The sequence below is a fragment of the Streptomyces iranensis genome, from assembly GCF_017874715.1.
GTDB classification, from domain to species: Bacteria; Actinomycetota; Actinomycetes; order Streptomycetales; family Streptomycetaceae; genus Streptomyces; species Streptomyces iranensis.
In genome coordinates this window covers 1-56,540 of record NZ_JAGGLR010000042.1, presented here as the reverse complement: position 1 = coordinate 56,540, position 56,540 = coordinate 1, and the positions used below count along the sequence as shown (strand labels likewise).

52 protein-coding genes, 1 rRNA gene and 2 riboswitches (1 of these 55 running past the window's edge) are annotated in these 56,540 nt (G+C 71.5%); of the genes, 11 read left to right on the top strand and 42 right to left on the bottom strand.

Going from position 1 to position 56,540, the window contains the following annotated elements; translation table 11 throughout:
• From J2Z30_RS47275 to J2Z30_RS47175, 21 genes are all read right to left on the bottom strand, one after another.
• On the bottom strand, positions 1–5 hold the 5' portion of the coding sequence (locus J2Z30_RS47275) for a helix-turn-helix transcriptional regulator (RefSeq protein ID WP_052701766.1). Its footprint begins 709 nt before the window's first position; 5 of the gene's 714 nt are visible here — the first part of the coding sequence; its start codon is at positions 3–5; its stop codon lies off the left edge, out of view.
• On the bottom strand, positions 2–709 hold the full coding sequence (locus tag J2Z30_RS47270; protein ID WP_052701765.1) for a helix-turn-helix transcriptional regulator: 708 nt from the start codon (positions 707–709) through the stop codon (positions 2–4). Before J2Z30_RS47270 ends, J2Z30_RS47275 begins: the two co-directional genes overlap by 4 nt.
• A 229-nt stretch (positions 710–938) precedes the next feature.
• Complete coding sequence (locus J2Z30_RS47265) at positions 939–2,522, bottom strand: AMP-binding protein (protein ID WP_044579393.1); 1,584 nt, start codon at positions 2,520–2,522, stop codon at positions 939–941.
• A 31-nt stretch (positions 2,523–2,553) separates the two neighbouring features.
• On the bottom strand, positions 2,554–3,300 hold the full coding sequence (locus J2Z30_RS47260; protein ID WP_044579392.1) for a 2-hydroxychromene-2-carboxylate isomerase: 747 nt from the start codon (positions 3,298–3,300) through the stop codon (positions 2,554–2,556).
• Between the two features lie 13 nt (positions 3,301–3,313).
• Positions 3,314–4,057 carry a 3-oxoacyl-[acyl-carrier-protein] reductase gene (gene fabG, locus J2Z30_RS47255; protein ID WP_044579391.1) on the bottom strand — a complete coding sequence of 248 codons (744 nt, stop codon included), beginning with the start codon at positions 4,055–4,057 and terminating at the stop codon, positions 3,314–3,316.
• Positions 4,054–4,572 carry a 3-hydroxyacyl-ACP dehydratase FabZ family protein gene (locus J2Z30_RS47250; protein WP_044582343.1) on the bottom strand — a complete coding sequence of 173 codons (519 nt, stop codon included), beginning with the start codon at positions 4,570–4,572 and terminating at the stop codon, positions 4,054–4,056. The genes fabG and J2Z30_RS47250 overlap by 4 nt, the downstream gene beginning before the upstream one ends.
• A gap of 5 nt (positions 4,573–4,577) precedes the next feature.
• Positions 4,578–4,964: an ApeI family dehydratase gene (locus J2Z30_RS47245; protein ID WP_044579390.1), complete on the bottom strand. Its 387-nt coding sequence runs from the start codon at positions 4,962–4,964 to the stop codon at positions 4,578–4,580.
• The gene (locus J2Z30_RS47240) at positions 4,961–5,224 is read right to left on the bottom strand and encodes an acyl carrier protein (protein ID WP_044579389.1); all 264 of its coding nucleotides are present in this window, start codon (positions 5,222–5,224) and stop codon (positions 4,961–4,963) included. Before J2Z30_RS47240 ends, J2Z30_RS47245 begins: the two co-directional genes overlap by 4 nt.
• A gap of 88 nt (positions 5,225–5,312) precedes the next feature.
• The gene (locus J2Z30_RS47235) at positions 5,313–6,440 is read right to left on the bottom strand and encodes a beta-ketoacyl synthase N-terminal-like domain-containing protein (RefSeq protein ID WP_044579388.1); all 1,128 of its coding nucleotides are present in this window, start codon (positions 6,438–6,440) and stop codon (positions 5,313–5,315) included.
• A 65-nt stretch (positions 6,441–6,505) separates the two neighbouring features.
• A complete protein-coding gene (locus J2Z30_RS47230) occupies positions 6,506–6,901 on the bottom strand; it encodes a hypothetical protein (protein WP_044579384.1) in 396 nt (131 codons plus the stop codon).
• A 3-nt stretch (positions 6,902–6,904) separates the two neighbouring features.
• Positions 6,905–7,312 carry a hypothetical protein gene (locus tag J2Z30_RS47225; RefSeq protein WP_044579383.1) on the bottom strand — a complete coding sequence of 136 codons (408 nt, stop codon included), beginning with the start codon at positions 7,310–7,312 and terminating at the stop codon, positions 6,905–6,907.
• A 1-nt stretch (position 7,313) separates the two neighbouring features.
• Complete coding sequence (locus tag J2Z30_RS47220) at positions 7,314–7,640, bottom strand: DsrE family protein (protein WP_044579382.1); 327 nt, start codon at positions 7,638–7,640, stop codon at positions 7,314–7,316.
• 62 nt (positions 7,641–7,702) lie between these two features.
• Positions 7,703–8,713, bottom strand: coding sequence for a hotdog family protein (locus J2Z30_RS47215; protein ID WP_044579380.1), 1,011 nt, complete (start codon positions 8,711–8,713; stop codon positions 7,703–7,705).
• Positions 8,710–9,591, bottom strand: a complete 882-nt coding sequence (locus J2Z30_RS47210; RefSeq protein ID WP_107073415.1) for an alpha/beta fold hydrolase — start codon at positions 9,589–9,591, stop codon at positions 8,710–8,712. Before J2Z30_RS47210 ends, J2Z30_RS47215 begins: the two co-directional genes overlap by 4 nt.
• Positions 9,588–10,589, bottom strand: a complete 1,002-nt coding sequence (locus J2Z30_RS47205) for a beta-ketoacyl synthase N-terminal-like domain-containing protein (RefSeq protein ID WP_308280277.1) — start codon at positions 10,587–10,589, stop codon at positions 9,588–9,590. Before J2Z30_RS47205 ends, J2Z30_RS47210 begins: the two co-directional genes overlap by 4 nt.
• Positions 10,586–11,737 carry a beta-ketoacyl synthase N-terminal-like domain-containing protein gene (locus J2Z30_RS47200; protein WP_044579376.1) on the bottom strand — a complete coding sequence of 384 codons (1,152 nt, stop codon included), beginning with the start codon at positions 11,735–11,737 and terminating at the stop codon, positions 10,586–10,588. The genes J2Z30_RS47205 and J2Z30_RS47200 overlap by 4 nt, the downstream gene beginning before the upstream one ends.
• A gap of 22 nt (positions 11,738–11,759) precedes the next feature.
• Positions 11,760–13,004 (bottom strand): beta-ketoacyl-[acyl-carrier-protein] synthase family protein, encoded by a 1,245-nt coding sequence (locus J2Z30_RS47195; protein ID WP_044579374.1) that lies wholly within the window; start codon positions 13,002–13,004, stop codon positions 11,760–11,762.
• 53 nt (positions 13,005–13,057) lie between these two features.
• On the bottom strand, positions 13,058–13,309 hold the full coding sequence (locus J2Z30_RS47190; RefSeq protein ID WP_044579372.1) for an acyl carrier protein: 252 nt from the start codon (positions 13,307–13,309) through the stop codon (positions 13,058–13,060).
• A gap of 141 nt (positions 13,310–13,450) precedes the next feature.
• Complete coding sequence (locus tag J2Z30_RS51550) at positions 13,451–14,635, bottom strand: cytochrome P450 family protein (protein WP_052701761.1); 1,185 nt, start codon at positions 14,633–14,635, stop codon at positions 13,451–13,453.
• A 30-nt stretch (positions 14,636–14,665) separates the two neighbouring features.
• On the bottom strand, positions 14,666–15,913 hold the full coding sequence (ccrA, locus tag J2Z30_RS47180) for a crotonyl-CoA carboxylase/reductase (RefSeq protein ID WP_044579371.1): 1,248 nt from the start codon (positions 15,911–15,913) through the stop codon (positions 14,666–14,668).
• A 95-nt stretch (positions 15,914–16,008) separates the two neighbouring features.
• Entirely contained in the window at positions 16,009–22,044 is a 6,036-nt protein-coding gene (locus tag J2Z30_RS47175) for a type I polyketide synthase (protein WP_052701759.1), read from the bottom strand.
• 754 nt (positions 22,045–22,798) lie between these two features.
• Between J2Z30_RS47175 and J2Z30_RS47170 the strand changes: the two genes are divergently transcribed.
• Positions 22,799–24,496 carry an AfsR/SARP family transcriptional regulator gene (locus tag J2Z30_RS47170; RefSeq protein WP_209469144.1) on the top strand — a complete coding sequence of 566 codons (1,698 nt, stop codon included), beginning with the start codon at positions 22,799–22,801 and terminating at the stop codon, positions 24,494–24,496.
• Positions 24,497–24,520: 24 nt separating this feature from the next.
• Positions 24,521–25,732: a PP2C family protein-serine/threonine phosphatase gene (locus tag J2Z30_RS47165; RefSeq protein WP_308280276.1), complete on the top strand. Its 1,212-nt coding sequence runs from the start codon at positions 24,521–24,523 to the stop codon at positions 25,730–25,732.
• Positions 25,733–25,855: 123 nt separating this feature from the next.
• Here the strand turns inward: J2Z30_RS47165 and J2Z30_RS47160 are convergent, their stop codons facing one another.
• Positions 25,856–27,475, bottom strand: a complete 1,620-nt coding sequence (locus J2Z30_RS47160) for an ATP-binding cassette domain-containing protein (RefSeq protein ID WP_044579369.1) — start codon at positions 27,473–27,475, stop codon at positions 25,856–25,858.
• 145 nt (positions 27,476–27,620) lie between these two features.
• On the opposite strand from J2Z30_RS47160, the gene J2Z30_RS47155 reads away from it, so the two are divergent.
• Positions 27,621–28,127, top strand: coding sequence for a Rieske (2Fe-2S) protein (locus tag J2Z30_RS47155; RefSeq protein ID WP_044579367.1), 507 nt, complete (start codon positions 27,621–27,623; stop codon positions 28,125–28,127).
• Here the strand turns inward: J2Z30_RS47155 and J2Z30_RS47150 are convergent.
• Positions 28,093–28,887 carry a cysteine hydrolase family protein gene (locus tag J2Z30_RS47150; protein WP_372453419.1) on the bottom strand — a complete coding sequence of 265 codons (795 nt, stop codon included), beginning with the start codon at positions 28,885–28,887 and terminating at the stop codon, positions 28,093–28,095. The genes J2Z30_RS47155 and J2Z30_RS47150 overlap by 35 nt on opposite strands.
• Before the next feature lie 56 nt (positions 28,888–28,943).
• Here J2Z30_RS47150 and J2Z30_RS47145 point away from each other — a divergent pair, with 56 nt between their 5' ends.
• A complete protein-coding gene (locus J2Z30_RS47145; protein ID WP_044579365.1) occupies positions 28,944–29,411 on the top strand; it encodes a pyridoxamine 5'-phosphate oxidase family protein in 468 nt (155 codons plus the stop codon).
• A 49-nt stretch (positions 29,412–29,460) separates the two neighbouring features.
• Here J2Z30_RS47145 and J2Z30_RS47140 read toward each other — a convergent pair whose 3' ends face one another.
• A complete protein-coding gene (locus J2Z30_RS47140; protein WP_044579363.1) occupies positions 29,461–30,366 on the bottom strand; it encodes a LysR family transcriptional regulator in 906 nt (301 codons plus the stop codon).
• A 73-nt stretch (positions 30,367–30,439) separates the two neighbouring features.
• On the opposite strand from J2Z30_RS47140, the gene J2Z30_RS47135 reads away from it, so the two are divergent.
• Positions 30,440–31,447 (top strand): DMT family transporter, encoded by a 1,008-nt coding sequence (locus tag J2Z30_RS47135; protein WP_044579359.1) that lies wholly within the window; start codon positions 30,440–30,442, stop codon positions 31,445–31,447.
• 57 nt (positions 31,448–31,504) lie between these two features.
• Here the strand turns inward: J2Z30_RS47135 and J2Z30_RS47130 are convergent, their stop codons facing one another.
• Positions 31,505–32,833 (bottom strand): aminotransferase class I/II-fold pyridoxal phosphate-dependent enzyme, encoded by a 1,329-nt coding sequence (locus J2Z30_RS47130; RefSeq protein ID WP_044579358.1) that lies wholly within the window; start codon positions 32,831–32,833, stop codon positions 31,505–31,507.
• 36 nt (positions 32,834–32,869) lie between these two features.
• On the opposite strand from J2Z30_RS47130, the gene J2Z30_RS47125 reads away from it, so the two are divergent.
• Positions 32,870–33,571: a pyridoxamine 5'-phosphate oxidase family protein gene (locus J2Z30_RS47125; protein ID WP_044579356.1), complete on the top strand. Its 702-nt coding sequence runs from the start codon at positions 32,870–32,872 to the stop codon at positions 33,569–33,571.
• Between the two features lie 64 nt (positions 33,572–33,635).
• On the opposite strand, the gene J2Z30_RS47120 is transcribed toward J2Z30_RS47125, so the two are convergent.
• Both J2Z30_RS47120 and J2Z30_RS47115 read right to left on the bottom strand, forming a co-directional pair.
• A complete protein-coding gene (locus J2Z30_RS47120) occupies positions 33,636–34,625 on the bottom strand; it encodes an EamA family transporter (protein ID WP_044579355.1) in 990 nt (329 codons plus the stop codon).
• Between the two features lie 49 nt (positions 34,626–34,674).
• Positions 34,675–35,184, bottom strand: a complete 510-nt coding sequence (locus J2Z30_RS47115) for a Clp protease N-terminal domain-containing protein (RefSeq protein WP_044579354.1) — start codon at positions 35,182–35,184, stop codon at positions 34,675–34,677.
• 243 nt (positions 35,185–35,427) lie between these two features.
• On the opposite strand from J2Z30_RS47115, the gene J2Z30_RS47110 reads away from it, so the two are divergent.
• Positions 35,428–35,856: a type II toxin-antitoxin system Rv0910 family toxin gene (locus tag J2Z30_RS47110; RefSeq protein ID WP_044579353.1), complete on the top strand. Its 429-nt coding sequence runs from the start codon at positions 35,428–35,430 to the stop codon at positions 35,854–35,856.
• 64 nt (positions 35,857–35,920) lie between these two features.
• On the opposite strand, the gene J2Z30_RS47105 is transcribed toward J2Z30_RS47110, so the two are convergent.
• Positions 35,921–36,592 (bottom strand): PadR family transcriptional regulator, encoded by a 672-nt coding sequence (locus J2Z30_RS47105; RefSeq protein ID WP_044579352.1) that lies wholly within the window; start codon positions 36,590–36,592, stop codon positions 35,921–35,923.
• A 223-nt stretch (positions 36,593–36,815) separates the two neighbouring features.
• Between J2Z30_RS47105 and J2Z30_RS47100 the strand changes: the two genes are divergently transcribed.
• Positions 36,816–37,640, top strand: coding sequence for a PhzF family phenazine biosynthesis protein (locus J2Z30_RS47100; protein ID WP_044582337.1), 825 nt, complete (start codon positions 36,816–36,818; stop codon positions 37,638–37,640).
• A gap of 28 nt (positions 37,641–37,668) precedes the next feature.
• Here J2Z30_RS47100 and J2Z30_RS47095 read toward each other — a convergent pair whose 3' ends face one another.
• Both J2Z30_RS47095 and J2Z30_RS47090 read right to left on the bottom strand, forming a co-directional pair.
• On the bottom strand, positions 37,669–38,409 hold the full coding sequence (locus J2Z30_RS47095; RefSeq protein WP_245389289.1) for a CPBP family intramembrane glutamic endopeptidase: 741 nt from the start codon (positions 38,407–38,409) through the stop codon (positions 37,669–37,671).
• Between the two features lie 229 nt (positions 38,410–38,638).
• Positions 38,639–40,141 carry a glutamate-cysteine ligase family protein gene (locus J2Z30_RS47090; RefSeq protein ID WP_044579350.1) on the bottom strand — a complete coding sequence of 501 codons (1,503 nt, stop codon included), beginning with the start codon at positions 40,139–40,141 and terminating at the stop codon, positions 38,639–38,641.
• A gap of 447 nt (positions 40,142–40,588) precedes the next feature.
• Here J2Z30_RS47090 and J2Z30_RS47085 point away from each other — a divergent pair, with 447 nt between their 5' ends.
• Together J2Z30_RS47085 and J2Z30_RS47080 are read left to right on the top strand one after the other, a co-directional pair.
• On the top strand, positions 40,589–41,176 hold the full coding sequence (locus tag J2Z30_RS47085) for a hypothetical protein (protein ID WP_044579349.1): 588 nt from the start codon (positions 40,589–40,591) through the stop codon (positions 41,174–41,176).
• Positions 41,177–41,439: 263 nt separating this feature from the next.
• Entirely contained in the window at positions 41,440–41,646 is a 207-nt protein-coding gene (locus tag J2Z30_RS47080; protein ID WP_037964925.1) for a DUF5999 family protein, read from the top strand.
• 90 nt (positions 41,647–41,736) lie between these two features.
• Here J2Z30_RS47080 and gcvP read toward each other — a convergent pair whose 3' ends face one another.
• Entirely contained in the window at positions 41,737–44,652 is a 2,916-nt protein-coding gene (gene gcvP / locus J2Z30_RS47075; protein ID WP_044579347.1) for an aminomethyl-transferring glycine dehydrogenase, read from the bottom strand.
• A 65-nt stretch (positions 44,653–44,717) separates the two neighbouring features.
• Positions 44,718–44,842: riboswitch (glycine riboswitch) on the bottom strand.
• A 1-nt stretch (position 44,843) separates the two neighbouring features.
• Positions 44,844–44,941, bottom strand: a riboswitch (glycine riboswitch).
• 146 nt (positions 44,942–45,087) lie between these two features.
• On the opposite strand from gcvP, the gene J2Z30_RS47070 reads away from it, so the two are divergent.
• Complete coding sequence (locus J2Z30_RS47070) at positions 45,088–45,405, top strand: PRC-barrel domain-containing protein (protein WP_044579346.1); 318 nt, start codon at positions 45,088–45,090, stop codon at positions 45,403–45,405.
• On the opposite strand, the gene J2Z30_RS47065 is transcribed toward J2Z30_RS47070, so the two are convergent.
• The 11 genes from J2Z30_RS47065 to rrf all read right to left on the bottom strand — a co-directional run.
• Positions 45,381–47,120, bottom strand: a complete 1,740-nt coding sequence (locus J2Z30_RS47065) for a DNA polymerase IV (protein WP_308280275.1) — start codon at positions 47,118–47,120, stop codon at positions 45,381–45,383. The two genes, J2Z30_RS47070 and J2Z30_RS47065, sit on opposite strands and share 25 nt — an antisense overlap.
• A gap of 112 nt (positions 47,121–47,232) precedes the next feature.
• Entirely contained in the window at positions 47,233–47,859 is a 627-nt protein-coding gene (locus J2Z30_RS47060; protein ID WP_044579342.1) for a MerR family transcriptional regulator, read from the bottom strand.
• Between the two features lie 181 nt (positions 47,860–48,040).
• On the bottom strand, positions 48,041–48,514 hold the full coding sequence (locus tag J2Z30_RS47055; RefSeq protein ID WP_014058684.1) for a bifunctional nuclease family protein: 474 nt from the start codon (positions 48,512–48,514) through the stop codon (positions 48,041–48,043).
• A 52-nt stretch (positions 48,515–48,566) separates the two neighbouring features.
• The gene (gene ftsR, locus J2Z30_RS47050; RefSeq protein ID WP_044579340.1) at positions 48,567–49,319 is read right to left on the bottom strand and encodes a transcriptional regulator FtsR; all 753 of its coding nucleotides are present in this window, start codon (positions 49,317–49,319) and stop codon (positions 48,567–48,569) included.
• Positions 49,320–49,336: 17 nt separating this feature from the next.
• The gene (locus J2Z30_RS47045) at positions 49,337–50,164 is read right to left on the bottom strand and encodes an FHA domain-containing protein (protein WP_372453418.1); all 828 of its coding nucleotides are present in this window, start codon (positions 50,162–50,164) and stop codon (positions 49,337–49,339) included.
• 130 nt (positions 50,165–50,294) lie between these two features.
• Entirely contained in the window at positions 50,295–51,176 is an 882-nt protein-coding gene (locus J2Z30_RS47040) for a DUF881 domain-containing protein (protein ID WP_044582336.1), read from the bottom strand.
• Between the two features lie 533 nt (positions 51,177–51,709).
• Positions 51,710–52,042, bottom strand: coding sequence for a small basic family protein (locus tag J2Z30_RS47035; RefSeq protein ID WP_014058688.1), 333 nt, complete (start codon positions 52,040–52,042; stop codon positions 51,710–51,712).
• The gene (locus J2Z30_RS47030) at positions 52,039–52,965 is read right to left on the bottom strand and encodes a DUF881 domain-containing protein (protein WP_044579330.1); all 927 of its coding nucleotides are present in this window, start codon (positions 52,963–52,965) and stop codon (positions 52,039–52,041) included. The genes J2Z30_RS47035 and J2Z30_RS47030 overlap by 4 nt, the downstream gene beginning before the upstream one ends.
• 116 nt (positions 52,966–53,081) lie before the next feature.
• A complete protein-coding gene (locus tag J2Z30_RS47025; protein WP_044579325.1) occupies positions 53,082–55,577 on the bottom strand; it encodes a mannose-1-phosphate guanyltransferase in 2,496 nt (831 codons plus the stop codon).
• 114 nt (positions 55,578–55,691) lie between these two features.
• Positions 55,692–56,300 (bottom strand): cardiolipin synthase ClsA, encoded by a 609-nt coding sequence (clsA, locus tag J2Z30_RS47020; protein ID WP_044579321.1) that lies wholly within the window; start codon positions 56,298–56,300, stop codon positions 55,692–55,694.
• Positions 56,301–56,448: 148 nt separating this feature from the next.
• Positions 56,449–56,540: ribosomal RNA gene (gene rrf / locus J2Z30_RS47015) — 5S ribosomal RNA — on the bottom strand; the annotation flags it as partial.

Sequence of the window (56,540 nt, the reverse complement as noted above, 5' to 3'; positions counted from 1 at the left end):
GTCATTGGGCGTCCTCCAGCGGCGACAGCAGCCCGAGTTCACTGGCCCGTACCCCGGCTTGGAAGCGGGACTCCGCGCCCAGCCCCTCCAGGATCTCCGCGACCCGGCGGCGATAGGTGCGGTAGGAGATGCCCATCTTCTGCGCCGCGACCCGGTCCGTGTGCCCGTCCCGCAGATGCCCCAGGACCTGCCGCTGGTCCTCGTGCCGGACCAGCTCCCGCCGCTTCAGGAATTCGGCGAGCGGTATCGCACTTCCCCACGCACCGAGGAAGAGAGATCCCAGTGCGCCGATCTCCGCGGATTTGTCGAAAAGCACCACACTTCCGTCCTTGAGGGCGATCGGCGACCACAGCAACGCGCCGCGGAAGTCGGCCATCGCCACGCCCTGCAGTGGACTCTCGGCAATTCGGACAGCGACGTTCTCCCGCTCGGTGGTCAACCGGTGCAGGACCTCGACGTCAAAAGCGCGAGAGGGGAAGAGAACCCGGAATTCGACGTCCGGGCGCACTGTCCTCGCCATGACGCGGAGCGCCGGACCGAATTCCGACAAACCTCGTCGATCACTGGGAATCGTGACGTTCACACTACGTGTGGCCTGGTCGGCCAAGGCCGTGGCGGCGGCCACCAGAAGTTCGGTGTCCAGCCGCTGGATCGCGGCGGCCCGCCGCGTCCCCGTTTCCAGCGGATCGGTCGTCACCGTGTCCGCCAAGGGCGGAACTCCGCCTGTATTTCTTATCAATGTGGAACCCCCGTGCCAACACTTCTTACACCCGGACTCAGACAACTCCGGGCACGTGCCGAGGAGTCTACGTCCCGATACTTTTCACGCGCTTTCACTTTGCTTACATGCACGCCACACGGGCCGATGCACCTTCGTGGCCGGGGTGTTTTACGCGTGTTCGGGCACGGTGGGGTTCCGGCGGCACTTCAGAGGGGTGTCATGGCCGCTGTCCGCCAAGCACCTGTACGCGCAAGGCGGCTTTGTCCACCTTTCCGCTGCCATTCCGGGGCAGTGCGTCGGCATGGTGAACGGCCGTGGGGAGCTTGTACCGCGCCAGCCGTTGCCCGATGAACGCCCGGATCTCCTCCAGGGTGGCCCGGCCGTCCTCGTCCTGGCACAGCACCGCCACCGGGCTCTCGCCCCACCGCGGATGCTCCACCCCGACCACGGCCGCCTCGCGCACGCCGGGGTACTCGGCCAGATGCCGCTCCAGCTCGGCGGGGTAGATGTTCTCCCCGCCGCTGATGATGACGTCCTTGAGCCGGTCCACGATGAACAGCAGACCGTTCTTGTCGAAGCGGCCGATGTCCCCGGACCGGAACCATCCGGCGTCGTCCAGCACCCGCCCGGTCGCCTCCGGGTCGTTCCAGTAGCCCGCGAAGACATTGGGCCCCCGGACACAGATCTCCGCGGCCACCTCCGGTTCGGTGACCACACCGCCGGTGGCCGGATCGACCAGCCGTATCTCGGTGTGGGGCAGCGGGAATCCGGCCGCGTCGGGATGGGCGGCCACCAGCTCGGTCGGCAGATGGCCGGCCAGCGGCGCGGTCTCGGTCATCCCCCACGCCTGGTGCAGGGGGATGCCGTGGGCGAGGTAGTCGCGGACCAGGGCGGGCGGCACCGGGGCCCCGCCGACGATCGCGGCGCGCAGCGCGGAGAGGTCGGCGCGCGGGAAACCGGCCGTCGCGGCGATGGCCGCGAACATCGTCGGCACCGCGATGAGATTGGCCACCCGGTGTTCGACCAGGTCCTCCAGGCACTGCTCGGGAGAGAAGGAGCGCCGGATCACCAGGGTGCCGCCGTAACAGAGGGAGCCCAGGGTGAAGCCGCTGAGCCCGGCGATGTGGAACATGGGCGCGAGCACCAGGGTGGGGTCGCCCAGCCGGGTGCGGATCACGGCGGCGGTGTTGACGTGGTTCCACCACAGATTGCCGTGGGTGAGCACCGCGCCCTTGGGCCGCCCTGTGGTGCCCGAGGTGTACATGATGACCGCGGGGTCGGTGGGCCGGACCGCGACCGGCGGCGCGGCGTCCGCCGTTTCCGGCGGCTCCGCCGTCTCCACCGCCTCCGGCATCGGCAGTGGTTCCCAGCGGGGGTGCGCCTCGGCAGCGGCGGGGCCGCTGTCGGCGAGCAGGAACCGCTGGACGGATACGGTGTCCGCGATGCCGTCGATCAGGGGCCGGTTGGCGTCCTCGGCGATGAGGGTGTGGGGGCGGCAGTCGCCGAGGAGGTACGCCACCTCGCTTCCGGCCAACCGGACGTTGAGCGGCACGAAGACGGCTCCGAGGTGGGCCGCGGCCAGCGCCGCCGCCAGCAGCACCGGGCCGTTGCGCCCCAGGAAGGCGATCCGGTCGCCCGCGCGCACCCCGCCGTCGGACAGGGCCGGCGCCAGCGATCGCACCCGGGCGGACAGCGTCCCGTAGCTGATCCGAGTGGACTCGTACACGATGGCGGTGGTGTCCCTGGTGGTTCGGGCCCAGTAGTGGACCGCCGCCGCCGAGCCAAGGTTCTGTTCCTTCATCGGTTCCTCTTCGCCGATCGTCGGGTCGCGGTCAGCCGCAGCCGCCCGCGTGCCCCTGGTCTCCGCCCCGGCCCGGCGCCACGGCGGACGGTGCGCTGTCCGACGATCCGGTGTCCGACGGCCCGGTGTCCGACGATCCGGTGTCCGGCCGCCCCGGCGTGGCGTCCGTCACCGACGCGATGAACGGGGCGAGCCGGTCCACACCCCAGAACTTGTGGAAGCCATGGATGAAGAACGGCACGCCGAACACGCCGTCCGCGTCGACCCGCAGCAGCGCCTCGACCCCGCGTTCCCGCAGTTCGTCGTCGTCCGCGGCGCCCGCCAGACGGCCCTTGGGCAGCCCCAGTTCGGCGGCCACCTCCGCGATGGTGGCGGGGGCGCAGATGTCCCTGCCCTCCTCCCAGCGGGCCCGGTAGAGGCGTTCGATGAACTCCGGGCCCTTCCCCTCGTCCACCGCCGCGAGATGGGCCAGATGCGGGACCTCCCACACCGGGTCCCGGTCGACCGGCCACGCGGGCTCGAGCCCGCGCTCGGAGCACAGCCGGCGCACGTCCTGGAGGATGTAGAGGTGCTTGGCGCGGGACATGCCGACGTACGGGAAGCCGCCGCCCGCCTTTTCCAGCATCAGCAGGCTGCGGGCGTCCGGCTCCCAGAAGGGCCGCCAGGTGATGGCGTCGGCCACCTCCGGGTGTTCATCGCGCAGTTGGCGGTAGGCGAGCCAGGAGTACGGGCTGCGCAGGGAGAAGTAGAAGCGGGGCGTACGGTCCCTCCGGGGCATGGCCGGCCTTTCCTCAGATGACGATGCCGCCGTCGATCTGCAGCACGCTTCCGGTCACGTACTCGGCCGAGGCCAGGTACGCGACCATGTCCGCGACCTCTTCGGGGCGTCCGAAGCGCTGCAGCGGGATCTTCTTCGCGGCGTCCGCGCGGGCGCTGTCGGCCAGCGCGGCGGTCATGTCGGTCTCGATGAATCCGGGTGCCACCACGTTGGCGCGGATGCCGTACCTGCCGACCTCCTTGGCCAGCGCCTTGGTGAACCCGATGATCCCGGCCTTGGAGGCCGAGTAGTTGGTCTGGGTGGGGTGTCCGTGGACCCCGGCGACCGAGGAGATGTTGACGATGCAGCCCCGTCGGCGCTTCATCATCTCGAAGACGGCCGCGCGGCACACGTGGTAGGTGCCGTCGAGGTTGGTGTCCAGGACCTGGTGCCACTCCTCGTCCTTCATGAGCAGCAGCGGATTGTCGCGGACGATGCCCGCGGAGGTGACCGTGACGTCGATGGGGCCGAACTCCTCCTGAACGGCGACCATGAACCGGCGGACCTCGTCCGCGTCCGAGACATCGGTCCGCAGGGCCATCGCCCGCCGGTCCAGCTCCTCGACCTCCTTCGCCAGCAGTGCGCCGGGCTCCGGATCGGGTGAGGCATGGCAGAACGCCACGTCGTACCCCTCGCGCGCCAGGCGCAGCACCGTGGCCCGTCCGATGCCTCGCGTACCACCGGTGACCACGGCCACCCGGTTGTCGGTGCCGGTCATGTCGTCCGCCCCCCTCGAGCCCGGTCCGCCGTGGCCGGGGTGGCCGTGGCCAGCCCGGCTCCCGGCCGGAACGCGATGACCAGCTGTTCGATCTCCATGACGGTCTCGTCCCCGACCGTGCTCCGCCCCTCGAAGATCACGGTGTCCGCGAAGCTCCGGGTCTGCCGCACCTGGTGTTCCACCACATCGCCCGGACGCACCCGCCCGGTGAACCGGACCCCTGAGATGCCGCCGAACAGCATCACGCGATCGCCCCGCGCGTCGGGGACCGGGGCGTCCCAGGTGGCGAGGAGACCGGCGGCCTGGCAGCAGGACTCGACGAGCAGCACCACCGGGTAGTCGTGGTCCCTTTCGGCCGCGTCGTCGGCGAGGCGCTCGTACCAGGGCTCGTTGCAGGTGACGGCCTTGCGTGCGATGAGCCGCGCGCCGGGCTCCACCCGGACGACCCGGTCGAGCAGCAGCATCGGATGGCGGTGCGGAAGCCGTCGTTTGAGTTCGGCGACACCGGCGGACATCTCGGTCACCGCGCCCCCTCGTCCTCGAAGCGGAGGGCGATCCGGGCGATGGTGCCGCGCGGGCCGGTGACCGAGGCGGAGCAGCGTCCGCCCGCGCCGTCGCGGCGCCAGGTCAGCTCGGCGGTGAGCGTATCGCCCGGGAGGACGGGGTTCATGAACCGCGCGCTCTCGATGCCGGACAGCGCCCAGGCGCGGTCCGGTTCCGGGACCGTGGCCAGCGCTCCGCGGTGCAGGAACTCGATGACACAGACGCCGGGGAAGATCGGGAATCCGGGGTAGTGGCCGGGGAACACCGGCTCCTCGGGCCCGACGGTCATCGATACGCGCGTGGTCCCGTCCGGGGCCGTGCCGTGCTCGATCCGGCCCGCCACCGGAGTGCACACCCGGCTCATCCCCGGGCTCCGAGCTTGTCCGCGAGCACGTCGTAGGTCCGTGGCAGCGTGGTCAGCCCGCGCACATCCGACTCCGCGAACCGCACGGAGTACTTCTTCTCCAGGGCGACGATCACCTCGAGCGCCAGCAGCGAATCGCCGCCCAGATCCTCCACGAAGCGGGTCTCGTCGGTCACCTCGCCCGGGTCCACGCAGAACACCTCGGCGATGGTGCGCCGCAGCTCCTCCAGGTCGAGGGGGGTCGGTTGGGTGTCGGGCATCGTGCCTCGCCTCTCCATCGGTTGCGGGTCGCCATCGAATTGCGGTTCGCCATCGGTTGAGGTTCGCCATCGGACATGGCGCACGGGGTCAGGAACCCGCGAGCCTCAGCAGGGCGGCTCCGACCATGCCGTTGGCCTCGGCGGAAGTGATCAGGACGGTCCGGGCCCCGGCATCGGACTCCCCGGATCCGGCGCGGGCGAGCACCGCGGCGATCTGGAAGGCTGCGGATGCCGCGAACGTGTCGCCGATGGAATCGGCGCAGGCCACCCGGGGCGGAAGGCGGGTGCCGAGCACCTCGGCGACGGCGGCGCGCTCCGCGTCGCCGTCGGGCCCGGCCAACTGGGTGTCGGCGAGGGCGTCGATGCCGTCCGCGGCGAGGCCCGACCGCTCCAGCAGCCGGCGCAGACAGTCCGCCAGCACCGGCCGGATCGCCGAGTGGTCCTCGGCGAAGCCGAACTCCAGCCCCATGACCTCCGCGATACCGCGCCGGCCGTGGACCCGGGCGTCCTCGGCGTCCTCGAGCAGCCACACCGCGGCGCCCTCGCCGAGTACGGCGTCGTGCCGCCCGTCGTCACCGGTGACTCCGCGCGCGTGCCAGGCGAGCCAGGCGCGGGCCGTGGAGAACTCCTCGACCGCGCCGCACAGCAGGGTCCGCGCGCGGCCCGCCCGGTGCAGCCGCAGCGCGTACCGCAGGGCCAGCAGTCCGGTGGCCCTGCCCCCGGCGATCGTGGTGTTGGGGCCCTTGAGGCGGTGCCAGATGGCCGACTGTCCGGCGGCGCAGTTCATCACGGTGTTGGGGAAGCGCGCCGGGTCGACCAGATAGGGGCGGTCCCCCACCAGGGAGTCCCGGGTGAAGTTCATCATGCTCTGGGCGCTTCCGGTGCTGGTGCCCAGCACCAGGCCGGTGTCCTCGTCGATCCCCGGCAGCCGAACGGCGTCGCCGGTGGCGAGCAGCCGGCCGAGGGCGACCACGGCCAGGCCGGTGATCCGGTCCATCGAGCGGGTGCCCTTGCGGCCCAGCAGCCCCCGGATGTCGAAGCCGGGGACCAGGCACGCCTCCCGATACGGCACCTGCCACTCCTCGCGGTCCAGCCGGACCGCGGCCCGGCGGCCGGAGCCCAGCCCCCGGGAGAACTCGGTGCTGCCCAGCCCGAGCGGGGAGATCGCGGACCAGGCGGAGATGACCGGACCGGCGGCCGTGTCGGTGGAGACCATGGACGGTTGTTTCCTTCGGGCGCGGGCGGGAGGCGGATGGGGGTGGGGGTGGGCGCGGGCGGAGGTCAGAAGAACCACACCCGTGCGTAGTCGGACCAGCGGCTCACCAGCTCGGCCCCGGCCACGCGGCGCACTCCGGGGAGCAATCGCTCCCGCGCGCGGGCGCCCAGCGCGGACAGATCGGCCTCCTCCACGAACACGGTGGCGCCGTCGTCGAGGAGTTGCCGGAGCAGCCGGCGCGGGTCGGGGAGCGTGTCGAGCGTTCGCCCGGCGATGCGCAGGGCCGCCTCATACGTGGTGTCCACCGCGTACGAGGCTGCGAGACCGCGCAGCACCACATGGAGGCCTCCGCTCTGCCGGTGCAGCTCACGGACGAAGAACAGGGTGTCGGCGAACTGGGTCTCGACCGCGCCCCGATGGGCGCGCTCGATGATCAGCAGGGTGTTGTCGGTCGTGGCCACGGTTCAGCAGACCCCCATCGCCACGACCTTGTCGGTGGCCCGTACGTGCTGCCAGAACTGGCTCGGCGGGCGCTTGAGCACCTCGGTGATCTGCTCGGACCTGCCGCGCTCCGCACAGCAGAAGCGGCAGACGTACCAGTCCAGGCGCTCGGGGTAGGCGGTGAGCAGCTCCCGTATCACCGTGCCGGTGGAGGGGTGGTCCACCGTGCGCTCGGCGACGTTGACGGGTTTGCTGTCGCCGAAGGCGGCGCAGGTGAGCGCGGTGGCGTCGCCGCAGGCCCAGACCTGTACGGCGGCGCCCTCGTCCAGCAGGGCCTGGGCCAGCCGGAGCGCGCTGGTCACCAGATCGGTGCGGTGGGGCGCGCCCAGCAGTTTCAGCATCACATCGGTGTGTCGGACGGCGAAGACCATGTCAGTGCCACACCATCCGCACCGCGGGGCTCAGCAGCTTCCGCGCCACGTCTCGCATCTCCACCAGCCGGGCGCCGGGCACCAGATCCTCGGCGTCAACGGCCCGCTGGCGCAGGGAGAACGCGTCCACCCACAGCCGGCCGCCGTTTCCCAGCAGGGCGTCGAGTTCGGGCATGGCTCCCCGCACCGCCCCGGCCACGCCGTTCTCGACCAGGAACAGCACGACGTCCTCGCCCTCCCGCACCAGTTGGGCGGCGTCGCCGGTGAACCGGTGACTGCCCGGACCGGCCGGCGGGCCGCCGCTCTCGATCAGCAGGTATTCGTTCATGGCAGGGATGTCTCCGGGTCCATCGGCGTCCGGTCCGTCAGCGTCCGTCCGTGCCCCGGCCGTCAGCCGGCGGCCGGTTCGCCACCGAGGGCACGCAGGACGCGGTCGTCGAAGGTGACCAGGGACCAGTCGTGGCGGCTCTCGATCTCCGCGTAGCCGTGGGTGATGGTGCCGGTGGCGGTCCGCACGAGCCGGCCCTCACGCACCACGTAGCAGTCCAGGCGGGAGGTGTAGGTGAAGTCCTTGAACACGTCCTCGACCGTGTAGACGGTGTAGAGGTCCTCCTCCATCAGCGCCTCGTCGAGGACGTGGATGGAGGAGTGCGGGACGACGGGTATCCACTTGCGGTCCTCGAGCAGCTGCTTGATGGAGATGCCCCGGTCGGCCAGGAAGAGGTCGACCACCTCCTCCATCTGGCGCAGATAGCCGGACATCTGGATGCGCTCGCTGAAGTGGCAGTACGGGTACGGGATGCGCCACTTCCAGCCGAAGGCGTTCTCCCCGGCGGTCAGCTGCTCCAGCACCGGGTCGGCGCCGGTCGTGCCCCGGCCGAGGGAGAGCGCGCGGTCGTCGGCGGGCACGGCCGCGGGGGGTGACTGCGCCTGCCCGGTGCCCAGCCTGGACACCACGAACCGGGCCAGTTCGGCCGGCGGCTCGCCCTCGGCGGGCAGGAAGTCGCTGCGCCGCAGGGAGACCGCGACCTTGGAGGTGGCCGCCTTGAGCCGCTGCCCGCCCCGCTCCAGGGTCAGTGTGACCCGGAAGCGGAGGACGTCGTCGGTGTCCTTGGCCGCCGGTTCGACCCGGGTCTCCACGAGGTCGTCCATGTGCAGGGCGTGCAGGATGCGGGTGTCCAGGCCGACGAGGTCCAGACCCAGGCCGTAGTCCTCGAACAGGGCACGGGCGGGCATCCCCGCGCTGCGGAAGTGCTCGAGAACGGCCTCCTCGACCAGGTAGTTGACATGCTTGAACCCGATCCAGGTGCAGATGTTCGAGCCTTCGTACCGGGGCCGCAGGGCCACCTGCGTGCTCTTGGCGAGCAGCGGTTCCAGCACGGGCTCGGTGTCGGTGGTCATCGGTTGTGCTCCATGGTGAGGTGAGGGGATCCTGACGGCGGGCCCGGCAGCCGGGTCCGCAGGAACGTGTTGGTGAGGTCGGCGAACTCTTCGGCCGCCGTGACCATCGGGAAGTGTCCATGGCACGGCAGGACGTGCACGGACGCGTCGGGAAGCGACTTGGCGAGCCCTTCCGCGTCGGAGGGGGCGGCCACCATGTCCTCGCCGCCGCTGACGAGGAGGAACGGCATCGTCATCCGTTCGGTGCGCATCTGCGGCATCCGCAGATACGTGCCGAAGAACTGGAACCACCCGTAGGGGCTGACCAGATCGCGGATCTTCATGGCGATGGTGTGCCGGCGCTCCGCGGGGAGACGCCTGCTGGGCCCCATGTGCATGCCTTCGATGAGGATCCGGTCGAAGTTGTTGACGTAGTAGGCGAGCGAGTTCCAGTCGAACTCCTCGGCCGTGGCCCGGTACAGCGGGGAGACGAGCACCACGGCGCTCGGCCCCCGGGTGTCCGCGCCGCCGCTGCTCCACCGGTCCAGCCAGGTCAGCGCGGCGCTGGTGCCGAAGGAGTGCGCGATGACGACGTCGGGCCCGCCCGGTACGGCGGCCACCGCCCGACCGGCCCAGGTCTCGACGGGGAGGCCGGTCCAGCCGTGCACCCCGGTGCCCCGCCACGGCAGGTCGGCGGTCCACAGCTCGCACCGCGGGTCGGCCAGCGGCACGAAGGGGTCCCAGACACCGGCGTTGCTGCACAGCCCGTGCAGCAGCAGCACCCGCAGCGGATCGGGGGCCAGTGCCCGCCGGGCGCACCGCACGATCACCGGCTGCTGCTCCGCGTCGCCGCCGCTCTGGCGTACCGGGGTGGTGTACCGGCCGGGGTCCACGCTCACGGGCGTTCCTCCCGGGCGGAGTGCAGCAGCAGGCCCGCGACCGCGTCATCGGTGTCGTCACCCGTGGTGATCAGCGCCGTTCCGCTGGGGTGGGTGCCGAACCGGCCGACGGCGGCGGCGCACTGGAGCACGCCCAGGGCGCCGTCGGCCCGCCCGAACACGCCGGTCGGGTCATGGCGTGGCGCGTCGGGGAAGCCGGGCGTGGCGAGGGCCGGGGGCTGCTCCTGGGAGGTGAACCAGATGGCGGGGGCGGGGCGTCCCCCGGGGAGCACCCGCTCGACCACGGCCCGGACACTTCCCCGCCGGGTGTACGGCCCCAGGGCGGCCATCGGCCGCGCGCCGCGGGCGCGGGCGGCCGGCCCGCTCTCGACGACCAGGGCGACGGCGCCGTCCAGCAGTCGCTCCGCGGGCTCGCCGAGCAGCCCTTCCACCACGGCGTTGGCGGTCTCCACGCCGATGACGACCACCCGGTCGCACCGGCCGGCGGACACCAGGGCCGCGGCCCAGTACACCGCGTCGAGCCCCGAGGTCGGTCCGTTGCAGAACATCAGGTTGGGTCCGCGCAGCCCGTGCTGCATCGCCACCGATGAGGCGATCACATTGCTCGACGCGTTGGGCAGCGCCATGGGGCTGATGCGCGAGGTCGTCTCCGCCGCGATGGCCGAGGCCACCTCGCAGACGGTGTCCAGGTTGCCGAGGTTGGAGCTGACGGCGACGCCGACCGAGTCCCCGGGAACGGTCAGTCCGCCCTCGCCGTCGGCCGGCAGCAGCCCGGATGAGCGCAGGACGTCCTGTGCGGCGCACAGGGCGAGCTGGGTGGCCCGGTCCTTGTAGCGCAGGCCCCGGCGGCCGATCAGGGTGCCGGGGTCCACCGGCTCGGCCGGTTCCCGGGTGGTGCGCAGCAGGTCCGCGGTGTGGCGGGCGCCCGGCAGCGCCAGGCCGACGCCGGTCACGACGGCGTCAGATGCGGTCACGACGGCGTCAGATGCGGATGTCACGCGGCCACTCCTTCCACGATGGCGACCGCGTTGACCCCGCCGAAGCCGAACGCGTCGACCTGCGCGATCCGCAGCCGCTCCGGCTCCTCCGGCGGGGTGGCCCCGGTCGCGAAGCGGAACCGCCCGGCGACTCCGGCCGGGGTGTCCAGGGCGATGGTCGGCGGGACCCGGCCCGCGGCCAGCGCCCGGACGGCGACGATCAGGCCGAGCAGCCCGGATCCGCCCGAGGTGTGCCCGGTCATGGACTTCACCGCCGTCATCAGCGGCAGGCCGATCCCGCTGCCGAAGACGTCGCACAGGGCCGTGGCCTCCGCCTCGTCGTTGAGGGCGGTTCCGGTGCCGTGCAGCAGGACCAGATCGACGTCGTCGGCCTTGATACCGGCCTGCTCATGCGCCAGGCGGATGGCCTGGGCGATACCGGCCGGATCGGGTGCGGTCGGGTGGGAGGCGTCGCAGTTCATGCTCGCGGCCCGGAGCCGGCCCCTGGCCAGGCGGGCCGCGGGGTGGTCCTCCCGGGTGAGCACCACGGCCGCGGCGCCGTCGCCCATGAGGGTGCCCCGGCGGTTCTGGTCGAAGGGCCGCACCCGGTCCGGGGGGTCCAGCTGCACCCGGTCCAGCAGCCCGAACATGCTCGCCGTGATGGTGTCCACACCGGCCACCACCACCGCCTCGGCGGTGCCCGCGGTGAGCAGGTCGCTCCCCATGGCCAGGGCGTGCAGGGACGCCGAGCACGCGTTGGAGATCGTGTAGGTCCAGGTGGCCCCGAAGCGCTCGCGCAGCGCGGTCCCGAAGTGGAGTCCGCCGAGGTCGAAGTCGGCGGACTCGCACCACTTGAGCTCGACGGACCGCAGCTCCCGCAGTCCGGTGCCGACGATCACCGGGGTGCCGGAGAGGTCCTCGTCAAGACCGGCGTCGCGCAGTGCCTCGGCCACCGCCCGCAGCAGCCAGGCGGTCGCGCGGGCCGGCACATCGGCGCCGTCCGCGGGGCGGTCGTCGATCTCGTAGGCGTGTGCGGCCCGGTAGGCGCGGCTGTCGAAGCCGCGCAGCAGGGCGCGTCCACTGCGACCCGCGCAGAGGGCGTCGAAGACCTCGTCGGTGTCCCTCCCGATGCTGGCCACCGCACCGGTGCCGGTTATCGCCCAGTTCATCGGGACCGTCGCGTGCGGTCGTTCACCCGTGCCACGTCTGTTCCTCCTCGTATTTGCCCAAGATCAGCACAGCGTTGTTTCCTCCGAAGGCGAGGCCGTTGTTCTGCACGACTCTCGGTTTGGCGGCGACGGCCTCATTGGGCACACAGTCGAGGCCGCATTCGGGGTCGGTCTCGACATGGTTGATCGTGGGCGGGATGAACCCTTCGACGATGGCGAGCACACAGCCGATCGAGGCCAGCGCGCTCGCGGCTCCCATGCTGTGACCGAGCATCGATTTCATGGAAATCGTGCGCGGGGCCGTGTCCGCCCCGAACACCCGGCGCACGGCGGCGGCCTCGGTCACGTCGTTGGCCCAGGTCCCGGTGCCGTGGGCGGAGATGAAGTCGATGTCTCCGGGCCCCACTCCGGCATTCTCCAGCGCGAGCCGCATACAGTCGGCCACGCTGTCCTCATCGGGTGCGACCGGGTGATGCGCATCGCAGTTCAAGGCGAACCCGAGCACTTCGGCGTGGATGCGCGCGCCCCGCACCCGGGCGGACTCCAGATTCTCCAGGACCAGAACGCCTGCGCCCTCGCCGGTGAGTATTCCCTGGCGGTCCCTGTCGAAAGGCCGGCACTTCTCGGGCGCGATGGTCCCGATCCGGTAGAAGCCGGTGAACGTCTTGCGGCAGAGCGCGTCGGCGCCGCCGCACAGCGCGTAGTCCACGTCCCCGGAGCTGATGGCGTCGTACCCGTAGCCGATGGCGTAGTTCCCGGCGGCGCAGGCGGTGGGCAGGGTGACCGCCTCCACCGAGCGCAGGCCCAACTCGCGCGCCACCGCCGACGACAGCCGGCCCGCGGTGACCCGCTCGGCCACCACCGGGTCCATCGCCTCGGGCCCCTTCGACACCTCGGTCTCGACCAGCCGGTCCATGTCCCTGGCCTCGCCGTCGGTGGTGCCGATCGCGGTCAGGCCCCGGCGGGCCCGCAGGTCCGCCTCGTCCAGCCCGGCGTCCTCGACGGCCATCCGGGCGGCCGACACCGAGAACTGGCCCGCCCGGCCCAGCGTGTGCAGGGGGACGTTGCGGATGTGGTCCTCGGGGGCGAAGCCCGTCACCTCGCACCCCATGGCGTGGGCGAATCCCTCGGTGTCGAACGCCGTGATGGGCCGCACCGCGCTGCGCCCGGAGCGCAGCCCGGTGAGAAAGTCAGCCGTTCCGATGCCGATACTGGATATCGCTCCCATACCGGTGACGACGACTCGGTGAGGGGCCTCAGTCCGCATGATCCCGCTCTCTCCTCAACTCCCGGCCGGCCGATCGAAGTCCCGTTCCGCTCTTACTTGTCGCTCGCCTCGGAGACCACCGCGTAAATGCCGTCGAGATTCACCATGCGCGACATCTCCGCCTGGTCGATGGAGATTCCGAACGTCTTCTCCAGGGCGGCCAGGATCTCGATGGCCCGCAGGGAGTCGGCGTCGTGGTCCTCCTTCAGAAGGCTGCTGTCCTTCAATTCCTCCGGATCGATTTCAAGGATGTCGCAGACGATTTCCTTGATGTCATCGCGGCGCTCCTGCACAAGTGCGCTCATATGCTCTTCCTCTGCCTTCTTCACATTTGTTGGGGCCGACGCCTCAGGACATTACGTGCGGCCGATCAAGGGACTCAAGAGTTTCGGACACATGCTGCCAACAACGCCCCACCGGTAATGGCGAGTTGTCCATGTTCCGGCTTATGCCATGCGCAGCGGCAGGCTTTCCAGACCGCGCATCAGAGTGCTGCTGCGCCATTCCAGCTGTGCCACCGGAGTGGCGAGTTCGATCGTCTCGAAGCAGTCGAGCAGCTTGGTGAAGACGACTTCGGCCTCCAGCCGGGCCAGCGGCGCGCCGAGGCAGAAGTGGATGCCGTGCCCGAAGGAGACATGGCCCCGGGCGTCCCGCTTCAGATCCAGCCGGCCGGGCTGGGGGAACCGCTCGGGGTCGTGGTTGGCGGAGTCGACGTTGACCATCACGAACTCGTCCTCGGGGATGAGCACGCCGCCGATCTCGACCGGTTCCTTGGTGAAGCGCATGGTCGCCTGGTTGACCGGGCTCTCGAAGCGCAGGAACTCCTCGATGGCTCCGGGCAGCAGGGAGCGGTCGGCGCGCAGGGCGGCGAACTGACCGGGGTGGGTCACCAAGGCCAGTGCGCCGTTGCCGATGAGGTTCACGGTGGTCTCATGACCGGCCGCGAGCAGCAGTACGGCCATGGCCGCGATTTCCTCGTCGTCCAGCGCCGACTCGCTGTCCTCGGTGGCGAGGGCGGAGATCATGTCGTCCCCGGGCGCCGCGCGTTTGGCGGCCACCAGCTCACGGATGTACGCGTTCATGGCGACGCTCGCGTCCCTGAAGACCTCGGGCTCGACCGCCAGGACGAAGGCGTTGGTCCAGGATCTGAAGGTGCGCCGGTCCTCCTCGGGCACGCCGAGCAGTTCGCAGATCACGGTGATGGGCAGTGGGAAGGCCAGGGCCTCGATGAGGTCGACCGAGTCCTGTCCCTGGACGGCGTCCAGCAGTTGATCGGTGATCTGCTCGATACGGGGCCGCAGCCGCTGCACCCGGCGCAGGGTGAAGCCCTTGTTCACCATGTGCCGCAGCCGGTGGTGCTCGGGCGGATCGGTGTTGAGCATGTGATGGCTGAGCGCCTGGCTGAAGATCTCCTGATGGGCCTGGATCCGGCGGTCCCGCAGGATCCGCATGATCTCCCAGGAGTCCTTGGCGAACCGGGGGTCCGAAAGCGCCTGGCGCACCGGTCCGTATCCGGTGACAAGCCACAGTCTGGTGCCGTTCGCCATCTCGAGCGGATGGACGGTGCGGGCGGCGGGCGCAGCCCCCGGCCCCGGTGCCGGCCGCTCGGCGGCGTGAGGGGGTTGGTGCACGGTGTTCTCCTGGGCGTATGGGTGGCCCGATCAGGCAGGCAGAGTGTTCATGCCGCGCTCGGGGGCGTTGACGAGGACGGACATGTTGCCGCCGGGGTGGGTGTTGTCGTGCATCAGCTGATGCAGCCGGCCGACTCCCTCGAAGTCGTCGCAGCGGGTGAGGCAGGGGTCGAGGACGCCCTCGCTCACCAGCTTGGTCACCTCGCGGAACTCCCGGGTGTTGGCGCCGTGCGAGCCCTGGAGCCGCTTGGACCGCATCCAGAGGTGGCGCAGGTCGATGTCGCCGTTGTAGCCGGAGGTGCCGCCGCAGATCACCACCATGCCGCCGGTGGCGCACAGATAGACGGAGGTGGGCAGGGTCGCCTGGCCGCTGTGCTCGAAGACGATCGTCGGTGAGGCGCGCTCGCCGAGGATCTCCCAGATCTTCTTGCCGAAGGCCCGCGCACCGCGCAGGAAGCGGGCCATGCCCTCCTCGTCGTCCGCGTCCGGGAGCCGGCCCCAGTGGTCGAAGTCATTGCGGTTGATGACACCCCGGGCGCCGAGTTCGAGGCAGAACTCGGCACGCCGGTCGTCGGACACCACGGCGATGGGGATGCCGCCGACCATCCGGGTCAGCTGGATGGCGCTGGAGCCGAGGCCGCCCGCGCCGCCCCAGATGAGCACCGGGTCGCCGGGGCGCACCGTATTGCCCGGCCAGCCGAAGAGCTGGCGGTACGCGGTGGGCGCCGAGAGCATGAAGCAGGCCGCCGCCTCCCAGGAGAGGTTCTCCGGCTTGGGGTGGCACTGGACCTCGTTGACCAGGCAGAACTGGGCGAAGGAACCGTAGTTGGTCTCATACCCCCAGGCCAGGGCGGAGCTGGAGAACGGGGGCTCACCGCTGAGGCGGATGTCCTCCGCCGTCTCGTCCCACTGCCCTCCGGAGAGGACCACCTGGTCTCCGGGCCGGACGTGGCGGACGCCGGGGCCGACCGCCCACACCACCCCGGAGCCCTCCGAACCGCCGATGTGGAAGTCCTCGGGGAGACCGAACTTCTGCCGTGCGGCGATGACGTCGACGGGCTGGCCGCTCGCGGCCCAGACGTTGTTGTAGTTGATGCCCGCGGCCATCACGTAGACCAGCACCTGGCCGGGTCCGACGGCGGGGACGTCGACCACCTCGGTGCGGAAGGCCTTGACCGGCTCTCCGAAGCGATCCTGGCGGATGAGGGAGGCGTACATCTGCTGGGGGACCTCGCCCAGCGGGGGCAGTTCACCGAGCTCGTAGAGGGATTTGACCATGAAAGAGGCTCCTCATTCACATGCTGCGTTCACGTACGGCGTTCATGTGCTGCGTTCACGTACTGCGGACGACAGGGCGCGGACCGGGTGCGGGCTCATCGGGTGGCGAAGGTGTCCGCCAGCCATGTCCGGACGGCCTCGGCGGTGCGCGGGGCGTGTTCCTGCATCATCGAGTAGTGGTTGCCGGGGGTCGGAACCGTGATGTCCACGTGCTCCGGCGGCGGTGTGACGGCCCCGGTCGCGGGGTTGAGCACGGCCTGCTCCTCGGCCCGTACCAGCAGGGTGGGTACGGAGAGGGCGGGGATGTCGCTCCACTGGTGGAACATCGGCAGGTAGCGGCCCATGGCCGTGAGCTCCTCGGGCGGGACCTCCAGGTCCCCCTCCCGCTCGTGGTGCTGGTTCATCATCGTGGAGAAGACCCGGTTGTCCTCGCGGTGGCGCAGGCTGAAGCTGTCCAGCATCACCACCGCGGCGGGCGGCCGGCCGAGCTCCTCGAGCCGTGCCGCGGTGCCGTGGGCGACCCAGCCACCGGAGGAGTAGCCGAGCAGGACGAACGGCGTGTCCCCCGCGGTGTCGAGCACCGTCCGCGCCTGGGTGGTGAAGAGCGTGCCGAGGTCTGCGGGGAGCGGCTCGCCCTTGGCGAAACCGGGGTGGGAGAGCGCCCACAGATCCCTGACGCCCCGGAAGGGCGCGGCGAAGCGCGCGTACTGGTGGGCGCCCGCGGGTGCGACATAGGGGGTGAGGCAGATGAGCGAGGGCCGGTCCGGGCCCTCCGCCAGACGCACCGGGCCGGGGCGGGAGGCCGGCTCGTCCGGGGCGGAGTAGGTGGGGCGCAGCTGTCCCGCGACATGCAGCATCCTCACCGCCTCGTCCACGTGGCCGTGGGCGCAGGCGTAGTTGTAGAGCTGGACCAGGGTGTCGTCGGACGCCGTGGTGGGGGCGGCCGCGGGGGCTTCGGCGGGGGTGCCCTCCGTCGCGGCGCCGTCAACCTCGGCGGCGGGCGGCGCCACGTTGGACCATACGTATCCGGCGAGTTCTCGCGGGGTCGGGTGGTTGAAGGCGATGGTCGCGGGCAGCCGCAGACCCACCGCGGTGCCGAGGCGGTTGCGCAGCTGGACCGCCGAGACGGAGTCCAGGCCCATCTCGAGGAACGGGCGGTCGGGGTCGACGTCCTCGGGCGAGCCGTGCCCCAGGACCTCGGCGAGCCGGTCGCGGACCAGCTCCAGGACCCGGGCCCGCTGCTCCTCCGGGGTGACGGAGGTCAGGCCGCGCTGCCAGTCCTCGGGCGTCTGCGGCGCGCCGGAGCCGTCGCCCTCACCGGTCGGTTCGGCGGCCGGGGCGTCGAGGCGCTCCATCAGCGCCCGTGCCTCCGGGATCCCGGCGAGCAGCGGCCGTCGGCGCGCGGACGCGTATCCGGTGGTGAACCGTTCCCAGTCCACGTCGGCCACCACGGTGACCGCGTCGCCGCGGTCCAGAGCCGTGCGCAGGACCTCCAGCTGGGTCCGCGGGTCGATGCCGCGCAGCCCCCAGAGCTCTCCGGTCTCGGCGGCGGCCTCCTCCTTGGTCATGCCGAGGCGGTCGAAGGCGCCGTCGGGCAGGCCGTGCCGCCGCAGGGTCTCCTGCGAGGCGTCCTCCACGGCCATACCGCCCCCGGTCCAGCCGGTCCAGGCGAGCGCGGTGGCGGCGAGGCCCCGGCTCCGGCGGTGCTCCGCGAGCGCGAGCAGATAGGCGTTGGCCGCCCCGTAGTGGCCCTGGCGGCCGACGCCCCACACCGCGGAGACGGCCGAGAAGAGGATGAAGGCGTCCAGGCTGATGCCCATCTCCTCGGTGAGTTCGTGCAGATGGCGCGCGCCCTCGGCCTTCGCGGCGAAGACGTCGGAGAAGTCCTGTGGTGTGGTGTCGGCCAGGGCCTGAAGGCGGCCGATCCCCGCGCAGTGCACGACGGCGGTGAGCGGGTGGCGCCCGGGGACGGCGGCGAGCAGGTCGCGTACCGCGTCCCGGTCGCGCACGTCGCAGGCGACCACGGTGACCTCGGTGCCGCGCGCCCTGAGCTCGGCCACGCGTTCCGCCACGCCCGGCGCCTCGGGGCCGCGCCGGCCGGCGAGCATCAGGTGTCCGGCGCCCTGGTCGGCCAGCCAGGTGGCGACATGACCGGCCAGCGCACCGGTGCCACCGGTGATGAGGACCGTGCCGTCGGGGTCCGGGCGCCATCCGGCGGTGCCCGGTGCGGCGTCCGCCGCGCGTGTCAGGCGGCGGGTGAACACACCGGCGTCCCGGACGGCGAGCTGATCGTCGTCGCCGCCGGCGAGCAGGGCGGTGAGGGCGCGCACCGCGGCCGGACCCGGCTCGGCGGGCAGGTCGATCACACCGCCCCACCGGTCGGGGTGCTCCAGGGCGAGCACCCGGCCCAGGGCCCAGGTCTGTGCCTGGACCGGGTGGGTCACCGGGGCACCGTCGCCGGTGGCGACGGCGCCCCGCGTGATCAGCCACAGGGGCACGTCCGTCCCCGCGTCCCCGAGCGCCTGCATCAGCGCGGCGGTGTGCGCGGTGCCCGCGGGGACGCCGGGGGCGGTCTCGGACGGCGTGTCGTCGTCCAGCGCGAGGAGGGACACCGCCCCGGAGAGCGGCTGGCCGGGGAGGAGGTCATGGATCCGGTCCATGAGGGACGCCCGATCGTCCTTGGCCTCGACCGACAGGGTCAGCACCGTCTCGGTGTGCCCGCGCACCGCGTCCACCACGGCCCGGGTGACGGCGTGTTCGGCGTGTTCCGCCGGTACAGCCACGAGCCAGGGGCCGCGGTCGCCCGCGGGGTCCGGGCGCGTCGGCCCGAGGGGCTCCCAGGCGATCCGGTAGCGCCAGTCGCCGGTACGGTGGCGCCGGTGCCAGGTGGCCATGGCCGGGAGGACGTCCGCGAGCGCGGCGGCCCGGCCGTCGCCTGCCATGCCGAGGACACCGGTGAGCGCGGTGAGGTCCTCGTCCTCGACGGCGCGCCAGAAGGAGTCCCGTGCCGGGTCCGCGGCGGCGGGCGGCGGGCCTGCCGCCGGTGCCGGACCGGCTGCCGCGGCCCTGAGCCAGAAGCGCCGTCGCTGGAAGGGGTAGGTGGGCAGGTCCACGCGGATGCGGGGCGGGTCGGGGAAGGCCGTACTCCAGTCGACGTCGACCCCGGCCGCGTAGAACTCGGCCGCGGCGCGCCGGAAGCACATGGGGCCGTCCTCGTTCCGGCGCAGCGAGCCGCCGGCCACCGCCGGAACCTGGGCGTCGAACGCCAGGTCCTGGACGGCCGCGGTGAGGAGCGGATGCGGACCGGCCTCCACGAACGCCGTGTGCCCCTCGGCCATCGCGGCCCGTACGGCCAGGTCGAAGCGCACGGTCCGGCGGGCGTTGTCGTACCAGTACCCGGCGTCCAGCCGCGCGGTGTCCACCGGCTCCCCGGTCACCGAGGAGTAGAACGGGACATGCGTCGCACGCGGCGTCACGGTGGCCAGCCCCGAGACCAGTTCCTCGCGCAACGCCTCGACCTGCGCGGAGTGGCCCGCGGCGGCGGCGCCGCGGATCTTGCGCACCCGGACGCCTTCCGCGCGCACCTCCTCCAGCAGGGTGTCCACGGCCCCGGGGGTGCCGGAGACGGTGATCTGGGTGGGGCCGTTGACGGCCGCGACGGAGATCTCGCCGTCGTAGTCGCCGATCCGGCGCTCCACCTCGTCCAGGGGCAGGTCCACCGCCGCCATGGCTCCGTTGCCGAGCAGCCGCATCAGGGCCCGGGTGCGGAGGACCATGATCAGGGCGGCGTCCTCCAGGCCGAGGGCCCCGGCGACCACGGCGGCGGCCACCTCGCCCTGGGAGTGGCCGAGCACGGCGGCCGGTTCCACACCGTGGGCCCGCCACAGCTCGGCCAGGGCCACCGACACCGCGAACGACACCGGCTGGAGCACTTCGGGCTCGTCCAGCGACGGCGCGCCGGGGCGCTGCCGCAGGATGTCCTCCACCGACCAGGTCACCAGGGGCGCGAAGGCGGCGTCGACCGCGCGGAGAGCGCGGGCGAAGGCGGGCGACCAGTCGAGGAGGTCGGCGCCCATCCCGGTCCACTGGGCGCCCTGTCCGGGGAAGACGAACACGGGGCGGCCGAGGCCGGGGCGGGCGGCGCCGGTTACCGCGTTCTCGGCGGTCTCGCCCCGCTCGACGGCGGCGAGGAGATCCTCGAAGGTCTCCCGGTCCGATCCGACGAGCACCGCCCGGTGGGTGAAGGGCGAGCGGGTGGTGGCCAGGGCCGCTCCGATGTCGGTGACGGAGGCCGCGGTGTTCCGCGCCACCGTGGTCCGCAGCCGCCCGGCCTGTTCCCGCAGGGCGTCGGCGGACCGGGCGGACAGCACCCACGGCACCGCGGTGGCGGGCGCGGGGTCGGCGTCGGTCGTGGGCTCCGCGGCGGTCACCACGGGGGGCTGCTCGACGACGAGGTGGGCGTTGGTCCCGGAGACGCCGAAGGACGACACGCCGGCCCGCATAGGCTCCTCGCCCTCGGGCCAGGCGCGGCCGCTGTCCAGCACCCGCACCGCGCCCGAGTCCCACGGGACCCGCCGGGAGGGGGTGTCGGCATGCAGGGTCTTCGGCAGCCACCGGTGCTCCATGGCCTTGACCATCTTGATGAGGCCGGCGACGCCGGAGGCCGCCTGGGTGTGCCCGATGTTGGACTTGATCGACCCCAGCCACAGCGGCCGGTCCCCGTCCCGGCCGCGGCCGTAGGTGGCCAGCAGCGCCTGCGCCTCGATGGTGTCGCCGAGGGGTGTGCCGGTGCCATGGCCGTCGACCGCGTCCACCTGGCCCGGCGCCAGCCCACCGTCGGCGAGCGCCTGCCGTATGACCCGTTCCTGGGAGGGCCCGTTGGGCGCGGAGAGCCCGTTGGAGGCGCCGTCCTGGTTCACCGCGGTGCCGCGGATCAGGGCGAGGACACGGTGTCCGGCGCGGCGGGCGTCGGCCAGCCGCTCCAGTACGAGGACCCCCGCTCCCTCGCCCCAGCCGGTGCCGTCGGCGGTGTCCGCGTACGCCTTGCACCTGCCGTCGGCCGCGTGCACCCGTTTGCGGGCGAAGTCGATGAAGGCGCCGGGCGAGGACATCAGCGCCACTCCCCCGCCGAGCGCCAGGTCGCACTCCCCGTCGCGCAGCGACCGGCACGCCTGGTGCAGGGCCACGAGGGAGGAGGAGCACGCGGTGTCCACGCTCACCGACGGGCCCTGGAGGCCCAGCACATAGGAGACGCGGCCGGACAGGACGCTCGCCGCGTTGCCGGAGATGAGGAATCCCTCGCTCTCCTCGGGGGGCTGGAAGAAGCGCGACAGATAGTCCTGCTCATTGGTGCCGATGAAGACCCCGGTGGAACTCCCGCGCAGGGTGTGCGGTGCTATTCCGGTCCGCTCCACCGCTTCCCAGGCCACTTCCAGCAGCAGCCGCTGCTGCGGGTCCATCGCCACGGCCTCGCGGGGTGAAATGCCGAAGAAATCCGCGTCGAAGTCGGCGACATCGCCGATGAAGGCTCCGGAACGGGTGTAGGAGGTGCCCATGTGCTCCGGGTCGGGGTGATAGATGCCCGCCACGTCCCATTCACGGTCCACCGGGAAGCCGGTGACGGCGTCGCCACCCTGCTCGAGGAACTCCCACAGCTCTTCGGGGGAGGTGATCCCGGCGGGGAAGCGGCAGGCCATTCCCACGATGGCGATGGGGTCTTCGGCCCGGCCGCCGGTATGGTCGCGCACCACCGGCCGGCGCTCCGCCCTCTTCTCTTCCGCCCTCTTCTCTTCCGCCCTCTTCTCTCCCGCCGGTTCCTCTTCCGCCGCTCCCTCTTCCGCGCCGGTGAGCCGGGTGAGCAGATGAGCGGCGAGCGCGGCGGGATCGGGGTGGTCGAAGACGGCGACGGAGGAGAGCGGAACACCGGTGGCCGCGGTGAGACTCCGCAGCAGGGCCGCCGCCTTGTCACGGACGAGCCCGAGCGCGCGGAAGGGGGTGTGGGCGTCGATGGACCTCGCGTCGCCGGTTTCCCGTTGTTCGGCGACCTTGCTGCACACGAGCCCGAGAAGACTCTCCAGCCGCTCGTGCCGCGGCAGCGGAGCCAGACGTTCCCGCAGTTCGTCCGGGGTCATTCCAAAACGGCTCACAGTAGCACTCCGAAAGAAGACAGCAAGACGGTTCCTCGCGATATGAGCCCGCGCTCTCCGCTTCCGGGAACCCTGGGAGACAACGGCGCGCGGCCATGGGAATTGCAGCGGCGCCGACGACCGACGAACACCGAACCGCGAACGGCGACAAGAGTGAACAGGCCGGTTGGCTTTACCCGGAGATCGCCCCTTGCCCTGCGGGCACGTGTTCCTCCGGAGTCGCGGATGTCATACGGCCGAAATTAGCACCGGCGGTGCGGGGATCACGAGCACGGCGATCAACGTGACCGGTAGTGTCCACGGGACTTGCTGCGCAATTGGGCGTGACGTAGCGTCAATCGCCGCGCGCGCCGGGTATCGCCGCGCGCCGGGTGCGGACCATTTCCCCGGACGACTTCCCTGGCGGACTTCCCGAGCGAGTTCCCGATCAACTCCCTCATCAGCAAGGATGGTTTTCGGGCGAGTGCCGTGCAACGATCGCGCCGTGAAGTTCTACGTTCTGGGAGCCTTGCGAGTCTCCGACGGGGAAGGCCCGCCGATAACCCTGGTCGGGAGGCGAGACAGGGCGTTCTTGGCCGAACTCTTAGCCCATGCTGGACAATCGGTGTCGACCGATCACATTGTCGAGGCGACAACGCCGGATCGGCCTCCGACCAAACGGCTCAACGCGGTGCATGTCAGGGTGTCCCGGCTCAGGTCGCTTTTCCGGTCCCTGGCCGGACCGGACACCGTCACGTCCGTGATATCGACCCAGCCGGGTGGATATCGGCTGGTGCCCGCCGAAGTCGACTCCGAGCAGTTCGAGAAGCTGCTCGCCGCAGCCATGCGGGAACGGGACAAGGGCTATCTCGACGGGGCGGCGATCAGGCTCGAACGCGCACTGTCCCTCTGGGAAGGGGACGCGTTCAGCGACGCCGACGCGGGCGACTGTGTCGCGGCGGAGGCCGACCGGCTGGCCGAACTGCGGCTGGTCGCCCTGGAGGAGCAGACCGATGTGATGCTGGCCATGGGCGCCCACGCCCAGGTGGCGAGCAGGCTCAAGCCGCTCATCGAGCGGTATCCGCTGCGCGAGACCCTGTACCGCCACCTGATGTCGGCCCTCCACCAGTCCGGCCGCCCGGCCGAGGCCCTGGCCGTCTACGCCGATCTGCGGGCCAAGCTCGCCGAGGAGCTCGGCACCGAGCCGACCCCCGATGTGCAACGTCTGTACCGGGCCCTGCTGTCCCCACAGCCGAAGCACCACGGATCGACCGCCGTATGGCCGCCGTTCGCGGCGCCGGCCGGCCGCCGGGCGCCCTCCCAACTCCCCGGCGACATCGCCGACTTCGTACCCTGTGAGACCACGGACATGCTGGCGCCCGCCTTGACGGCGAGCGACCGCACCGCCACGGCCGTCACCGCCATCACCGGTCAGGGCGGAGCGGGGAAGACGGCGGCCGCCGTCCATCTGGCGCACCGGCTGCGCCCCTGGTTCCCGGACGGCCAGCTCTACGTCGACCTCGGGGGCAGCACCAGGCACCCCACCGACCCCGCGGCGGCGCTCGCCCAGATGCTCCTCGCGCTGGACCACCCGATGTCGGCGCTGCCCGAGGGGATCGGGGCCCAGGCCGCCTGCTTCCGTGACAGCCTCCGCGGCCGGCGCGTGCTCACGGTGCTCGACGACGCGGCCGACGAGGAGCAGATCCGGCATCTGCTGCCGGGCAACGTGGAGAGCGCGGTCATCATCACCAGCCGGGCGCGGCTGACCAGCCTCCCCTTCACCTCCCGGGTCGAGCACGACGACATGAGCCTGCACCAGGCCCTGATGCTCTTCCGGCGGGTCCTGGGCACCTCGAGGGTGGACCGGGACCTCGCGGCGGCGCGCGAGGTGGCCCGGCTGTGCGGCTGTCTGCCGCTCGCCCTGCGCATCGCAGCGGCCAGGCTCGCGGCCCGGCCGCATTGGAGTTTCGGTGAGCTCGCCCACCGGCTGACGAACCGGTCCAGGCCCCTGGACGAGCTCACCCATGGCCCGCTGAGTGTGCGTTCCTGCTTCGCCCCGGCCTACCACCGCCTGGCCGAGGACGATCGCCGGTTGTTCCGCATGCTCGGGCTGTCCGGTGTCCGGGTGCTGTCCGCGCCCCCGGGAACCGAGCTGCCGAGCCTCGCCGTGCCCGACGTGGCGGAAGCGCTGGAACGGCTGGCGGACACCCGGCTGCTGAAGGTCGCCCACACGGGCGCCCCCGGCGTCGTGCCCCGGTTCTGCCTGCACGGCCTGGTCTCCGCCTACGCCCGGGAGCGGGCGGAGGCGGAGGCGTCGGAGATCGAACGCGCGGCGGCCCAGGAGCTGCGGCGCCTGGAGGACCAGGAAGCCGCCGTACCGGTCCTTCCGGCGGCGATCGGCCGGGTCCGGGCCGGCCGGGCGGGGGCATGGGCGCCGGTGGGGAGGGAGCCTCTGTAGCCGGGAGGGTGCACAGTGGAAGACGTGGGAGTTCGCCGACGGCTGACGGACCTGATGAGGCCATGGCAACCTGGGCACGCCTTGGTGGCGATCCCGGTCGGGTTGATCGTCGTGATCACCGTTGTGGATCTGATGGCCCCGTCCCATGTCCACCTCGGCCCCCTGCTGGTGGTCGCCCCGGCCATCACCCCGTCGTTCGCCGGTCCCCGGACCACCGGGCTGATCGGCGCACTGGCGGTGGCCGCCCAGATACTCATCGCGGCGCTGCGCGGCGGCTTCGACGTCAACCACCAGGTCCAGATCGCGGCCCTCGCCGTGCTCTCGCTGCTCATCGCGGCCTACGCCCGGGAGCAGCGGCGGCGCCACCGTGAGCTGGCCCGGGTGCGGTCGGTGTCCGAGGCCACGCAGCGGGTCGTACTGCGGCCGCTGCCGCACCGGCTGGGCCCGCTGCGGGTCGCCTCGCTGTACATGGCGGCCGAGGACGAGGCGCAGATCGGCGGGGACCTGTACGCCGCGACCCGGGTGGAGGAGTGCACCCGGCTGATCATCGGGGATGTCCGGGGCAAGGGGCTGACCTCCATCAGCGACGCGTCGGTGCTGATGGGCGCCTTCCGGGAAGCCGCCCATCTGACCGCCGGCCTACTTGACCTCACCGATGTCCTGGAGCGCAGCGTCTGCCGGCACCTGGCCGAGCACATCGCCACCGCGAATGTCGAGCACGGCGGTGCCGAGCAGCCGCGGCCGGAAGCGGACGACGATCTGCGCGAGCACTTCATCACCGCTCTGCTGGTGGACATCCCGGACGAGAGCGCCGTGACGTTCATGGCCAACTGCGGGCATCCGCCGCCCCTGCTGCTGCGGGACGGTGGCCAGGTGACCACGCTGCACCCGGCCAATCCCGGCCCGCCGCTGGGCATGTGCGAACTCCCCAGGAACTCGGGCGACCCCGGCACGCCCGAGACCATGCCCTTCGAGGACGGCGACACGCTGCTGCTCTACACGGACGGGGTGGTCGAGGCACGCGACCCCGACGGTTCCTTCTATCCGCTGGCCCAGCGGGTCGCGCAGTGGTGCGGCTCCGGTCCCGAAGGGCTGCTGCACCACCTCCGCCGCGATCTGCTGGCCCATGTCGGCGGGCGGCTGGGCGATGACGCCGCCATGGTGGTCATCCAGCGCTCCCCCGCGCTCCGCCCGGTCCAGCAGCTGAAGAAGATGGTGCCGGTCAACGGCGACTAGCGCTGATGTCGTGTCCGGCCCGGATTCCCGTAACGCGGTAGCGGCTCCGCCGCGTGGGCGACCAGCCACGACGACGCGGCCGCGGATGAACGACCGCGCCTCGCGCCACTTCCCGCGGAGCGCTCAGCGGACCCGGTCGACGCGGCGCTCGTCCCAGACCGGCTCCGCCGTCTCGCGGACGACGCCGTCCGACCCGAAGACCAGGAAGCGGTCGAAGGACCGCGCGAACCAGCGGTCGTGGGTGACCGCGAGCACCGTGCCGTCGTAGGCTCCGAGCCCGTCCTGGAGCGCCTCGGCCGACTCCAGGTCCAGGTTGTCCGTGGGCTCGTCCAGCAGCAGCGCCGTCGTCCCGGCCAGTTCGAGCAGCAGGATCTGGAACCGGGCCTGCTGACCGCCCGAGAGCCGGTCGAAGGTCTGGTCGCCCTGGCGGTCGAGCTCATAGCGCCGTAGCGCGCTCATCGCGCGTCCCCGGTCCCGGGCGTGTTCGGTCCACAGGATGTCGACCAGCGTGCGCCCGAGGAGCTCCGGGTGGGCGTGGGTCTGGGCGAAGTGGCCGGGCACGACCCGTGCGCCCAGCTTCCACTCCCCCCGGTGGGCGACGTCCTGGCCCGCCAGGAGCCGCAGGAAGTGGGACTTGCCCGAGCCGTTGGAGCCCAGCACGGCCACCCGCTCGCCGTAGAAGACCTCCAGGTCGAAGGGGCGCATCAGCCCCTCTAGCTCCAGTGCCCGGCAGGTCAGCGCCCGCACCCCGGTGCGTCCGCCCGCGAGCCGCATGGTGATGTCCTGTTTGCGCGGCGGCTCCGGTGGCGGCCCGGCCTCCTCGAACTTCCGCAGCCGGGTCCTGGCGGCCTGGTAGCGCGAGGCCATCTCGTCGCTGCGGGCGGCGTACCGCTGCATGTCCAGCACCAGCCGTTTGAGCTGGGCGTGCTTCTCGTCCCAGCGCCGCCGGAGCTCCTCGAAGCGCTCGAACCGCTCCTCCCGGGCCTCGTGGTAGGTGGCGAAGCCGGCGCCGTGCACCCACACATCGCTGCCCGCCGGGCTCGGCTCGACGCTGACGATCCGGGCGGCCGCGCGGGCCAGCAGCTCCCGGTCGTGGCTGATGAAGAGCACGGTCTTACGGGTCTCGCGCAGCCGCTCCTCCAGCCACTGCTTGCCCGGCACATCCAGGTAGTTGTCCGGCTCGTCCAGCAGCAGCACGTCGTCGGGCCCGCGCAGCAGCGCCTCCAGCACCAGCCGCTTCTGCTCGCCGCCGCTGAGCGTGCGCACCTCGCGCCACTGGGCCCGTTCGTACGGCACTCCGAGCGCGGCGGTGGTGCACATGTCCCACACCGTCTCGGCCTCGTAGCCGCGCGCCTCGGCCCAGTCGCTCAGGCTCTGGGCGTAGGCCAGCTGGGCGGCCTCGTCGTCCCGCTCCATGATCGCCAGCTCGGCCTCGTCCACCGCGCGGGCGGCCTCGCGGATCCGGGGCTGGGCCACCGACACCAGCAGGTCGCGCACCGTCCGCTCATCGCGCACCGAGCCGATGAACTGCGGCATCACCCCCAGGGAGCCGCTGACCGTGACCGTGCCGCCGTGCGGCTCCACCTCGCCGGAGACCAGCCGCAGCAGTGTGGTCTTGCCCGCCCCGTTGGGCCCGACGAGGGCGGCCACCGTGCCCTCGGCGACGCGGAACGACACATCGCCGAGCAGCAGCCGGCCGTCGGGCAGGAAGTAGGCGAGGTGCGCGGCCTCCAGATGTCCCATGGACCGGCATTCTCATGGCACGGCCGGGCGGTCGGCAAAGCGATTTTCCGGCCCGGGGCGCGAGGATGCTCAGGGGCGGCTGAACGCGGCGGCCCCGCGGTCCGTATGGAACGGTGAAACGTCCCCCTAGCAGTGAGGCAGCACCATGACGCAGTCGGCAATCCCCGGGCAGGGCACCACCCGCCGTGCCGTCGTCACCGCGGCCGGAGCGGCCGGGCTGGCCGCCACGCTTGCCGCATGCGGCAAGGACGACGACGGCGGTTCGGGCGGCGGCAGCGCGGACAGCGCCCAGGACGCCGGGGGCTCGCAGCCGTCGCAGAGCGCGTCACAGAGCGCGGAGGGCGGCCAGTCGGGCGGCGGGGACGGCATGGAGCTGGCCAAGACCTCCCAGATCCCCGAGGGCGGTGGCATGGTCTTCAAGGACCACAAGGTCGTGGTGACCCAGCCCAAGGCCGGTGATTTCAAGGCGTTCTCGTCGATCTGTACGCATCAGGGGTGCTCGGTCGGCGATGTGAGCGGCGGCACCATCAACTGCCCCTGCCACCAGAGCAAGTTCGACATCACCGACGGCAGTGTGAAGGGCGGCCCGGCGCAGAAGCCGCTGCCGGGCGCGCAGATCAAGGTGCAGGGAAGCTCGATCTGGATGGCGTGACGGCCGTCCGCCGCCAGCAGGTGGCCACCTCGTCGGCCGTGGTGACGGCGGCCACGAGGGCGAGGGTGTGACGGACCATCGCCGGGGTGTACGAGGCGGGCACCCCGGCGATCGCGTCCTCGGGCACCACGGCCGCATAGCCGAGGTTGACGGCGTCGAAGACGGCGGCCGGGATCGCCACATTGGCCGACACGCCGGTGATGACCAGCGTGCGGCGGCCCAGGTTGCGCAGCAGCGCGTCCACCTCGGTCCCGGCGATCGGCGAGAGACCGTGCAGCCGCCGTACGACCAGGTCCTCGGGTGCCACCGGAACCGGTTCGGCGATCTCCACCGCCGCGCTTCCGGTGAGCTGCCGGACCGGCAGCCGTTCGACGGCCCGGAACAGCGGTGCGTTGCGGCTCGCGCCGCGTCCGTCGGCGCGCCGCTCGGCCACCGCGTGCAGCACCTGGACGCCCGTGTCGTGGGCGGCCGCCACCAGCTGGGCGACACGCCCGAGCGCACCGGACTCCTGGGCCACGGCGGCCAGTTCGGGGAGCGCGCTGTCCGGCCCCACCACACCGCGCTGGCATTCGACGGTGAGCAGGGCGCAGCCTTCCGGCCGGAGCAGTTCCACGAGGGCTTCGCGGGGGCGCGGGGGCGCGGCGTCTTCGCGGGGGGTCACGGTGTCTTCGCGCGGGGGCGCGGCCTCTTCGCGCGGGGTCACCGCGTCTTCGTGGGGGCTCGGGGTCACGGCGCGGGAGAGTAGCGTCCCTTGCGTCATCAAGGAAGAGCCATCATCCTGTGCCGCACAACGGGTTACCGGGAGGTACAGGTCGGATGACCGTCACCCAGCGGCGGGGACGCCGCATCATGATGAGCCAGGACGAGCTGGACGCCTTCCTCGCCGAACAGCGCACCTGCCGGGTGGCGACCGTGTCCGCGGACGGGCGGCCGCATATCAGCCCGCTGTGGTTCTGCTGGGACGGCACCGTCCTGTGGCTGTACTCCCTGACCCGCAGCCGCCGCTGGGCCGAGCTGCGCCGCGATCCGCGGATCGCGGTGGTGGTCGACGACGGGCACGAGTACGGCGAACTGCGCGGGGTGGAGCTCTCCGGCGAGGCGGTCCCGGTCGGTGAGGAGCCGCGCACCGGCGTGTCGTGCCCCGAACTCGACACGCCGGAGCGGATGTTCGCGGCGAAGTACTTCGGCCTGGACGCCATGCCGCACGACGGTCGCCACGCCTGGCTGCGCCTGGCCCCCGAGGCGATCCGCTCCTGGGACTTCCGGAAGATGCCGCAGGGCTGAGGCGCGCCCGGGAGCGGGATCCGGGCCGGGCTCCCTCGTCGGTCGGTGATCAGTCGATGATCTTCTCACCGACCGACCGCAGCACCTCGACCGCCGCCCGGATCGACGGCCTGCGGTCGGCGTCGGCGCGCCAGATCGCGTAGATGTGCCGCCGCATCGTGGGCTGGCTGACGGGCACCATCCGCACCCCCTCGGGCACCGGGCCGCGGCCCAGCCGGGGCACCACGGCGATGCCCAGCCCGGCGGCGATCAGCGAGAGCTGGGTGTGGTGCTCATGCGCGGTGTGCCGGATCCTCGGCTCGATGCCCTTGCCGCGCAGGGTCACCATCAGCCAGTCGTAGCAGAACCCGCCCTTGGGCCAGGAGATCCACTCGTCGTCCACGAAGTCCTCCGGCTCGACCGCGCGGCGGTCGGCGAGGGGGTGGTCGGCGGGCATCGCGACATCCACCGGGTCGTCCAGCAGGGCGGCCTTCACCAGCCCGCCGGGCATCGGCAGCGGTTTGTTGTACCAGTCCAGGACGACGGCCAGATCGATGTCGCCGCGCACCACCGAGGGCACCGACTCATCGGGCTCCATCTCCTGCAGCCGCACGTTCAGCTGCGGATGTTCGGTGCGCAGCCGGCTCAGCGCGTGCGGGAAGAGACCGCGGACGGCGGTCGGGAAGGCGCCCAGCAGCAGCTCGCCGACGGCGTGGCCGCGCTGCGCCTCCAGATCCGCCTGGGCCAGCTCCACCTGGGAGAGGATGCGCGCCGCGTGGTCGGAGAGCAGCCGACCGGCGTCGGTGAGCCGGATCCCGCGCCCGTTCTTGGCGAGCAATTGCTGACCGGTCTCCCGCTCCAGCTTGGCGAGTTGCTGCGAGACGGCGGAGGTGGTGACATGCAGCCCCTCGGCCGCCCCGCTCACGGATCCGTGGCGGGCCACGGCGTGCAGCGTGCGGAGGCGATCCAGGTTCATGTAAGGAATACTACGCGATACCGCAAACGAATTCTCGCTTGTCCTAAGAGGTTGCAACCCACATCGTAAAGGCATGACCTCAGCCGCCGCCCCGGCGCCCCCTGCCTCCGCCTCCACCGCGGAGCCCTCCTCCGAACCCGTCCGCCGACCGCTCCTCGACTGGCGCGTCCGCTTCGGCGCGCTCTCCCTGGTCTGGGGTTTCAGCTTTCTCTTCATCAAGGTGGGCAATGAGGCGTTCGCCCCCTTGTACGTCACGCTCGGGCGGATGCTGTTCGGCACCGCCGTGCTGCTGGTGACGCTGGTGGTGAAGCGGGAGCGGCTGCCGCGCGGGGCGCGGGTCTGGGGACATCTGGCGGTGGCCGCGTTCTTCCTGAACGCACTGCCCTTCTCGCTGTTCGCCTACGCCGAGCTGACCATCCCCTCCACCCTGGCCGGGATCTGCAACGCCGCCTCGCCGCTGTGGGGGATGCTGCTCGCGGTGGTCGTGGTCTCCGACGACCGGCCGACCCGTCAGCGTGTCGCGGGTCTCGGGCTCGGCTTCATCGGCGTGTTGATCGTGCTGGGCGCCTGGCAGGGCTTCTCCGGCCAGGACCCGCTGGGCACGGCGCTGGCGCTGATCGCCTCGGCCAGCTACGCGGTCGGCTGGCAGTACGTCCGGCGCACGCTGAGCGACACGGGCCACTCCCACCTGTCGATGTCCGGCGGGCAGCTGCTGCTCGGCACGGCGCAACTCGCCCTCGTGGCCCCGGTGTTCGCGACGACGCCCACCTCCTTCCCGGTCCTGCCCCTGCTCTCGGTGCTCGCCCTGGGCGCGCTGGGCACCGGGGTGGCGTTCCTGGTCCAGTACGGGCTCGTCGACGAGGTCGGCCCGACGACGGCGATGATGGTCACGTACTTTGTCCCGGTGATCGCCACCACCGCGGGCGTGGCGATCCTCGGGGAGCACCTCACCTGGAACACGCCGGTGGGCGCCGTGATCGTCCTCATCGGCGCGGCCCTGACCCAGCGGCGCTCCGGCGCTTCCCGGCCCCCGTCCGGCGGACGCAGCCGAACCATACGGGTCCATCGCACCGGCTCCTAGGGTCCTTCCGGCGGATCTCCATGGCGGGAGGAGCGGCGGAGATCCGTCAGAAGGGCCCTAGTCCAGCCGTCCCGACACCGTCGCCCCCGCCGCCGCGGCCACCGCGTCGGCGACCGTCCCGATCTCGTCGGCGGCCAGCGGCGAGATCGTCAGCCGCACCCCCGGTGGCGAGGCCACGCGGAAGCGCGCCCCGGGGGCGACCGCCCAGCCCGCGGCCAGCAGCCGGGCGACCGCGCCGGTCTCGTCCGGGACCGGCACCCACACATTCATCCCGCCGCGCCCGTGCGCGGCGATCCCCCGCTCGCGCAGCGCCCGCACCAGCGCCGCGCGCCGCGTGTCGTACGACGCCGCCACCGCCGCCGGGTCGACCGCGCCCGTCCGCCACAGCCAGGCGACCGCGTCCTGCAGCAGATGGCTGACCCAGCCAGGCCCCAGCCGCTGGCGGCCGCGCACCCGGTCCAGGGTGACGGCGTCGCCGGTGAGCACGGCGAGCCGCAGATCGGGGCCGTACGCCTTGGCGGTGGAGCGGAACAGCGCCCAGTGGTCGGTGCCCCCGGCCAGGGGGCGCAGGGGGGCGTCAACGATGCCGTGCCCGTGGTCGTCCTCGATCAGCAGCACATCGGGGTGGGCGGCGAGCACACCCCGCAGCTCACGTGCGCGCGTCGCGCTCACCGCCGCGCCTGTCGGGTTCTGCGCCCGGTCGGTGACCACCAGCGCCCGCGCGTTCTGGGCCAGCGCGTGCTCCACCCGCTCGGGCAGCGGTCCGTCGTCGTCGACCCCGACCGGGACGGCGCGCAGTCCGAGCGCCGGGATCAGGTCCAGCAGACTGCCCCAGCCGGGGTCCTCGACCGCCACCGCGTCACCGGGCCGCAGATGCGCGGCCAGCACCCGCTCGATCCCGTCGAGCGAACCGGAGGTGACAGCGACCGGCCCGGGTGGCACCCCGTCCGCGTCGAGGGCGGCTCGGGCGAGCTCGGCCACCTCGGGGACGACGTCCGGCGCGCCGTACAGCGTGGCGCGCTCCGCCGCGCGCGCCGCGGCCGCCGCAAGCGGCGCGCCGAGCGGGGGCAGCAGCGCGGGGTCGGGGTTGCCGCTCGACAGATCGCGGGCGCCGGCGGCGTCGACGCCGATCCACTCACGGGGCGTGCTGGACGGCCGGGAGCGCACCCGGCTGCCCCGGCGCCCCGCCGTCTCGATCACGCCCCGTTCGCGCAGCACGCGGTAGGCGGCGGCGACCGTATTGGGATTCACGCCCAGCCGCTGGGCCAACTCCCTCAAGGGAGGCAGCAGTTGACCCGGCGGCAGCTCACCGGCGCCGACCGCGCGCTCCACACTGGCCGCGATCTCGGCTGCGCGACGACCTACGATCGGATATTCTCCTAGCACAAACGCTATTTTGCACTAGTGCAATGGAGGACGCAAATGCCCGCCCCGGACGCCACCGCCGCGACCAACGCGCCCGACAACGCCTACCCGCCGACCGACCGCACCGTGCCCACCCGCTCCCGCGAGCGCGCCTCGTACGACCGGGAGGTGGTGCACGCGATCCTCGACGAGGGCTACGTCTGCCATCTGGGCTTCATACGCGAGGGCGCCCCCGTCGTCCTGCCGACCCTCTACGGCCGGGTCGGGGAGCGGCTGTACGTCCACGGCTCGACGGGGGCGCGGCCACTGCGCATGGCGGGCGGGCCGGGCGCCGAGGAGCCGGGGCTGCCGGTGTGTCTCACCGTGACCCATGTCGACGGGCTGGTCCTGGCCCGCTCGGCGTTCCATCACTCCATCAACTACCGCTCGGTGGTGGTGCACGGCACCGCCCGCCCGGTGACCGATCCGGCCGAGCGCACCGCGGCCCTGGACGCCCTGGTGGACCATGTGGTGCCGGGCCGCGCCGCCGACTCCCGGCCCGCCAACGCCAAGGAGCTGGCCGCCACCGCGGTGCTCCGCCTGGACCTCGAGGAGGTCTCCGCGAAGGTCCGCACCGGCGGGCCCGACGACGACGCCGAGGACCTGGAGCTCCCCCACTGGAGCGGCGTGGTGCCGGTGGCCCACACCTACGGCGCGCCGGTCCCCGCCGACGACCTCGCGCCCGACACGCCGGTGCCCGGCTACCTCACCCGGCTCTGACCGGGCCGCCCCGCCGCCCTCCGGGGCTTGGTTGATGTCGTCGCACGCAGGGCGGCGGGGCCGGTCATCCCCCCGCCGTGAACTCCCGCTCCCCCTCCACCGGCGCCGAGGCCGCCACCGGCTCGGCCGCGGCGGCCTTCGGGGTGGAGGTCTGAGCGATCAGAGCGCCCGCCAGCACCACCGCACCGCCGACGACCTGCGCCACGCCCAGGTGCTCAGCCAGCAGCACCCAGGCCAGAACGGTTGCGATGACCGCCTCCAGACAGGCCACCACCCCGGCCACCTGCGGCGAGAGCCGGCGCACCGACACCACCCCGGTGAGATACGCGAGGACCGTCGCCACCAGCACGATCCAGGCGAGCAGCACCAGCGCGGGGACACGGCCGCCGGCCAGGTCGGCGCGGCCGGCGAGGACCGTCCAGTCCATGCCCCAGGGGCGGCTGACCACGGTCAGCGCGACGGCCCCGATCAGCAGTCCGTAGGCGATGACACCGAGCGGATCCGCCGGGTCCTGGCCGTCGCTGCCGTGGTCGGAGAGGACGAAATAGCCCACCTGACAGAACGCCGCGCCGAAGGCGAGCAGCACTCCGAGGGGGTTGAAGCTCAGCCCGGACCAGACCTCCACCACACAGGTGAGGCCGCCGACGGCCAGGACGACCCCGACCGCCGCGGCCCGGCTCACCGGCCGGCGCTGGACGAACCGCACCCACCCCAGCACCAGCGCGGGCGCGAAGTATTCGATGAGCAGCGCCACGCCGACGGGGATCCGGGAGAGCGCCGCGAAATAGCACGCCTGCACCCCCGCGACGGCCAGCAGACCGAAGCCCACCAGCAGTCCGGGGCGGCGGGTCAGCAGCCCGCGATGGCGCCAGGCCAGGGGCAGCAGGACCAGGGCCGCGCCCGTCACCCGCAGCCAGGTGACCTCGAGCGGCGCGAGCCCCGCCTCGATCAGCGGTTTGGCGGCGACACCCGATCCGCCGAACGTGAACGCCGACAGCAGGGCGAGCCCCAGGCCGACATTCCTTTGCTGTGAGTGATCTCCGGATACGCGCACCGGGCCATCATGTCAGCTCACGTCAGCACCGTCACCCCTGTGACTACTGTCAGATGTCCCCCTCCAACGCGGTGACCAGTGGCGCGACGGCGACACCCGCGCGCCGCAGCACCTCCATGGCACGACACTCCCGGTCACGGACGAACGCGGCGAGCAGATCGAGGCCCTCGACGCGGGACGCGCCACGGGAGGCGGCGCGGCGGACCGCCGTATCGAGGGCGGCCCCCGCGGCGGGCGACCATCCGGTCATCCCGCTCCCCGCCGCCGGCGCCGCCCCCGAGTCCTCGACGGCGCCGCTCCACCGGAGCCCGTAGCCGATGGCGCGCTGCACCAGATACCCCAGCAGCCGGATCACCTGGGGCGAGCCACCGGGAAACGCGTCCCGTACGTCCGGGTCGGACTCCAGGAGCCCGTGCAGCAGATGGGCGGTGTCGATCTGCGCGTCACCGTCGCGTACGGCGCGCCGGCGGGCTCCCGCGATCACGGCGGCCACCACGTCGCTCACCCGGTCCTCGCATCCGGTGTCGTCCGGGCCGGCGGACAGGGTAGGACTTCGCACGCTCTCACCCCATCAGTCCCGTCAGGCCGGAGCATCCTCGCCGGGAAGCATGTGCGCATCCCACCGTGGTTGTGCGTGGATGACCGGTTCTCCTCCTCGGGGAGGAGAGGGACGGAGAGCGACCCTGATGGACCGGGGACGGGAACTGATGACCCGTCAGTATTGAATGTTCCACGGCCCGGGGCTACGTTGCCCGGCACCGTCGCACCACACCCCGCAGCAACGCGCCGAAGGGACTCCCCCATGGCCGAGGTCAGCGCGCAGACACGCATCGAGGCACCGGCCGAGAAGGTCTGGGCCCGGCTGACGGACTTCTCCACGTACGGCGACTGGAACGCCACCCACACCAGCTTCCCCCAGGGCGGCCCGGCCTCGCTCGAGGTGGGGGCCACCTATCAGGAGAACATGAAGCTGATGGGCTTTCCGGCCGAGGTGACCTGGACCGTCGAGGAGTGCGAACCGGCCCGGCTGCTGACCACCCGGGGCAAGGGCCCGATGGGCGTGAACCTCGCCATGCGGTACTCGCTGACACCGGACGGCGATGCCACGACGGTGCGCATCGACGGGGAGTTCACGGGGGCGGCGGTCTCGTTGATGGCCGGAAAGCTGAAGGACTCGGCGTCCACCGCGCTCAATGAATCGCTGCGCAAGCTGAGCGCACTGGTCGGCTGAATTCCCCTCGATCCCGAGTCCCGCTCCGCCGCCCCCGTGCGGCCGTGCCCCCGTCCGACGGGGCTCAGCTCTCGCCGCCGCGCTCGGCGCCGCCGTTCGCCTCCTCCTGTTCGGCGAGGATGAGATACAGCCGCTTGCGCGACTCATTGATGACGGAGACGGCCTTCTGCCGCTGCCCCGCGCTGCCGGTCCGCCAGACCTGGGCGAACGCCTCCATCAGCCCGAAGCCCGCCTGGCGGACCTCCTGCATGGCCTCCCAGTCGATACCGCGCCCGGCCTCCTCCCACGGGGCGGCGGGCCCCGCCTCGGTCTCGGTGCGGCCGGCGTCGGTGAGCGCGAACAGCTTCTTGCCGCCCTCGCTCTCGCTGCCGATCAGCCCCTCGTCCTCGAGCAGCTGAAGGGTGGGGTACACCGAGCCGGGGCTGGGCCGCCAGGCTCCCCCGCTGCGCTCGGTGATCTCCTGGATCATCTCGTAGCCGTGCATCGGGCGGTCCTTCAGCAGGGCCAGGATCGAGGCGCGCACATCGCCGCGCCGCGCCCGACCGCGCATCCCCCGGCCACCCGGTCCGCCGCGGCCACGGCCGCCGAACGGGGGGCCGCCGAAGGGCGGACCATCGAAACCGGGGCCGAACGGGCCGAACGCCGCGCGCCGTCCCTCACGCCCCTCACCTTCACCCCAGCCGCGGTGGCCGGGGCCGCAGTGCTCACGTCCGTGTCCATGTCCCTGAGAACGCATCGTGACGCTCCTTTCTATCGTCGATCCATCACGACACCTCAACGATATATCGGAACCGATCGGATGCCAACCCCCTTCTCCCGGCGCACCGAGACCTCCGGGCACCCTGAGAGCCGATTCCCGCACAGCGGCTCCCGTCTCATCGGCCTCACCCGCGCCGGAAGGAGCCACCTCCGGGCGATTGGCCATGGTCCACCCGCCGCCCGCCGCCTACGGTCGGCTCATGCGGATACGAATCGTCGACGCGTTCACCGACCGCCCCTTCGCCGGGAACCCGGCCGGGGTCGTCCTCCTCGACACCGACGCCTTCCCGGACGACCACTGGCTCCAGCAGGTCGCCGCCGAGGTCAACCTCGCCGAGACCGCCTTCGCCCACCCCCTCCCCCGGGCCGCGGAGGCCGACTGGGCGCTGCGCTGGTTCACCCCGGTCACCGAGGCGCCCATGTGCGGCCATGCCACGCTCGCCACCACCCATGTCCTGAAGGCCACGGGGGCCGCGACCGGTACGGTCCGCTTCGCCACCCTCAGTGGGGTGCTGTCGGCGACGGCCGACGACGGGGGCTCGATCACGCTGGACTTCCCCACGGCCACACTCACCGAGCTGCGAGTGCCCGAGAAGACCGCCGAGGTCGGCGCGGCGCTCGGCGCCCGGATCGTGGCCGCCCAGCACGCCGGCCCGCTCATCGACGACCTCCTGATCGAGGTGGCCGACGAGAAGACCGTGCGCGCCCTCACCCCCGACCTGGCCGCGCTCCAGCGGATCAGCCACCGGGGCATCATCGTGACGGCGGCCGCCGAGGACCCCGGGCGCGGCTACGACTTCGTCTCGCGGATGTTCGCCCCGGGCGTCGGCATCGACGAGGACCCGGTCACCGGCAGCGCGCACACCGCGCTCGCGCCCTACTGGTCGGCCCGGTTCGGCCGCGACGAGCTGACCGGGCTCCAGGCGTCCGCGCGCACCGGCCTGGTCCGCACCGCGCTGCGCGGCGACCGTACGCTGTTGACGGGCGGCGCCGTCACCGTCATCGACGGCGAGCTGCTGACCTGAGGTCCGTCACACGACGCCGGACGGCGGGTCAGGCCGTGGGCAGCCAGTCCACCCGGCCCGCCAGCACGGCGTATCCGACGAAGGCCACGATGTCGATCAGCGAATGGGCGGCGACCAGCGGCCCGACCCGCCCCCAGCGGCGGTAGAGCAGCACGAAGACCACGCCCATCGCCATATTGCCGAAGAAGCCGCCGATCCCCTGGTAGAGGTGGTACGAGCCGCGCAGCACCGAGCTTGCCAGCAGGGCGGCCATCGGGGTCCAGCCCAACTGCCCGAGCCTGCGCAGCAGATAGCCGACCACGACCACCTCCTCCAGCACCGCGTTCTGCACGGCGGAGGCGATCAGTACGGGGATCTTCCACCAGACGTCGGGCAGCGACTCGGGCACCACCGTCAGATTGCCCCCGGCCGCCCGTGCCCCGAGGTACAGCAGCAGCCCGGTGCCGCCGATCGCGGCCGCGATCGCGGCGCCCCACGCCAGGTCGAACCGGGGCCGGTCGCGGTCGAAGCCGATCACCCGCAGCCCGGCGCCCTCGCGCAGCAGCAGATGGGCCACGAGCGCGACCGGCACCAGTGCGGTGGTGATGCCGAACAGCTGCCAGGCGAGATCCAGCCAGGGCCGCCCCGGCGCCGCGGAGGAGTTGAGATTGGCCGCCTGGTCCTTGAGCCCGCCCGGTTTGGTCACCGAGCCGATAAAGCTGATCAGCGCGGACAGCCCGCTCGCGCCCAGGGACAGCGCCAGCACGAGCAGCGTCTCATTGCGCAGCATCCGCCGCGAGAGCCCGTCCTCGACCGCGGGCAACTCCGCGCCCCGCGCCTGTGACCGCACTCCGTGTCCCCACTTCCGTCTCTCCGCCTCATCGGTGCACCCGCCCCGCTCAGAGCCTGTGTCATATCCCCGGCCGGGCGTGCGACGCCTGGCACGCACGCTGATCCGACCGGGGATATGACACAGGCTCTCACCGGACAATACGGGGTCATGGTCCACGGTGGGGGCGTCACCCGGAGAGATCGGTGGGCCAGGTGTGCACCGGCGCGTCGGTCCGCATCAGGGCGCAGTAGCGGCGGGTCATGGCCGCGAGGGCGGCGTCCCGGTCCAGTCCGCCGCCCAGCGCCCGGTGGTAGGTGGCCGCCTGCCAGGACGCGCCGTTGACCCCCAGCTTGCAGCGCTCCTCGATCACGCCGAGGTAGCGGTCGCGGTCGGCGGGCTCCACGCCCCAGGAGTCGAGGCCGGACGCGGCCAGCGGCAGCAGCTCCTCGCGGACCAGCCGTACGGCGGAGGTGCGGGTCAGGGACGCCGAACGGCCGGATTTGGGCCACTGGAGGACCGCGTCGATGCCATGCCGGCAGGCGGCCTCGAAGTTGGCGGCGGCGGCCGCGAACGGCAGCCGGGTCCACACCGGGCGGGGCTCCTCGGCGAGCGCCCTGACCAGTCCGTAGTAGAAGGCGGCGTTGGCGATGACATCGGTGACGGTGGGCCCGGCCGGGAGCACGCGGTTCTCCACGCGCAGATGCGGCACACCGTCCACGACGTCGTAGACGGGCCGGTTCCAGCGGTAGATCGTGCCGTTGTGCAGCGCCAGTTCCTGGAGCTCGGGCACCCCGCCCTCGTCCAGCGCCCGCAGCGGGTCCTCGTCCTCGCCGGTGGAGAGCAGCGGCGGGAAGTAGCGCAGATTCTCCTCGAACAGCTCGTACGCGGAGTCGATCCAGCGCTCGCCGAACCAGGTGCGCGGGCGCGCCCCCTGGGCGGCGATCTCCGGCGGGCGCACATCGGTGGCCTGGAGGAACAGTGGCGGCCGGGATTCGCGCCACACCTCGTGGCCGAAGACGAAGGGGGAGTTGGCGCCCACCGCGATCTGCACGGCGGCCACCGCCTGCGCCGCGTTCCACGCGTCCGCGAAGCGGCCCGGGGTGACCTGCAGATGGAGCTGGACGGAGGTGCAGGCCGCCTCGGGGGCGATGGAGGAGCTGGCGTAGGTGAATCGCTCCCGGCCCTCGATGTCGATGAGGAAATCCTCACCACGGGCGGCCAGCATCTGCTCATTGAGAAGTTTGTAACGGTCGTCATAGGAGAGGTTCGTGGATCCCAGATCGTCCGCGGCGAGAGTTGGCAGAATTCCGATCATCACGATCTCGGAAGACACTTCCCTCGCCTTGCGATCGGCATATGACAAACCGGTTCGGAGCTCTTCGGAGAGCTGATCGAGAACGCGTCCGTGCAAGCGGTGGGGCACGATGTTTACTTCAAGATTGCACTGCCCGAGTTCGGTCTGGAAATCATGACTCCCGATGCGCTCCAGAACCTCCGCGTTCATCATCCTCGGCAGTCCGTCGGCCCCGGCGAGATTCAGCTCGATCTCCAGCCCCATCAGATTCTTAGGGCGGTCGAATCGCTTGTCGGCCAGGAGCCGGCCCAGCCCGTCGAGACACTGCCGCAACCGGACGCGCTGCCGTCGCCGGCCGGACGGGTCGAACTCACCGGCTATGAGCTTCTCCCCCATCGAAGCGTCCCTCCTCGAGTGGATCATCGGCGCCGGGCGTGTGCACACCACGCTCGATGATGCCCACCAATGTGATCGATAACGCCCCGCGATCCCCACCCAGCCGGTAGGCTCTGTGGAACTGCGCATTGCGCTGGGGAAATGGACCAGCGAGTTCCAGCCTACCGCGCGGGGCCCAAAATGCCAGGTCATATCCGTTCATCTGGCACTGAATCGGGGAAAATCCCCGCCTTCCCGGGGTCTGGATATCCTCTTGTCGCCGATATCGGCAGCGGCTAGACGAAACACAACGGGAACACTTGTCGTATAAACTCGGCTAACGAGGCAGAGAGATAACGCCCGAACGGTCTGTTCCGGCTCCCCTCTGACCCGTGTTCCACCGACAGCGCCGCCCAAACCCGGCCCGCTATCGCTTCACCGTGTCTTCAAAGCGAGAGGCGACCCACCATGCCGCTGCATGTGCCCCAGGCCCCCGCGCCCGCCCTGCGCAGCGTCCTCACGGCCCTTGATTCCCCCACCGCCGTCCGCGAGGCCCGCACCCCCGTGCTCTCCACGCTCACCGGCCCCTTCGAGCCCGAACTCCCGCTCCCCGTCCATGTCCTGGACGACATCACCGCCCCCGACGGCCCACCGCGCACCCGGCTCACCGGCTGGCGGTTCCTGATCCGCGACGGCGACCGTACGGTGGCCGCCGCCGAGGCGATGCTCACCGCCGACGGCTGGGCCTTCTCGCATTTCTCCGAGGGCCCCTACGTCAGCTCGGCCGAACTCGCCCTGAGCGAGGCCGAGTCGCTGCCCTCGGCGTACCAGCCGCGGCTGCTGTCCATCCCCGAGCTCTACATGGTCACGCTCTGGCTGCACGGCGACCTGACCGCGGACGGCGCCGAAGGCGGCCTCGGCGCCGGGGACCTGCTGGTGCCGCTCGCCCCGGCCCCGCCCGGTATCGCGGCGCACCGGGCGCACCGCGCAACCGATCTGCTGCCCGTCCTCACCCACCGGCTGACCCGGGCTCCCTTGCTTGGCTCACCTGCCTGACCTGGCTCTTCATCAGGTCGGGAGCGCCCCGTGACCGCCGGGTCACGGGGCGCTCCGCAGCATCCTCGTAACAGTCCGGCCGCGATGAACCCTCCGGACGGGTGATGCGTCATTATCTAGCGAGACCGGTACCGCGAAATCCCTGCGGATTCCAGGCCGTAGGGCAACACTGGAGCAATCGACCGACTCAACAACGGGGGGCGGCCATGAACGCCGCAGCGAGCCGCAGGACCTTCACCACTCCGCAGCGAAAGAACCCTGTCATGTGCCAGCATCAACCACCCTGCCCGTCAGCCGACTCAGCCGACCGGGAGGCCGCCCATCTCGTGGCGCACCACCCGGAGCAGGGATGGAGCCTGCTGTGCAACGGCGTCCTGCTCTTCGAGGACACCGGTGAGCTGCTGCCGGACGGGCGCGTGATCGCACCATGCCGACCGCTGGGTTCCGAGCACGTCGTCACCGCGGCCTGACCTCCGCCGTCGACGGCACGTACATATCAGGGGCCGGCCCGGCGCATCCGCCGAACCGGCCCCGCTGACGCTTCGCCGGGCTCAAGCCCCTCAGCCCTCGTAGGACTCCAGCGGCGGGCAGGAGCAGACGAGGTTGCGGTCCCCGTAGGCCCCGTCGATCCGCCGCACCGGCGGCCAGTACTTGTCGGCCGCCGAGACCCCGGCCGGGAAGACCGCTTCCTCCCGGGAGTACGGGTGGTCCCACTCCGCGGTCAGCGACGCCGCCGTATGCGGGGCGTTCCGCAGCGGATTGTCCTCCTTGGCCCACTCGCCGGAGCCGACCTTCTCGATCTCGGCCCGGATGGCGATCATCGCCTGGCAGAACCGGTCCAGCTCCGCCAGATCCTCGCTCTCGGTCGGCTCGATCATCAGCGTCCCGGCGACCGGGAACGACATCGTCGGCGCGTGGAAGCCGTAGTCGATCAGGCGCTTGGCCACATCGTCCACGGTCACGCCGATGGCCTTCGTCAGCGGACGCAGATCCACGATGCACTCATGCGCCACCAGGCCGCCGGGGCCGGTGTAGAGCACCGGGTAGTGCGGCTCGAGGCGCTTGGCGACGTAGTTGGCGCCGAGCACCGCGACCTGGGTCGCGCGCCGCAGCCCCTCGGCACCCATCAGCCGGATGTACGCCCACGAGATCGGCAGGATCCCCGCGGAGCCCCACGGCGCGGCCGAGACCGGGCCGACGCCGGTGGCCGGACCGGCGGCGGGCTGCAGCGGATGGTTGGGGAGGTAGGGCGCCAGATGCTCGCGCACCGCGATCGGGCCGACGCCGGGGCCGCCACCGCCGTGCGGGATGCAGAAGGTCTTGTGCAGGTTCAGATGCGAGACATCGCCGCCGAACCGGCCCGGCTCGGCGAGCCCGACCAGCGCGTTGAGGTTGGCGCCATCCACGTAGACCTGGCCGCCCGCGTCGTGCACGGTCGCGCAGATCTCGGTGATGTGCTCCTCGAACACCCCGTGGGTGGAGGGGTAGGTGACCATCAGGACGGCCAGCTGGTCGCCGTACTGCTCGATCTTGGCGTGCAGGTCGTCGGTGTCCACCTCGCCGTCCTGACCGGTCTTGACCACGACGACCTTCATACCGGCCATCACCGCGCTGGCGGCGTTGGTGCCGTGCGCGGAGGACGGGATCAGGCAGACGGTGCGCTGGGGGTCCCCGTTGGCCCGGTGGTAGGCGCGCACCGCCAGCAGCCCGGCGAGCTCGCCCTGGGACCCGGCGTTCGGCTGGAGCGAGACCTTGTCGTAGCCGGTGACCTCGGCCAGCCGCTCCTCCAGCTCACGGATCAGGGTCAGATAGCCCTGGGCCTGCTCGGCCGGTGCGAAGGGGTGCAGCGCGCCGAACTCCGGCCAGGTGACCGGCTCCATCTCGGTGGTCGCGTTGAGCTTCATGGTGCAGGAGCCGAGCGGGATCATGCCCCGGTCCAGGGCGTAGTCACGGTCGGCCAGGCGCCGCAGATAGCGCAGCATCGCGGTCTCGGAGCGGTGCTGGTGGAAGACCGGATGGGTCAGATAGCCGTCCTGGCGCAGCAGGGCCGCGGGCAGCGCCTCCGGCGCCGAGGCGTCCAGCTCCTCGATCCCGGGGATCCCGGAGGCTTCGCCGTTGCCGCCGTCCACCCCGAACGCGGACCACACGGCGGCGAGCTGCGCGCGGCCGGTGGTCTCGTCGCAGGCGATGCCGACGTGGTCGGCGTCGGTCGGCCGGAGGTTGACCCCGGCCTCACGGGCCGCCGCGACGACCTCGGCGGCCCGGCCCGGCACCCGCGCGGTGAGGGTGTCGAAGAACGCGCCGTGCACCACCTCGACGCCACCGGCCCGCAGCCCCTCGGCGAGCACGGAGGCGTAGCGGTGGGTACGGCGGGCGATCGCCGCGAGCCCGTCCGGGCCGTGGTAGACGGCGTACATCCCGGCCATCACGGCCAGCAGCACCTGAGCGGTGCAGATGTTGCTGGTGGCCTTCTCCCGGCGGATGTGCTGCTCACGGGTCTGCAGCGCCAGCCGGTACGCCTTGTCGCCATCGGCGTCCACCGAGACCCCGACCAGACGGCCGGGGAGGTTGCGGGCGTAGGCGTCGCGCACCGCCATGAAACCGGCGTGCGGTCCGCCGAAGCCCATCGGGACGCCGAACCGCTGGCTGCTGCCCACCGCGATGTCCGCGCCCAGTTCGCCGGGCGAGGTGAGCAGGGTGAGCGCGAGGAGGTCGGCGGCGACGGTGACGACGGCGCCCAGCTCATGGGCGCGCTCGATGACCGGGCGCGGATCGCGCACCACACCGGAGGCGCCCGGGTACTGCAGCAGCACGCCGAAGACCCCGCGCTCGGCGATCTCGTCCGGGATGCCCTCGGCCAGGTCGGCGACGACGACCTCGACACCGGTCGGCTCGGCGCGGGTCCGTATGACCGCGATGGTCTGCGGCAGACAGTCGGCGTCGATCAGGAAGACGCCCTCCTTGACCTTGCCGACGCGCCGCGACAGCGCCATCGCCTCGGCGGCCGCGGTGGCCTCGTCCAGCAGCGAGGAACCCGCCGTGGGCAGCCCGGTCAGATCGGCGACGACGGTCTGGAAGTTCAGCAGCGCCTCGAGCCGGCCCTGGGAGATCTCCGGCTGGTAGGGCGTGTACGCGGTGTACCAGGCGGGGTTCTCCAGCACATTGCGCAGGATCACCGGCGGGGTGTGGGTGCCGTAGTAGCCGAGGCCGATCATCGACGGCAGCACCTGGTTGCGGTCGGCGAGCGCGCGCAGCTCGGCGAGGACCTCCGGCTCGCTGCGGGCCGGCGGCAGGGCGTCCAGCGCCTCGGTGCTCTTGATGACGTCCGGTACGGCCGCCTCGGTGAGCTCGTCCAGCGAGCCGAAGCCGACCTGGGCGAGCATCTTGGCCTGTGCCTCACCGTCCGGGCCGATGTGGCGCCGCTCGAACGGAGTACTGGATTCCAAGTCGGAGAGTGCGATGCGATTGGCGGTCATCTGCGGGGGCCTCCTGGTCTGTGACGACCTACGAGGGGCACCGCGGCTCGGGTGCCCGGACGGCCTCCCCCTCTGTCATCTCAACCTGAGAGCTTCACCGGCCCACATACCGCCTGACCGGTTTTCACCGTCGGTGAGGAGGGGTTCCGGAACTCTGCTCGCCCGTGGCCCGCCCTGCTTTCCAGAGTGACCTCACCCGCACGGTACGTGTGCCTGAGAGATTCCGGGGAGGGTTTGCTCCTTCGGCGCCTCCGACAGCGTCGGCGGAGGACTCTCCCGCACGGGGTCTGCAGCCACAGTCAGCGTACCAGCGGTTCTGCCGCGGGGGACGGTCGCGGGCGTTCGAGTGGCCGAGTGCGGCGATGTGGCTTTTTGTAGGTAGCAATGGGCACTTGCCACTTGCTTGCCATCTGTTTGCCACCTGTGGGAGAGAGCGTGCAGACCGATATCGACCCGCGGACCCTGATCGGCCGCAAGGCATTCGACCGCGAGGGCGCCAAGATCGGCACCGTGGACGAGGTCTATCTCGACGACGCGACCGGCGAGCCCGAATGGGCGGCGGTACGCACCGGGCTGTTCAGCCGGGACGTCTTCGTACCGCTCGAACCGAGCGAGGTCGTCGGCGACGCCCTGCGGGTGCCGTACGACCGGTCCCTGATCAAGGACGCCCCGGACTTCGGCGTCGGCCGCCACCTCTCCCCCGAGCAGGAGCTTCAGCTCTACCACCACTACGGCCTGGACGTCACGGGCTGACCCGGCCCCCGGCCGGGCTCGGGCCCGCCGGCCCCCGGGGCCGGCCCGTCCGGGCCCTCGGCCTCCTCCGGGCCAGGGCACATGCCCTCATCCGGGTGCGGGGCCGAGGCCCAGCCCGGGTCCGGGCCCGCGGCCTCCTCCGGAGCCAGGTCCCCGACCACCTCCTGGTCCGCCTCGGGGCCCGGGGTCTCCGCCGGGACCGGGTCCGCGGCCGGATCCGGGGCCGAGAAGGCGACTGCCCCCGGGTCCGGATCCGGACCCTCGGCCTCTTCCGCCTCCGCATCCGCATCCGCATCCGGGCGCAGTAGTGGCAAGGGGTCGGCAGGCTGCAGCGCCGGGTCGTCGACGGGGAACGTCCGTACCCGGCCCGGGGGCGACCATGGCTCCTCGAAGCGCACGGTCACCCGGCCCACCCCGCTCCCCTGCACCCACCCCGCCCCGTACTCGGCGTGCCGTACATCGGAGCCCGGGAGCCAGCGCCGCGGCTTCTCAGCGTCCTCAGAAGCCTCTCCCGCGCCCTCTCCCGCGGACTCCGGTCTCTCGGGCCCCGGCGGGCGCCCGGCGTCCCCCACGCCCTCGTGAGCGGTCTGAGCGGTCTGAGCCGCTTGCGCGGCTTGGGCAGCTTGCGCGGCCTGCGCGGCCTGCGCGGCCTGCGCGAAGAGATCCTCCTGCGTGTAGTCCGCCAGTCCGCTGACGCCGACCCCCAGCAGCCGCACACCCGCCGTGGTGTCCACCCCGTCGATCAGCCGTGCCGCGGCCTCCCGCACCACGGCCGGGTCGTCGGTCGGTCCGCGCAGCGTCTCCGAACGGGTGAGCGTGGAGAAGTCGTACCGCCGCACCTTGATCACTACCGTCCGCCCCGAGCGGCCCGCCTCGCGCAGCCGCCGCACACAGCGGTCGGCGAGCCGCGCGATCTCCAGCTGCACCCGGGTGCGGTCGGTGAGGTCGACGTCGAAGGTGTCCTCGACCGATATGGACTTGGCGTCGCGCTCGGCGACGACGGGCCGCTCGTCCCGGCCCTCGGCCATCAGGAACAGCGACGCGCCATGGGCTCTGCCCAGCAACCGCACCAGCTCCGCCTCGCCCGCTTCCCGCGTCTCGGCCACGGTGTGGATCCCGGCCCGGCGCAGCGTCTCCGCCGTGGCGGGGCCGACCCCCGGGAGTGTCCGCACCGACATCGGTCCGAGCAGATCGCGCTCCGTCCCGGGCTCGATGACCACCAGACCATCCGGCTTGGCCTGCTCCGAACCAATCTTGGCGAGCATCTTGGATCCGGCGAGCCCCACCGATCCGGTCAGCCCGGTGGCCGACTTGATGTCGGCTCGCAGCCGCTCCGCCACGGCGCGCGCCGCCTCGACGGTGGGCTCGGTGCCGCCAGCCTCCAGATCGACGAACGCCTCGTCCAGGCTCAGCGGCTCCACCAGGGGTGACAGCGTGTGCAGCAGGGTCATGACCGCGTCGCTCACCTCGCGGTAGAGGGCGAAGCGGGGGATGAGAAACGCCGCGTTCGGACACAGGCGGCGGGCCTGGGCCATCGCCATGGCCGAGTGCACCCCGAACACCCGGGCCTCGTAGGAGGCCGTGGCCACCACGCCACGCGGCCCCAGGCCCCCTACGATCACCGGCTTTCCGCGCAGGCTGGGCTTGGCCGCCTGCTCCGCCGAGGCGTAGAAGGCGTCCATGTCCAGATGGAGAATCGTCGGCGCACCCCTCACACCTCCGATGCTGCCGCACACCACTGACAATGGGGCGGCACAACGCCCAAGGGGGGCGGGCCCGGGGCGCCACTCGGTTCACCACCGGGGCGCCCAACGGAAGGGGCCGGCGCTAACCCGCCCGGTTGCGGCGCGCCGCGAGCTCGTCGGTCGGGTTGTGCCGGACCAGCGTCTCGCCGGTGTCCACCCGCTCGCCGTGCAGCTGGGACAGCGCGCTCTCCACATCCCGCCAGACGACGCCCACGGCGATCCCGAAGACGCCCTGGCCACCCTGGAGGAGGTCCACGACCTCATCGGGCGAGGTGCACTCGTAGACGGTCGCGCCGTCGCTCATGAGCGTCATCTGGGCCAGGTCGTCGAGCTCCCGGGCGCGCAAGTGGGCCACCGCCGCCCGGATGTTCTGGAGCGACACACCGGTGTCCAGCAGCCGCTTCACGATCTTGAGGACGACCACGTCCCGGAAGCTGTAGAGCCGCTGACTGCCCGAGCCGTACGCCGGCCGGACGCTCGGCTCCACCAGCCCGGTGCGGGCCCAGTAGTCCAGCTGGCGGTAGGTGATGCCCGCGGCCGCACACGCGGTGGGTCCGCGGTATCCGACCTGCTCCGTCCCCCCTGCGGCGGGCTCACGCGGCGGTGCGCCCTGTGCCGCGACCCGAGCCTTCACTGCCGGATCGGCCGATGCGCCCCCCTGGAGCGCATACGGACCTCCGGCCGCCGTGCCGTCGCCGGTGCTTCTCACGCCGACCTCCGTCCTCGACCTGCCATCTTGAAGGTAGGCAGTCACCCGGGGTGCGTCAACGATCGCCACACTCGGCACGCCGAGTGATAATCACCCTAAGGGTGGTTTCCCGTGTCCCTCGTCCGGGAAAGGCTACTCGAATGCGCGAGCGAGGACCGGCATACGGTTCACTGGCTGCGGTTCACTGGCTGCTGGTTCCGAAGTCCTCGGGCGAGATCTGGTCGAGGAACTCGCGGAACTTCTCCACCTCGTCCTCCTGCTCGTCCGGGATCGCGATACCGGCGTCGTCCAGCACGCCGTCGCTGCCGTAGATCGGCGTTCCGGTGCGCAGCGCGAGCGCTATGGCGTCGGACGGCCGAGCGCTGACCTCCACACCGCTGGCGAAGACCAGCTCCGCGTAGAAGACCCCCTCGCGCAGATCCGTGATCCGGACCTCCGTGAGCTGCTGGCCGACCGCTTCGAGTACGTCCTTGAAAAGATCATGGGTCAGCGGGCGCGCCGGAGCCATGCCCTGCTGAGCGAAGGCGATCGCGGTCGCCTCACCTGGTCCGATCCAGATGGGGAGGTAGCGGTCGCCTCCCACTTCACGCAGGAGCACGATCGGTTGGTTGGAGGGCATTTCCACCCGGACACCCACGACGTCGAGCTCGTTCACACAGCAACCCTAGGACGTGCCCGGCCGGTTTGGATAGTCGGGGCCCGGTCGGTCACCGCTCCTGGACCCTCAGAGCCGACCGCACCAGGGCCGCGTGCAGCCGTACGGAGAGCGTGGCGAGCTCCCGCACACTGGCTTCCGCATGCGCTCTGGTCTGCGGATTTCTATGCAACCGCAGCGGGGCGACCACCTGCTCGACCATTCCGGCCTCGCGCTCGGCGGAGGCTTTCATGATTCGCAGATGACGTGGTTCCAGGCCGAAACGACCGAGTTCGGCGATGAGCCGGGCGACGGTCACCGCCTCGATGTCGTACCCGCCGTCCGCGGTCGGCGCGAGCAGCCCGTACGACTCCCATTCGGCCAGCTCCGCCTCGCTGACCTCGGCCGTTGCCAGCAGCTCGGCACGGCCGACCCGGGCGGCCGTGGGGCCGTCCGGGACCGCGCCGGGGCCGCCGTCGAGCGGTCCGGGCTGCTGCGCTCCCTGCGAAACGGCAGGAAGCTGCAACGGTTCGCCCCGCTCCAGGGCGTCCAGATGCTCCCGGATGACCTTGAGCGGCAGGTAGTGGTCACGCTGCATCCGGAGGATATGGCCGAGTCGCTCCACGTCCTGCTGGCTGAATTTGCGGTAGCCGGACGGCGTCCGCCGCGGCTCCACCAGCCCCTCCGACTCCAAGAAGCGGATCTTGGAGATGGTGACCTCGGGGAACTCGTCCCGCAACAGATTCAGCACGGTGCCGATGCTCATCGACCGGCCACCCGTGGGGGCGGTGCCGGTATCGGCACCGCCCGACGGTGTCTGAAGCATGGACCTCCCCTGACGGGTCAGATGCCGACGCCCCGCTGGCTCGGGTAGAAGACCAGCCGGTACTTACCGATCTGCACCTCGTCCCCACTGGTCAGGACCACCGGCGCGTCGATCTGCTCCCGGTTGACATACGTCCCGTTGAGGCTGCCGACGTCCGAGACGGTGAAGCTGCCGTCCTGGCCGCGCCGGAACTCCACATGGCGGCGGGAGACCGTCACATCGTCCAGGAAGATGTCGCTCTGCGGGTGACGGCCCGCCGTGGTGACATCACTGTCCAGCAGGAAGCGGCTGCCGGAATTCGGCCCGCGGCGGACCACCAGCAGGGCCGACCCCAGGGGCAGCGCCTCTACGGCGGCCTGCGCCTCCGGGCTGAGCGACGGCAGCGGCGTCTGCCCGGTCACCTCGGAGTCGTACGCCTCGAGACCCGAGATCGAAATGGTGGAGGTGGTCTCCGAGGCACGCTCGGAGGGCGCGCCGCCCCGCAGCGGGGCGCCGCAATTGGAGCAGAACCGGCTGGCCTCCGCGTTCCGGTGGCCACACCGCTGACAGACCGGCAAGCCGAACCCTCCACCACTGTGAGAGGCCGATGGGTCCTCGAAACCTATGGGCCCGGTCGCGGAGGGGTCAACAGACGCGCCCTGCCCGCCGACCTGGTCACGGAAGAGCGGGCGCTCCTCGGCTCCCCCTCCGCTCTCCTCCGCGGCACGCGAGGCGCGGTGGCGAGCGGTGCTGCTGCCGCCATCCTGGCGGGCACTCTTACCGAACAACTTCCCGAACAACTTCACGGGCGATTCCCCTTGACTGAAACAGACCCGCCCGTGGGGCAGGACAAACCCTCGATGCACACACCAGACGGTCCGGACACCCTCACAACGTCCGTGACCACCAGACAGTTTCCATCACGCGCGGATCTTCTGGTGCGTTGACCCCCCGCGTCCACATGGTCTCCCCGAGAGACCCTCATTTCGAACCGCCTCACCGTGATGACGACCGAGCGTAGTCAGGCCGCTTCGCCGATCGCAAGGCATCCACAACGATCTTCTTATCCCGCTGCACGGACACTGTGGCCTGCTCCTTCTCCAGGCTCTGCACCACCCCGCCCGGGATGTTCAGGGCCGGCTCCAGATCCTCCGGCTTGCCGATCACCTTCACAACATACGGTCGCGTCACTTTCCGTCCATCGATCCGGATCGCGCCACCGCTGTCCGAGAAGTAGGTGCCGGCGACCACGCGCACCTTGCCGATCTGGATCGCCTCGGCGCCCGCCGCGCGCAGCTCCTGGACGGTGTCGAGCAGCATGTCCGACTCCACGGAGCCCCGGGAGTCGTCGATGGTGATCGTGATACCAGGACCCTGTGCTGCCACCGTACCCGCGAGCACGCCCAGCTGCTGCTCCTTCTGGAGCGTCTGCTTCCGGGCCTCCTCGGCCTGGTCCGAGCTGTTCTCCAGCTCGGTGCGCTGGTTCTCGAGACGGCGCTTCTCGTCCTGGAGCCGCTGGGTGCGGGAATCCAGCTCGTCGAGGATCCGGACCAGGTCCTCCTGCCGGGCGCCGCGCAGCACGCTGCTCTCGTTGGTCGAGCGCACCTGGATGGCGAGACCCAGGCCGAGGCCGAAGAGCAGCAGGGCGACGATCAGCTGCGCGCGGGTGAGCCGCGGCGGCCATACGCCCTTGACCAGCCGCTGGCGGCCGGTCAAGGCGTCCGCCGGCCTCCGATTGCCCCCGGAGCCCCCGGGGCCGGGGGCGGGGCCCACACGCTCTCCGGCGCCGCTCCGGGACCCGTCGGCGGGCCTGGGGCCCTCGGCACGCGCCCCGGGCGTGTCCGCCGCGACGGGCCGGCCCTGGGCCTGCGGCGGCAGGGCCTCGGGCAGCACGGCCTTGGGCAGGGGCCGCCTGAGAGCCAGATCCTTGAAGCCGCCCGGCGGGGGCGTGGCGGGCCTGCCCGGCCGCTCCCCGGGCGCGTCACGGCGCTCGGGCTTCCGGGCGGGCGACGGGGTGCCCTGGCGCGGCGGTCCGGCCGCCGACGGTCGCTTGGGCTCGGCCCGCTTGGGCTCGGCCCGCTCGCGGGATTCCCCGGGGCCCGCCGGCTGCTCGGGCGTCTCCGGCCGGCGCGGCGGCTCGGGCGACCGCCGGGGCGGCTCAGCGGCCTTCTCGGGCGTTTCGGCCCTCGCCGCCTGTCCGGCCTTCGCCGGCTGCTCGGCCTTCGTGTCCCTCTCGGCCGGAGGCCGCGTGTCGGCCGGCTGGTGCGGCGTGTCGGCCGGCTGCTGTCGCGGCGTGTCGGCGGACTCGCGTGGCGTTTCGGCCGACTGTCGCGGCGTGTCGGCCTGCCGTCGGTTTTCGGCCGACTGCGCGCTCTCGGGCCTTTCCGGGGTGTCGTCGGTCGTCATCGGCCTCACGCCCGGAACACATGGCGGCGGATCGCGGCCGCGTTGGAGAAGATCCGGATACCGAGCACGACCACGACTCCCGTCGACAGCTGGGCACCGACGCCCAGCTTGTCACCGAGGAAGACGATCAGTGCGGCCACCACCACATTGGACAGGAACGATACGACGAAGACCTTGTCGTCGAAGATCCCGTCCAGCATCGCCCGGAAGCCCCCGAAGACCGCGTCGAGTGCCGCCACGACGGCGATCGGCAGATAGGGCTCGACCACCGTCGGCACCACGGGTCGGACCACAAGTCCCACCACGACTCCCACGATGAGCCCCAATACGGCGATCACGATGTGCCCTTCCCTGTGTCGGCGTCACCCTTGCCGGAACCACCGGCTATCGGTTCCGCGGTGCGTACGATCAGGCTCGGCGCGGCCGGGAGCCGGAGCGAGTCCTGGGCGGAAATGCTCGTACGGATGTCATAGTTCTGCTGCAGCACATGCAGGTACTGTCCGTCCGCGCTGTTCTGGAAAGCGGTGCTCAACCGCTGCCCGTCCCCCACCGCGAGCACCGTATACGGCGGCGCCAGCGGCTTGTTGTCGACCAGTATGGCGTCTCCCGCGGCCCTGATCGCCGAGAGCGCCGTCAGCCGCTGCCCGTTGATCGAGACGGCCTCCGCGCCCGACTCCCACAGGCCATTGACCACACGCTGCATGTCGTGGTCGCGCACCCGGCCGGTGTCGGAGAAGTCGGCGCTCTCCCGTGGTCCCCCGCCGCTGCCCGCCGCGTCCTTGGCGTCGTCGACCACCAGCTTCACCCCGGGGCCCGTCACCTCGTTGGCCCCCGAGAGCAGCGCCACCAGATCGGCCTTGGCCCCGCCGTGCTTCTCCAGTGCCTGCCGCTGCTTCTCCCCGACCTCACCGCGGAGCTTGTCCACGCTCCGGGCGAGCTTGTCCGCGTTCGAGTTCCCCGTCTCGATGCGGTCGATCAGTTCTCCCCGCTCCTTGGCCAGCGTCGGCGCCGATATCCGCGCCTCGGCGGCCCCGATGGTGATGACGACCGCGACCAGGACGAGCCCGAAGGCCAGCCCCAATTTGGCCCGCACGGTGCGCGGCAGGCCCGAGCGACCGGTCTCCCCGCGCCGCGCGGCGGCCTCGGCGTAGCCGTCGTCAAGGCTGTGGTCCATCACATTGGTCAGCAGCGACATGGACGCGTCGAGGCGCGGGCGCGGGCGCGGCGATGCTGTGCTCCGAACGGGGGGCTGCTGCGACATGCCGCACATCGTCGCACGTGGGGGCCGCCGCCACCGAATGGCCCCTCCGGCGTGCCGGATCCGGGACCTCGGGACGGCGGCCCCACGTGCTCAGACGCGCTCGGGCGGCCCCACGATCAGCGCCCCGCGCTGTCCACGACGCTCGACCACTCGTCCAGCAGGGCCTGCGCGGACGCGTCGTCCGGGCCCTCCGCCCACAGATGGGTGACCGCCTCGGCCGGGTCGGGCAGCACCATGACCCATCGCCCGTCGGTCTCCACGACCCGCACCCCGTCGGTGGTGTCCACGGAACGGTCCCCCGCGGCCTCCACCACATGCCGCATGACCAGACCCTTGACCGCCCAGGGGGTGGCCAGATCACGCCGCTGGACATGCGCCCGCGGAATCCGGGCATCGATCTGACTCAATGTCAGCTGAGTGCGCGCCACCAGCCCGATGAGCCGGACGAAGGCGGCCGTACCGTCGAAGACGCTGCTGAACTCGGGGATGATGAACCCTCCGCGCCCATCGCCTCCGAAGATGGTGGACTCCGACCGGGCGACCCGGGTCAGATCGTCCGCCGCGGTGGTCGTCCACTCCACCTGTGTGCCGTGGTACGCCGCCACCTGCTCGGCGATACGGGTCGTGGTCACCGGAAGCGCCACCCGCCCGCTCCGCCGCTCCGCGGCCACCAGGTCCAGCATCACCAGCAGCGCCCGGTCGTCCTCCACGATCCGGCCCCGCTCGTCGACGAGCGAGAACCGCTCACCGACCGGGTCGAACCGCACTCCGAACGCGGCACGCGCCGAGGCGACGATCTCGCCGAGCCGCGCCAGCCCCGACCGCCGGGCGTCGGCGGTCTCCGTCGGACGCGACTCGTCCAGGCCAGGGTTGATGGTCAGCGCGTCCACCCCGAGCCGGCCCAGCAGGCTGGGCAGCACCAGTCCGGCGCTGCCGTTGGCGGCGTCCACGACGACCTTCAGGCCGGATTCGGCGATGCCGCTGATGTCCACGGCACGCAGCAGCGAGCCCGTGTACGAGTCGAAGACGCTCGACGGGAAACTGAGGTCACCGATCTCGCCCGGGAACGCCCTGCGGTACTCCTGGCGGGCGTACACCCGGTCCAGCTTCCGCTGACCGCCCGCGGACAGATCGGCGCCCCGCTCGTCGAAGAACATGATGTCGACCGAGTCGGGCACCCCGGGCGAGGTCCGGATCATGAAGCCGCCGGCGCTGCCGCGCGCGGTCTGCTGCCGGGCCACCGGCAGCGGCACGTTCTCCAGGTCCCGTACGTCGATGGCGCTGGTCTGCAGGGCGGAGATCATCGCCCGCTTGAGTGCCCGCGCGCCCCTGGAGTGGTCACGCGCCGTGGTGACCGTGGAGCCCTTCTTGAGGGTCGTGGCGTACGCCCCGGCGAGCCGCACCGCGAGCTCCGGAGTGATCTCCACATTGAGGATGCCGGAGACGCCGCGGGCGCCGAACAGATGGGCCTGCCCCCGGGACTCCCAGATCACCGAGGTGTTGACGAACGCGCCCGCCTCGATGGTCTTGAACGGATAGACCCGGACATTGCCCTGGACGATCGATTCCTCGCCGATCAGGCACTCATCGCCGATGACGGCCCCGTCCTCGATCCGGGCGGCACGCATGATGTCGGTGTTCTTGCCGATGACACAGCCGCGCAGATTGCTCTGCTGGCCGACGTACACGTTGTCGTGCACCACCGCCTTGTGGAGGAAGGCGCCGCTCTTCACCACGACATTGGAGCCGACGACGGTGTGTTCGCGGATCTCGGCACCGGCTTCCACCTTGGCGTAGTCCCCGATGTAGAGCGGACCGCGGAGCACGGCCTCCGGATGCACGTCCGCCCCCTCGGCGACCCATACGCCGGGCGAGATCTCGAATCCGTCGAGCTCGACATCGACCTTGCCCTCGAGAACGTCCGCCTGGGCCTTCACATAGCTCTCATGGGTGCCGACGTCCTCCCAGTAGCCCTCGGCGATATAGCCGAAGATGGGCTTGCCTTCCTTCATCAGCTGGGGGAAGACATCTCCGGACCAGTCGACCGGGACATCGGGATCGACATAGTCGAAGACCTCCGGCTCCATGACATAGATGCCGGTGTTGACGGTGTCCGAGAAGACCTGGCCCCAGGTGGGCTTCTCCAGGAAGCGCTCGACCTTTCCGCCCTCGTCAACGATGGTGATACCGAACTCGAGCGGATTGGGAACGCGGGTCAGGCAGACGGTGACAAGGGCACCCTTTTCCTTATGGAAATCGATCAGATCCGTGAGGTCGAAATCCGTCAGGGCATCACCCGAGATCACAAGGAAGGTGTCGTCCTTGAGCGCTTCCTCCGCGTTCTTGACGCTTCCCGCGGTGCCGAGTGGCTTCTCCTCATTCGCGTACGTGAGCTCCATGTCGAGCTCCTCGCCGTCACCGAAGTAGTTCTTGACGAGGGAGGCGAGGAACTGGACTGTCACCACGGTCTCGCTGAGACCATGCCGCTTGAGCAGCCGCAGCACATGTTCCATGATCGGCCGGTTGGCCACGGGCAGCAGCGGTTTGGGCATGGTCGAGGTCATCGGGCGCAGACGAGTCCCCTCGCCCCCTGCCATCACGACGGCCTTCATATCGGAAGCGTCCTCCTTGAAGAGACGACGGTCATGCCGACCGCGCACGCCCGATGGCCCTTACACCTGAAGTCGCTACGGGCCCCGGCCTCTATGGACGCCGCTACGGCGAGCTCAGTCGGCCGCGGTGTCCGCCCTGACGAGTCGGCGGACCTGAACCACGTAGAGGACTCCTGCCCACCAATAGAGTGTTGTACCCCATCCGGCGAACGCCCATCCGAAAATAGCGGCGGTCGTGTGAAGCCAGCCACTTCCCTCACTCAGAAGGAGCAACGGGAAGGCATACATCAGGTTGAAGGTGGCCGCCTTGCCGAGGAAGTTCACCTGGGGCGGCGGATAGCCATGGCGCCGGAGGATGCCCACCATCACCAGCAGGACCAGCTCTCGCGCGAGAAGGGCCGCGGTGAGCCAGAGGGGCAGGATCTCACGCCAGGTGAGGCCGACAAGAGTCGACAGTATGTAGAGGCGGTCGGCCGCCGGGTCGAGAAGCCGGCCGAGGCTGCTGATCTGGTTCCAGCGACGGGCCAGCTTCCCGTCGAGATAGTCGCTGATACCGCTCAGCGCCAGTACCAGCAGCGCCCAGCCGTCGCTGTTGGGCCCGCCGAACTCGGGCCGGAGGATCAGCCACAGGAAAAGCGGCACGCCGACGAGGCGCGCAGCGCTGAGGATGTTCGGGATGGTGAGCACACGGTCCGTCTGGACTCGTGTCTCCTGTACCTCCACCCGGGAGCCTCCCGTGAGAAACAGGCCGATGATGCTCCATGACTCTACCGGTAGGCCCGCACAGGCCCCGCACCGGGGCGTAGTGGACATGGACATAAAAAAGACCCCGAGGGGAATGAATTTCCCATCGGGGTCTTTCTGAAGAATTGTTCGGCGGCGTCCTACTCTCCCACAGGGTCCCCCCTGCAGTACCATCGGCGCTGAAAGGCTTAGCTTCCGGGTTCGGAATGTAACCGGGCG

Bases quoted from the DNA above. Each gene is read 5' to 3' on its own strand.
- J2Z30_RS47105 (WP_044579352.1), bottom strand. From the start codon at position 36,592: ATGCGTTCTCAGGGACATGGACACGGACGTGAGCACTGCGGCCCCGGC.
- J2Z30_RS47125 (WP_044579356.1), top strand. From the start codon at position 32,870: ATGCCCGCCCCGGACGCCACCGCCGCGACCAACGCGCCCGACAACGCC.
- J2Z30_RS47175 (WP_052701759.1), bottom strand. From the start codon at position 22,044: ATGACCCCGGACGAACTGCGGGAACGTCTGGCTCCGCTGCCGCGGCAC.
- J2Z30_RS47155 (WP_044579367.1), top strand. From the start codon at position 27,621: ATGACGCAGTCGGCAATCCCCGGGCAGGGCACCACCCGCCGTGCCGTC.
- J2Z30_RS47250 (WP_044582343.1), bottom strand. From the start codon at position 4,572: ATGTCCGCCGGTGTCGCCGAACTCAAACGACGGCTTCCGCACCGCCAT.
- J2Z30_RS47025 (WP_044579325.1), bottom strand. From the start codon at position 55,577: ATGAAGGCCGTCGTGATGGCAGGGGGCGAGGGGACTCGTCTGCGCCCG.
- J2Z30_RS47200 (WP_044579376.1), bottom strand. From the start codon at position 11,737: ATGAACTGGGCGATAACCGGCACCGGTGCGGTGGCCAGCATCGGGAGG.
- gcvP (WP_044579347.1), bottom strand. From the start codon at position 44,652: ATGACCGCCAATCGCATCGCACTCTCCGACTTGGAATCCAGTACTCCG.
- J2Z30_RS47195 (WP_044579374.1), bottom strand. From the start codon at position 13,004: ATGCGGACTGAGGCCCCTCACCGAGTCGTCGTCACCGGTATGGGAGCG.
- J2Z30_RS47235 (WP_044579388.1), bottom strand. From the start codon at position 6,440: ATGGTCTCCACCGACACGGCCGCCGGTCCGGTCATCTCCGCCTGGTCC.
- J2Z30_RS47090 (WP_044579350.1), bottom strand. From the start codon at position 40,141: ATGGGGGAGAAGCTCATAGCCGGTGAGTTCGACCCGTCCGGCCGGCGA.
- J2Z30_RS47190 (WP_044579372.1), bottom strand. From the start codon at position 13,309: ATGAGCGCACTTGTGCAGGAGCGCCGCGATGACATCAAGGAAATCGTC.
- J2Z30_RS47215 (WP_044579380.1), bottom strand. From the start codon at position 8,713: ATGACCACCGACACCGAGCCCGTGCTGGAACCGCTGCTCGCCAAGAGC.
- J2Z30_RS47095 (WP_245389289.1), bottom strand. From the start codon at position 38,409: ATGCTGCGCAATGAGACGCTGCTCGTGCTGGCGCTGTCCCTGGGCGCG.
- J2Z30_RS47245 (WP_044579390.1), bottom strand. From the start codon at position 4,964: ATGAGCCGGGTGTGCACTCCGGTGGCGGGCCGGATCGAGCACGGCACG.
- J2Z30_RS47150 (WP_372453419.1), bottom strand. From the start codon at position 28,887: ATGACGCAAGGGACGCTACTCTCCCGCGCCGTGACCCCGAGCCCCCAC.
- J2Z30_RS47225 (WP_044579383.1), bottom strand. From the start codon at position 7,312: ATGGTCTTCGCCGTCCGACACACCGATGTGATGCTGAAACTGCTGGGC.
- J2Z30_RS47160 (WP_044579369.1), bottom strand. From the start codon at position 27,475: ATGGGACATCTGGAGGCCGCGCACCTCGCCTACTTCCTGCCCGACGGC.
- J2Z30_RS47080 (WP_037964925.1), top strand. From the start codon at position 41,440: ATGTGCCAGCATCAACCACCCTGCCCGTCAGCCGACTCAGCCGACCGG.
- J2Z30_RS47145 (WP_044579365.1), top strand. From the start codon at position 28,944: ATGACCGTCACCCAGCGGCGGGGACGCCGCATCATGATGAGCCAGGAC.
- J2Z30_RS47240 (WP_044579389.1), bottom strand. From the start codon at position 5,224: ATGCCCGACACCCAACCGACCCCCCTCGACCTGGAGGAGCTGCGGCGC.
- J2Z30_RS47110 (WP_044579353.1), top strand. From the start codon at position 35,428: ATGGCCGAGGTCAGCGCGCAGACACGCATCGAGGCACCGGCCGAGAAG.
- ccrA (WP_044579371.1), bottom strand. From the start codon at position 15,913: ATGGTCAAATCCCTCTACGAGCTCGGTGAACTGCCCCCGCTGGGCGAG.
- fabG (WP_044579391.1), bottom strand. From the start codon at position 4,057: ATGACCGGCACCGACAACCGGGTGGCCGTGGTCACCGGTGGTACGCGA.
- J2Z30_RS47135 (WP_044579359.1), top strand. From the start codon at position 30,440: ATGACCTCAGCCGCCGCCCCGGCGCCCCCTGCCTCCGCCTCCACCGCG.
- J2Z30_RS47220 (WP_044579382.1), bottom strand. From the start codon at position 7,640: ATGAACGAATACCTGCTGATCGAGAGCGGCGGCCCGCCGGCCGGTCCG.
- ftsR (WP_044579340.1), bottom strand. From the start codon at position 49,319: ATGCTTCAGACACCGTCGGGCGGTGCCGATACCGGCACCGCCCCCACG.
- J2Z30_RS47265 (WP_044579393.1), bottom strand. From the start codon at position 2,522: ATGAAGGAACAGAACCTTGGCTCGGCGGCGGCGGTCCACTACTGGGCC.
- J2Z30_RS47085 (WP_044579349.1), top strand. From the start codon at position 40,589: ATGCCGCTGCATGTGCCCCAGGCCCCCGCGCCCGCCCTGCGCAGCGTC.
- J2Z30_RS47100 (WP_044582337.1), top strand. From the start codon at position 36,816: ATGCGGATACGAATCGTCGACGCGTTCACCGACCGCCCCTTCGCCGGG.
- J2Z30_RS47140 (WP_044579363.1), bottom strand. From the start codon at position 30,366: ATGAACCTGGATCGCCTCCGCACGCTGCACGCCGTGGCCCGCCACGGA.
- J2Z30_RS47260 (WP_044579392.1), bottom strand. From the start codon at position 3,300: ATGCCCCGGAGGGACCGTACGCCCCGCTTCTACTTCTCCCTGCGCAGC.
- J2Z30_RS47030 (WP_044579330.1), bottom strand. From the start codon at position 52,965: ATGTCGCAGCAGCCCCCCGTTCGGAGCACAGCATCGCCGCGCCCGCGC.